At 66.1% G+C, this 55,821-nt stretch carries 55 protein-coding genes (2 of these 55 only partly in view); 29 read left to right on the top strand and 26 right to left on the bottom strand.

From position 1 onward, the window contains the following. From FZ983_RS01600 to FZ983_RS01590, 3 genes are all read right to left on the bottom strand, one after another. Positions 1 to 568 carry the 5' portion of a septal ring lytic transglycosylase RlpA family protein gene (locus FZ983_RS01600; protein WP_149221882.1) on the bottom strand. 404 nt of this gene lie to the left of the window's left edge, so 568 of the gene's 972 nt are visible here — the first part of the coding sequence; it begins with the start codon at positions 566 to 568; its stop codon lies beyond the left edge, outside the window. A 145-nt stretch (positions 569 to 713) separates the two neighbouring features. Next, positions 714 to 1,508, bottom strand: coding sequence for a YdcF family protein (locus tag FZ983_RS01595; protein ID WP_247883527.1), 795 nt, complete (start codon positions 1,506 to 1,508; stop codon positions 714 to 716). Positions 1,509 to 1,748: 240 nt separating this feature from the next. After that, positions 1,749 to 2,096, bottom strand: a complete 348-nt coding sequence (locus FZ983_RS01590; RefSeq protein WP_149221880.1) for a hypothetical protein — start codon at positions 2,094 to 2,096, stop codon at positions 1,749 to 1,751. A 205-nt stretch (positions 2,097 to 2,301) separates the two neighbouring features. Between FZ983_RS01590 and FZ983_RS01585 the strand changes: the two genes are divergently transcribed. Further along, complete coding sequence (locus tag FZ983_RS01585) at positions 2,302 to 5,148, top strand: [protein-PII] uridylyltransferase (RefSeq protein ID WP_149221879.1); 2,847 nt, start codon at positions 2,302 to 2,304, stop codon at positions 5,146 to 5,148. Positions 5,149 to 5,308: 160 nt separating this feature from the next. Here the strand turns inward: FZ983_RS01585 and ccoG are convergent, their stop codons facing one another. Both ccoG and FZ983_RS01575 read right to left on the bottom strand, forming a co-directional pair. Further along, complete coding sequence (gene ccoG / locus FZ983_RS01580) at positions 5,309 to 6,826, bottom strand: cytochrome c oxidase accessory protein CcoG (RefSeq protein ID WP_149221878.1); 1,518 nt, start codon at positions 6,824 to 6,826, stop codon at positions 5,309 to 5,311. A 107-nt stretch (positions 6,827 to 6,933) separates the two neighbouring features. Further along, a complete protein-coding gene (locus FZ983_RS01575; RefSeq protein WP_149221877.1) occupies positions 6,934 to 7,512 on the bottom strand; it encodes an HD domain-containing protein in 579 nt (192 codons plus the stop codon). A gap of 61 nt (positions 7,513 to 7,573) precedes the next feature. Here FZ983_RS01575 and FZ983_RS01570 point away from each other — a divergent pair, with 61 nt between their 5' ends. Together FZ983_RS01570 and FZ983_RS01565 are read left to right on the top strand one after the other, a co-directional pair. Then, on the top strand, positions 7,574 to 8,764 hold the full coding sequence (locus tag FZ983_RS01570) for a VWA domain-containing protein (protein WP_149221876.1): 1,191 nt from the start codon (positions 7,574 to 7,576) through the stop codon (positions 8,762 to 8,764). 235 nt (positions 8,765 to 8,999) lie between these two features. Beyond that, positions 9,000 to 9,785: a hypothetical protein gene (locus tag FZ983_RS01565; protein ID WP_149221875.1), complete on the top strand. Its 786-nt coding sequence runs from the start codon at positions 9,000 to 9,002 to the stop codon at positions 9,783 to 9,785. Between the two features lie 350 nt (positions 9,786 to 10,135). On the opposite strand, the gene FZ983_RS33940 is transcribed toward FZ983_RS01565, so the two are convergent. The 5 genes from FZ983_RS33940 to FZ983_RS01545 form a co-directional block, all read right to left on the bottom strand. Next, entirely contained in the window at positions 10,136 to 10,303 is a 168-nt protein-coding gene (locus tag FZ983_RS33940; protein WP_188092223.1) for a hypothetical protein, read from the bottom strand. A 23-nt stretch (positions 10,304 to 10,326) separates the two neighbouring features. Next, positions 10,327 to 10,503 (bottom strand): hypothetical protein, encoded by a 177-nt coding sequence (locus tag FZ983_RS33935; RefSeq protein ID WP_188092222.1) that lies wholly within the window; start codon positions 10,501 to 10,503, stop codon positions 10,327 to 10,329. Between the two features lie 45 nt (positions 10,504 to 10,548). Further along, complete coding sequence (locus FZ983_RS01555) at positions 10,549 to 10,857, bottom strand: type II toxin-antitoxin system mRNA interferase toxin, RelE/StbE family (protein WP_149221874.1); 309 nt, start codon at positions 10,855 to 10,857, stop codon at positions 10,549 to 10,551. 48 nt (positions 10,858 to 10,905) lie between these two features. Then, positions 10,906 to 11,130, bottom strand: coding sequence for a hypothetical protein (locus FZ983_RS01550; protein WP_149221873.1), 225 nt, complete (start codon positions 11,128 to 11,130; stop codon positions 10,906 to 10,908). A gap of 246 nt (positions 11,131 to 11,376) precedes the next feature. Next, entirely contained in the window at positions 11,377 to 11,727 is a 351-nt protein-coding gene (locus FZ983_RS01545; RefSeq protein ID WP_149221872.1) for a hypothetical protein, read from the bottom strand. A gap of 626 nt (positions 11,728 to 12,353) precedes the next feature. Between FZ983_RS01545 and FZ983_RS01540 the strand changes: the two genes are divergently transcribed. From FZ983_RS01540 to FZ983_RS01515, 6 genes are all read left to right on the top strand, one after another. Then, positions 12,354 to 13,082 carry a hypothetical protein gene (locus FZ983_RS01540; RefSeq protein ID WP_149221871.1) on the top strand — a complete coding sequence of 243 codons (729 nt, stop codon included), beginning with the start codon at positions 12,354 to 12,356 and terminating at the stop codon, positions 13,080 to 13,082. A 240-nt stretch (positions 13,083 to 13,322) separates the two neighbouring features. Next, the gene (locus FZ983_RS01535; RefSeq protein WP_149221870.1) at positions 13,323 to 15,452 is read left to right on the top strand and encodes a multicopper oxidase family protein; all 2,130 of its coding nucleotides are present in this window, start codon (positions 13,323 to 13,325) and stop codon (positions 15,450 to 15,452) included. A 148-nt stretch (positions 15,453 to 15,600) separates the two neighbouring features. Beyond that, complete coding sequence (locus tag FZ983_RS01530; RefSeq protein ID WP_149221869.1) at positions 15,601 to 17,046, top strand: NADP-dependent isocitrate dehydrogenase; 1,446 nt, start codon at positions 15,601 to 15,603, stop codon at positions 17,044 to 17,046. Between the two features lie 75 nt (positions 17,047 to 17,121). Continuing rightward, complete coding sequence (locus FZ983_RS01525) at positions 17,122 to 17,640, top strand: RNA polymerase sigma factor (protein ID WP_247883526.1); 519 nt, start codon at positions 17,122 to 17,124, stop codon at positions 17,638 to 17,640. Next, a complete protein-coding gene (locus tag FZ983_RS01520; RefSeq protein WP_149221867.1) occupies positions 17,640 to 18,455 on the top strand; it encodes an anti-sigma factor in 816 nt (271 codons plus the stop codon). Before FZ983_RS01525 ends, FZ983_RS01520 begins: the two co-directional genes overlap by 1 nt. Before the next feature lie 173 nt (positions 18,456 to 18,628). Further along, positions 18,629 to 18,997: a GcrA family cell cycle regulator gene (locus FZ983_RS01515; RefSeq protein WP_014247983.1), complete on the top strand. Its 369-nt coding sequence runs from the start codon at positions 18,629 to 18,631 to the stop codon at positions 18,995 to 18,997. Positions 18,998 to 19,061: 64 nt separating this feature from the next. Here FZ983_RS01515 and FZ983_RS01510 read toward each other — a convergent pair whose 3' ends face one another. The 9 genes from FZ983_RS01510 to rpsF form a co-directional block, all read right to left on the bottom strand. Further along, the gene (locus FZ983_RS01510) at positions 19,062 to 19,517 is read right to left on the bottom strand and encodes an NfeD family protein (RefSeq protein WP_247883525.1); all 456 of its coding nucleotides are present in this window, start codon (positions 19,515 to 19,517) and stop codon (positions 19,062 to 19,064) included. A 4-nt stretch (positions 19,518 to 19,521) separates the two neighbouring features. Continuing rightward, on the bottom strand, positions 19,522 to 20,475 hold the full coding sequence (locus tag FZ983_RS01505; RefSeq protein WP_149221865.1) for an SPFH domain-containing protein: 954 nt from the start codon (positions 20,473 to 20,475) through the stop codon (positions 19,522 to 19,524). A gap of 102 nt (positions 20,476 to 20,577) precedes the next feature. Then, the gene (locus FZ983_RS01500; RefSeq protein WP_014247979.1) at positions 20,578 to 20,958 is read right to left on the bottom strand and encodes an oxidoreductase; all 381 of its coding nucleotides are present in this window, start codon (positions 20,956 to 20,958) and stop codon (positions 20,578 to 20,580) included. A gap of 131 nt (positions 20,959 to 21,089) precedes the next feature. Then, complete coding sequence (locus FZ983_RS01495) at positions 21,090 to 22,313, bottom strand: NADP-dependent isocitrate dehydrogenase (protein ID WP_149221864.1); 1,224 nt, start codon at positions 22,311 to 22,313, stop codon at positions 21,090 to 21,092. A 325-nt stretch (positions 22,314 to 22,638) separates the two neighbouring features. Further along, positions 22,639 to 23,925 (bottom strand): cyclopropane-fatty-acyl-phospholipid synthase family protein, encoded by a 1,287-nt coding sequence (locus tag FZ983_RS01490; protein ID WP_247883524.1) that lies wholly within the window; start codon positions 23,923 to 23,925, stop codon positions 22,639 to 22,641. Between the two features lie 261 nt (positions 23,926 to 24,186). After that, on the bottom strand, positions 24,187 to 24,750 hold the full coding sequence (gene rplI / locus FZ983_RS01485) for a 50S ribosomal protein L9 (RefSeq protein WP_149221863.1): 564 nt from the start codon (positions 24,748 to 24,750) through the stop codon (positions 24,187 to 24,189). Beyond that, on the bottom strand, positions 24,750 to 25,709 hold the full coding sequence (locus tag FZ983_RS01480) for a DUF2232 domain-containing protein (protein ID WP_149221862.1): 960 nt from the start codon (positions 25,707 to 25,709) through the stop codon (positions 24,750 to 24,752). The genes rplI and FZ983_RS01480 overlap by 1 nt, the downstream gene beginning before the upstream one ends. A gap of 49 nt (positions 25,710 to 25,758) precedes the next feature. Beyond that, a complete protein-coding gene (gene rpsR, locus FZ983_RS01475; RefSeq protein ID WP_012974291.1) occupies positions 25,759 to 26,028 on the bottom strand; it encodes a 30S ribosomal protein S18 in 270 nt (89 codons plus the stop codon). Beyond that, complete coding sequence (gene rpsF / locus FZ983_RS01470) at positions 26,029 to 26,469, bottom strand: 30S ribosomal protein S6 (RefSeq protein WP_149221861.1); 441 nt, start codon at positions 26,467 to 26,469, stop codon at positions 26,029 to 26,031. A 420-nt stretch (positions 26,470 to 26,889) separates the two neighbouring features. Between rpsF and FZ983_RS01465 the strand changes: the two genes are divergently transcribed. The 7 genes from FZ983_RS01465 to FZ983_RS01435 all read left to right on the top strand — a co-directional run bounded on the left by FZ983_RS01465 (position 26,890) and on the right by FZ983_RS01435 (position 33,179). Further along, positions 26,890 to 27,876, top strand: a complete 987-nt coding sequence (locus FZ983_RS01465; RefSeq protein ID WP_247883523.1) for an acyltransferase — start codon at positions 26,890 to 26,892, stop codon at positions 27,874 to 27,876. A gap of 292 nt (positions 27,877 to 28,168) precedes the next feature. Then, positions 28,169 to 29,110 carry an ACP S-malonyltransferase gene (fabD, locus tag FZ983_RS01460; RefSeq protein ID WP_149221859.1) on the top strand — a complete coding sequence of 314 codons (942 nt, stop codon included), beginning with the start codon at positions 28,169 to 28,171 and terminating at the stop codon, positions 29,108 to 29,110. Between the two features lie 39 nt (positions 29,111 to 29,149). Beyond that, a complete protein-coding gene (gene fabG, locus FZ983_RS01455; protein WP_149221858.1) occupies positions 29,150 to 29,887 on the top strand; it encodes a 3-oxoacyl-[acyl-carrier-protein] reductase in 738 nt (245 codons plus the stop codon). A 188-nt stretch (positions 29,888 to 30,075) separates the two neighbouring features. After that, entirely contained in the window at positions 30,076 to 30,315 is a 240-nt protein-coding gene (locus FZ983_RS01450) for an acyl carrier protein (protein WP_014247969.1), read from the top strand. Between the two features lie 127 nt (positions 30,316 to 30,442). Further along, positions 30,443 to 31,705, top strand: a complete 1,263-nt coding sequence (fabF, locus tag FZ983_RS01445; RefSeq protein ID WP_149221857.1) for a beta-ketoacyl-ACP synthase II — start codon at positions 30,443 to 30,445, stop codon at positions 31,703 to 31,705. A gap of 49 nt (positions 31,706 to 31,754) precedes the next feature. Beyond that, on the top strand, positions 31,755 to 32,762 hold the full coding sequence (gene mltG, locus FZ983_RS01440) for an endolytic transglycosylase MltG (RefSeq protein ID WP_149221856.1): 1,008 nt from the start codon (positions 31,755 to 31,757) through the stop codon (positions 32,760 to 32,762). Positions 32,763 to 32,876: 114 nt separating this feature from the next. Further along, positions 32,877 to 33,179 carry a DUF2934 domain-containing protein gene (locus tag FZ983_RS01435; protein ID WP_149221855.1) on the top strand — a complete coding sequence of 101 codons (303 nt, stop codon included), beginning with the start codon at positions 32,877 to 32,879 and terminating at the stop codon, positions 33,177 to 33,179. Positions 33,180 to 33,200: 21 nt separating this feature from the next. On the opposite strand, the gene FZ983_RS01430 is transcribed toward FZ983_RS01435, so the two are convergent. Together FZ983_RS01430 and FZ983_RS01425 are read right to left on the bottom strand one after the other, a co-directional pair. Then, positions 33,201 to 33,440 (bottom strand): hypothetical protein, encoded by a 240-nt coding sequence (locus tag FZ983_RS01430; RefSeq protein ID WP_149221854.1) that lies wholly within the window; start codon positions 33,438 to 33,440, stop codon positions 33,201 to 33,203. Between the two features lie 246 nt (positions 33,441 to 33,686). Beyond that, positions 33,687 to 35,681, bottom strand: coding sequence for a HAMP domain-containing methyl-accepting chemotaxis protein (locus FZ983_RS01425; protein ID WP_149221853.1), 1,995 nt, complete (start codon positions 35,679 to 35,681; stop codon positions 33,687 to 33,689). Between the two features lie 216 nt (positions 35,682 to 35,897). Between FZ983_RS01425 and FZ983_RS01420 the strand changes: the two genes are divergently transcribed. From FZ983_RS01420 to recG, 7 genes are all read left to right on the top strand, one after another. Beyond that, entirely contained in the window at positions 35,898 to 37,109 is a 1,212-nt protein-coding gene (locus FZ983_RS01420; protein WP_149221852.1) for a methyl-accepting chemotaxis protein, read from the top strand. Further along, entirely contained in the window at positions 37,106 to 38,005 is a 900-nt protein-coding gene (locus FZ983_RS01415; protein ID WP_149221851.1) for a protein-glutamate O-methyltransferase CheR, read from the top strand. Before FZ983_RS01420 ends, FZ983_RS01415 begins: the two co-directional genes overlap by 4 nt. Continuing rightward, positions 38,002 to 39,432: a chemotaxis protein CheW gene (locus FZ983_RS01410; protein WP_149221850.1), complete on the top strand. Its 1,431-nt coding sequence runs from the start codon at positions 38,002 to 38,004 to the stop codon at positions 39,430 to 39,432. The genes FZ983_RS01415 and FZ983_RS01410 overlap by 4 nt, the downstream gene beginning before the upstream one ends. Beyond that, positions 39,429 to 40,493: a chemotaxis-specific protein-glutamate methyltransferase CheB gene (cheB, locus tag FZ983_RS01405; RefSeq protein WP_149221849.1), complete on the top strand. Its 1,065-nt coding sequence runs from the start codon at positions 39,429 to 39,431 to the stop codon at positions 40,491 to 40,493. Before FZ983_RS01410 ends, cheB begins: the two co-directional genes overlap by 4 nt. Positions 40,494 to 40,549: 56 nt before the next feature. Further along, positions 40,550 to 40,972: a response regulator gene (locus tag FZ983_RS01400; RefSeq protein ID WP_014247959.1), complete on the top strand. Its 423-nt coding sequence runs from the start codon at positions 40,550 to 40,552 to the stop codon at positions 40,970 to 40,972. Positions 40,973 to 41,019: 47 nt separating this feature from the next. Further along, positions 41,020 to 43,980: an ATP-binding protein gene (locus FZ983_RS01395; RefSeq protein WP_149221848.1), complete on the top strand. Its 2,961-nt coding sequence runs from the start codon at positions 41,020 to 41,022 to the stop codon at positions 43,978 to 43,980. A gap of 401 nt (positions 43,981 to 44,381) precedes the next feature. Next, positions 44,382 to 46,463: an ATP-dependent DNA helicase RecG gene (gene recG / locus FZ983_RS01390; RefSeq protein ID WP_149221847.1), complete on the top strand. Its 2,082-nt coding sequence runs from the start codon at positions 44,382 to 44,384 to the stop codon at positions 46,461 to 46,463. Here the strand turns inward: recG and FZ983_RS01385 are convergent. Then, complete coding sequence (locus tag FZ983_RS01385) at positions 46,415 to 47,233, bottom strand: DUF502 domain-containing protein (RefSeq protein WP_149221846.1); 819 nt, start codon at positions 47,231 to 47,233, stop codon at positions 46,415 to 46,417. The two genes, recG and FZ983_RS01385, sit on opposite strands and share 49 nt — an antisense overlap. A gap of 82 nt (positions 47,234 to 47,315) precedes the next feature. Further along, positions 47,316 to 47,717, bottom strand: coding sequence for a hypothetical protein (locus FZ983_RS01380; protein ID WP_149221845.1), 402 nt, complete (start codon positions 47,715 to 47,717; stop codon positions 47,316 to 47,318). A 187-nt stretch (positions 47,718 to 47,904) separates the two neighbouring features. Here FZ983_RS01380 and FZ983_RS01375 point away from each other — a divergent pair, with 187 nt between their 5' ends. Then, a complete protein-coding gene (locus FZ983_RS01375) occupies positions 47,905 to 48,642 on the top strand; it encodes a Crp/Fnr family transcriptional regulator (RefSeq protein ID WP_149221844.1) in 738 nt (245 codons plus the stop codon). 127 nt (positions 48,643 to 48,769) lie between these two features. Here the strand turns inward: FZ983_RS01375 and FZ983_RS01370 are convergent, their stop codons facing one another. Further along, positions 48,770 to 48,967, bottom strand: coding sequence for a hypothetical protein (locus FZ983_RS01370; protein WP_149221843.1), 198 nt, complete (start codon positions 48,965 to 48,967; stop codon positions 48,770 to 48,772). A 41-nt stretch (positions 48,968 to 49,008) separates the two neighbouring features. After that, entirely contained in the window at positions 49,009 to 49,203 is a 195-nt protein-coding gene (locus FZ983_RS01365; protein WP_149221842.1) for a hypothetical protein, read from the bottom strand. 262 nt (positions 49,204 to 49,465) lie between these two features. On the opposite strand from FZ983_RS01365, the gene hisE reads away from it, so the two are divergent. Beyond that, positions 49,466 to 49,855 carry a phosphoribosyl-ATP diphosphatase gene (gene hisE, locus FZ983_RS01360; RefSeq protein WP_149221841.1) on the top strand — a complete coding sequence of 130 codons (390 nt, stop codon included), beginning with the start codon at positions 49,466 to 49,468 and terminating at the stop codon, positions 49,853 to 49,855. Positions 49,856 to 49,864: 9 nt separating this feature from the next. Here the strand turns inward: hisE and FZ983_RS01355 are convergent, their stop codons facing one another. Further along, positions 49,865 to 51,499, bottom strand: coding sequence for a histidine kinase dimerization/phosphoacceptor domain -containing protein (locus FZ983_RS01355; RefSeq protein WP_247883522.1), 1,635 nt, complete (start codon positions 51,497 to 51,499; stop codon positions 49,865 to 49,867). Positions 51,500 to 52,070: 571 nt separating this feature from the next. Between FZ983_RS01355 and FZ983_RS01350 the strand changes: the two genes are divergently transcribed. The 4 genes in view from FZ983_RS01350 to FZ983_RS01335 are tightly spaced (at most 23 nt apart) and all read left to right on the top strand, a layout consistent with a single transcriptional unit that may run on beyond the window. Beyond that, complete coding sequence (locus FZ983_RS01350) at positions 52,071 to 53,840, top strand: DUF3369 domain-containing protein (RefSeq protein WP_149221839.1); 1,770 nt, start codon at positions 52,071 to 52,073, stop codon at positions 53,838 to 53,840. A gap of 9 nt (positions 53,841 to 53,849) precedes the next feature. Beyond that, positions 53,850 to 54,494 (top strand): SiaB family protein kinase, encoded by a 645-nt coding sequence (locus FZ983_RS01345; protein WP_247883521.1) that lies wholly within the window; start codon positions 53,850 to 53,852, stop codon positions 54,492 to 54,494. A gap of 23 nt (positions 54,495 to 54,517) precedes the next feature. Further along, positions 54,518 to 54,916, top strand: a complete 399-nt coding sequence (locus FZ983_RS01340; RefSeq protein ID WP_149221838.1) for a DUF1987 domain-containing protein — start codon at positions 54,518 to 54,520, stop codon at positions 54,914 to 54,916. Then, a protein-coding gene (locus FZ983_RS01335) for an ATP-binding protein (protein WP_149221837.1) crosses the window boundary here: on the top strand, positions 54,913 to 55,821 show its 5' portion. It continues 117 nt past the right edge of the window; the window shows 909 of its 1,026 coding nt (coding positions 1-909); the start codon lies at positions 54,913 to 54,915; its stop codon lies beyond the right edge, outside the window. The genes FZ983_RS01340 and FZ983_RS01335 overlap by 4 nt, the downstream gene beginning before the upstream one ends.

Raw genomic sequence — 55,821 nt, 5'->3', positions numbered from 1 at the left:
TCCGGCCGCGCGGGGCGGCCTTCGGCGGCGGGCCGTCGATCTCCGCCAGCAGCGGCGCCGGGGTTCCCTGGCGCGCGGCGGCGGCGATGGCCCGGCTTTCCTCCGCCAGAATCTGCACGCGGACCTTCGCCGTGCCGGGACCGTCGAAGCCCAGCAGCTGGGCGCCGCGGCGCGACATATCGATGATCCGGCCGTTGGCGTAGGGGCCGCGGTCGTTCACCCGCACCACGATGGAACGGCCGTTGTCCAGGTTGGTGACGCGCACCAGGCTCGGCATCGGCAGGGTCCTGTGCGCGGCGGTCAGCTCGTCCTGGTCGTAGATCTCGCCGTTGGCGGTATTCTTCTCATGGAAGCCGGGCCCGTACCAGGACGCGATGCCCGTCTCGTCGTAGGTGTAGTCTTCCTTGGGATAATACCAGACGCCGGCGATCTGATAGGGCTTGCCCACCTTGTAGATGCCGCTGGTCGGCAGGCCCGAGCCGGTGCCGGCCGGCTTCTGCGCACAGGCGGCGAGCGTTGCCACGCCGACCAGCACGACGATCCTGCCCACCCCGCGCCAGCGACGCATCCGCCAAACCCCTCGATCTCCCGGTCGCCTCGAACCGCCAAGGCGGCGGCACTCTAGCGGAGTGGCACGGCCGCGCCAATGCCCGGAAACGTCGGGAAACACGATGACACAGGCGGGGGACACAGGCGGAGTATGACCCTGAAGATCAGGGCGCCGGGAACAGCGCCTCGGTGCGGCCCATCATCCAATAGGCGGTCAAGCCGATCCATTCCCGCACCGCATCGTCGAGGATCACCAGATTCTGGCCGAACTCGAAGCGCAGATAGGGTTTGGCGCCGGTGCGGGTGCGGTAATCGACGGGGTAGGGGATCACCTCCCAGCCGACGGCACGGAAGATGCCGACCGACCGCGGCATGTGCATGGCGGAGGTGACGAGCACCCAGCGCTCCCCCGGCGCCGGCTTCACCATATCCTTGCTGAACACGGCGTTTTCCCAGGTGTTGCGGGATTGCGCCTCGTAGATCACGCGGTCGTCGGGGATGCCGGCCTGCGCCAATGCGGCGCGGGCGGTCACGTCCTCCTTGTATTCCTGCCCCAGCAGCCGGCCCGACCCGCCGGTAAAGACCGCCTTGGCATCGGGGTGGCGGCGGACGAGGTCGGCGAAGCCCAGGATCCGCTCCGCCGCGTCGTTGAGAGAGGGATCGCCGCGGTCGGCGGTGATCGGCGGGTTTAGGGCGCCGCCCAGCATGATGATGCCGTCGATGCGCCCTTCCGGCTCGATCCTGGCGAAACGGTCTTCCAGCGGCAGCGCCACCAGCGCGCCCAGCCCGGTGTAGGTGACCAGAAGCAGCAGGACCGCCGCCAGCGTGACCATCCGCTTGCCCGCCCGTTGCCAGCGCCGTGTCCGCAGCAGCAGCGCCCCCATAGCCACGGCCAGAACCAGCGCATTGCCCGGCGCCACCACGCCCCAAAGCAGCTTCGACAGGATGAAGGACAGCACCGGACGGTCCATGGCCGTGGAAGGGAGGCCAGCATAAGCGCGGCGGTCGCCACGGGGCAACGGCGCTAAACTCCCAAATCCCCCTCTCCCCCCCGGGGAGAGGGTCGGGGTGAGGGGGATGCATTGGGTGGAGTCGATTGGAGAGCGGAGTGCCCGATCCTCGGCAGTCCACGCCGCGCTTCCCCCTCACCCTAACCCTCTCCCCGGGGGGAGAGGGGATCCACACGCGCGCTGCAACCCTCACGCCGCCGCCTTCACCGCCACCCGCCGCTCCACCAGCCGCAGCCCATGCGCCCGGTACTGCGCCTGGACGATGGACGCCCAGCCCATGCGGATCAGCGTCAGCTTCACGGGATCCGACACGTCGTCGCCGGTGACGAGGTCGGTGACCTGCCACATCAGCGTGTCGTCCACCGACCGCGGATACATCGCCGCCACCCTCAGAAGCCGCGCCATCAGCGCCGCCGTCGATTGGCGGCCCAGGCCCCGTTCGGCCAGCGTCAGCGCATCGTTCAGCGCCGCCAGTTCCCGCCGCGCCTTCACCGAGGCTTCGCCCACCGCGCGACCTGTGCTCTTCCCGCCGGTCATGGTCAGTCTCCCCTGTTCCGATCCATGGGGGACAGTCTGTCTCCGCAATCCGGGTGCCGCTGTGACGGCCGTCACTCCGCCATGGCGGCGGGGCTGGTTTTCCAGTGCGGGCGTGCTACCTGAAGGCTTTACCGCTATAGTGCGAACGCCGCGGCCAGTCCGGATCGCCCGAAAGCCGCCAGAATGCCGAGGTTTTCCCCGACCGATGCTGTCCGCCCGCTCCAAGACGCCGACTCCGCCCGAATTGCCCGCGCCGGCCATCCCGAACAAGCGCGCTATCATCTCCCGCCGCCAGCTGTCGGGGGAGCTTGAGGATCTGGTCGCCGAACACGGCACCGGCGACAAGCTGCGCCCGGCGCTGATCGCCTGCCTGCGCAAGGCGCTGGCCGAGGGGCGGGCGGAGGTGCGGCGGCGCTTCGACGACGGCGGGTCGGGCGAGCAGTGCGTGCGGGAGAACTGCTACCTCGCCGACCGGGTGGTGGGCACACTGGCCGACTTCACCGTCCGCTTCATCTTCCCCACCGCCAACCCGACCTCCGGCGAGGTGTTCGACGTTGCGGCCACCGGCGGCTACGGCCGCGGCGAGCTGGCGCCCTTTTCCGACATCGACCTGCTGTTCCTGCTGCCCTACAAGCGCACGCCGCGGGTGGAGCAGGTGGTCGAATACATGCTCTACATCCTGTGGGATCTGGGGTTGAAAGTCGGCCATGCCGTGCGTAGCGTCGACGACTGCATCCGCCAGTCCAAGGCCGACGTCACCATCCGCACCGCCATTCTCGAATCGCGCTATCTCTGGGGTCCGGGGAAGCTGTTCGCCGAGCTGCGCAAGCGCTACGACAAGGAGGTCGTCGCCGGCTCCGGCCCCGAATTCGTCGAGGCCAAGCTGGCGGAGCGCGACAACCGCCATCTGAAGATGGGCGACAGCCGCTATGTGCTGGAACCCAACCTGAAGGACGGCAAGGGCGGCTTGCGCGACCTGCAGACCCTGTTCTGGATCGCCAAGTACCTCTACCGGGTCGAGGGCGTCGACGAGCTGGTCGGCAAGAAGGTGCTGACGCCGGAGGAGGCGCAGCGCTTCGCCAAGGCGCAGAACTTCCTGTGGACCGCGCGCTGCCACCTGCATTACCTGACCGGCCGCTTGGAAGACCGCCTGACCTTCGACGTCCAGACCAGCATCGGCGCCGCCATGGGCTACACCGACCATGCCGGCACCAAGGGCGTCGAGCGCTTCATGAAGCACTATTTCCTGGTCGCCAAGGATGTCGGCGACCTGACGCGCATCTTCTGCGCCGCGCTGGAAGCTGAGTCGAAGCGCCCGCCCAAGTTCAACCTGCTGCGCCTCGCCTCCGTCGCCCGGCGCAAGGACGTGGACGGCTTCATCGTCGACGGCGAGCGGCTGAACGCCCGCAGCGACAAGCAGTTCAAGGAACAGCCGATTGACATGATCCGCCTGTTCCATACCGCCCAGATCCACGACATCGACATCCACCCGGCGGCGCTGCGCTCCATCACCCGCTCGCTGTCGGCCATCGGCCCGAAGCTGCGCAACGATCCGGAGGCCAACCGGCTGTTCCTGGACATCCTGACCGGGCCGAAGGATCCGGAGATCACGCTGCGCCGCATGAACGAGGCCGGGGTGATGGCCCGCTTCATCCCCGATTTCGGCCGGGTCGTCGCGCAGATGCAGTATGACATGTACCATGTCTACACGGTGGACGAGCACACGCTGTTCGCCCTCGGCATCCTGCACAAGATCGCCTCGCGCGAGCATGCCGACGAGTTGCCGCTGTCCACCGAGGTGATCCACAAGGTGGTGTCGAAGCGGGCGCTCTACGTCGCCGTGCTGCTGCACGACATCGCCAAGGGCCGCGGCGGCGACCATTCGGTGCTGGGTGCCCGCGTCGCCGAGAAGCTCTGCCCGCGCCTTGGCCTGACGGCGGAGGAAACGGAAACGGTGGCGTGGCTGGTGCGCTGGCACCTCGCCATGTCGCACACCGCCTTCAAGCGCGACCTGGAGGACGACAAGACCGTCCGCGATTTCGTGGCGCTGGTCCAGTCGCCGGAACGGCTGCGCCTGCTGCTGGTGCTGACGGTGGCGGACATCCGCGCGGTGGGGCCGCAACGCTGGAACAACTGGAAGGCCACGCTTCTCCGCGAACTCTACAACCGTTCCGAAGAGGTGATGTCCGGCGGCATGACGGTGGAGGGCAGGGGACGCCGCATCCAGGCCGCCCAGTCGGCGCTGCGCGCCGAGCTGACCGACTTCGACGACGCCGCCTTCGAGCATCACAAGGGCCTGGGCTATCCCGGCTATTGGCTGGCTTTCGACACCGACACGCTGGCCCATCAGGCCCGCATCGTCCGCGATGCCGAGCGGGAGCAGCGTCCCCTGACGGTTGAAACCCGCGTCGACCGCGGCCGCGCGGTGACGGAGGTGACGATCTACGCCACCGACCACAGCGGCCTGTTCTCGCGCCTTGCCGGGGCGCTGGCCGCCTGTGGTGCCGACATCGTCGATGCCCGCATCTTCACCATGACCAACGGCATGGCGCTCGACGTCTTCTCCGTCCAGGACGCCGCCGGCGGCGGGGCTTTCGAAAGCGGCGACAAGCTCGCCAAGCTGTCGGTGATGATCGAGAAGGTGCTGTCGGGCCAGTTGAAGCCGCTGAACGACCTGTCCACCCGCCGCACCACCCAGGCCAGCCGCACCCGCGTCTTCCATGTGCCGCCGCGCGTGCTGATCGACAACAACGCCTCCACCACCCACACGGTGATCGAGGTGAACGGCCGCGACCGACCCGGCCTGCTCTACGACCTGACCCGGGCGCTTTCGAACCTGACCCTGCAGATCAGCTCGGCCAAGGTCTCCACCTTCGGCGAGAAGGCCATCGACGTCTTCTATGTGAAGGACGTCTTCGGCCTGAAGGTGACGCATGAGGGCAAGCTGGCGAAGATCAAGGAACGCCTGCTGAGCGCGCTGGACGATCCCACCGGCGACGCCCCGCCGCCTGCCACCGTGAAGCGGACGCGGACGAAGGTGACGGGGGCATAGAAACCCCTTCCCCCCGGAGCGGTAACCCTCTCCCCCCGGGGAGAGGGCTGGGTGAGGGGGACGCACATGCCGAACCTCCCCCGAAGTCCCGCCGCGCATCCCCCTCACCCTGACCCTCTCCCCGGGGGGGAGAGGGGATACGCCCCGGAAAACGACGCTCTCACGGCGCCATGAACACGCTGACATGGCGGCCGACTTCGCCGCTCGTCTGGTCCTTGGCGATCACCGCCACATCCGTCGAGCCGGACTTCACCGCCGCCGCCGGCACCTTCACGAACACGCGGTAGGTCGCAACCGAGTCGGCCTCCGCCCGCAGCGTCAGGCTGCCGCCGCTGCCGGCCTCGTCATTGCCGGCCACCGACAGATGCGCGTCGCGCAGCCCATCGACCGTCACCGCATAATTGCGGGCGATGTGCGTCTTGTTCAGCACCTTGATGGTGTAGGCGTTCTGCACCGATCCGTCGGACAGCGTCACGAACAGCGGCGCCCGGTCGCGCAGCACGCTGACGTCCAGCGTCGGGCGCAGCACCAGGGCGATCGCCATGGCGCAGGCCACGACGAGCATGATCAGCGAATAGATGACGGTGCGGGCGCGCACCAGCTTCACCCGTTCCGGCTTGCCGTCGATCTTGGCGATCTGGTTGGACTGGGTGTCGAAGCGCACGAGGTCGATGGGCCGGCCGATCTGCCGCATCACGTCGTTGCAGGCATCGACGCATAGGCCGCAGCCGATGCAGGAGATCTGCTGGCCTTCGCGGATGTCGGTGCCGGTGGGGCAGACATGGACGCACTGCTTGCAGTCGATGCAGTCGCCCAGCCCCGCCGCCTTGCGGTCGTCCCAGCTCTGCGACTTGCGCAGCGGCGCGCGGCCCTCGCCGCGCCAGTCCTCATAGGTGACCAGGAAGGTGTCCTCGTCGACCATCGCCGACTGGAAGCTGCGCCACGGGCAGACATAGATACAGATCTGCTCGCGCGCCCAGCCGGCGAAGAAATATGTCGTGAAGCTGAACAGCGCGATGAAGGTTGCCACGCCGCTGGTGATGTTCCCATGCAGCAGGTCGTTCATCAGCGTCGGCGCGTCGTTGAAGTAGAAGACCCACGCCCCGCCGGTCATCACCGAGATCGCCACCCACGCCGCATGCTTGGCGGTCTTGCGCGCCAGCTTGGCCCCGGTCATCGGCGCCTTGTCCAGCCGGATGCGGGCGGTGCGCGGCCCTTCGATCTTGCGCTCCACCCACATGAACAGGTCGGTCCACACCGTCTGCGGGCAGGCATAGCCGCACCAGATGCGCCCGGCCAGCGTGGTGGCGAAGAAGATGCCGAAGGTGCCCAGGATCAGCAGGCCGGTCAGGTAATAGACCTCCTGCGGCCAGATCTCGATCCACAGGAAATAGGCGCGGCGCCCGACCATGTCGACCAGAACGGCTTGGTCCGGGATGCCCGGCCCGCGTTCCCAGCGAATCCACGGCGTGATGTAGTAGATCGCCAGCAGCACGATCAGGGCCGCCCATTTCAGTTGGCGGAAGCGCCCCTTGACGTCCGCGGCATAGACTTTCGGGCGGTTGATGAACCAGTGCCGGCCCGGCTCCTCATGCGGCTCGGTCTGGGCCGGTGCGGCTTGCTTGGCCGCTTGAGCGGGGCGACGGGTGAGGGTGGAGTCGTCTTGCGGAAGGGACATGGCGTGGTTCCTCGGCCGTCAGCGGCACGGGTGGCGTCAGCTTCGTCCCTTCTCCATAAGACTTCCGTCATGAAGCCGCATTGCGCGATGTCAATCCGGCCCCGGCTTTATCCATTCTGTCCGCGCAGTTCCGCCAGCCCGTCGTGATAGGCGCGGTCGAACAGGGCCTCCAGCCGGGCGTCGGTGCCGCGCAGGCCGGCGACCACCGCATGCGCCCATTCGAAATACTCGACCTTGCGCGACAGCGGCCAGTCGGCGGGCGGGCTGTGCGCCATAGAGCGCAGGTTCGACACCTTGTCGGCCAGCTTCACCAGCTTCGCCCGCGTCGAGGCATGGGGCGCGGCGTCGATCTGGTGCTGCTTGCGCTCGGCCTTCGACATGCGCTTGTCGTCGGTGGTCTCGGCGACGACCTGCACCACCTCCACACCGAACAGCTGCTCGATCTCCTCATAGCTGGCGTCGGTGTCCTCCAGCGTGTCGTGCAGCAGGGCGGCGATCACCACGACCGGGTCCTTGCCCGCCGTCGCCTCCGCCACCAGCAGGGCCACCTCCGACAGGTGGTTGACATAGGGCTCGGCGCGCACGCCCTTGCGGCGCTGGTCGATGTGCTTGTGCGCGGCGAAATCCAGCGCCCGCGCGAAATCGAGGAGGGGGGCGTTCGGCAATGAAGCGTTTGGCAGGCTCATGGTGTTCTCTCGGCTGGGGTATTACTCTCCGCTTGGTAGGACCGTGCGAAGGACCGCTCTCATGTTCACGAGTTTCTTCTTCGATCTGCGCAAGGCCGGCGTCCCCGTCTCGCTGACGGAGTACCTGACGCTCATGGAGGCCATGAAGCAGGGCACCGCGTCCTTCCGCGTCGAGGATTTCTATTACCTCAGTCGTGCATGCTTGGTTAAGGACGAGCGCAATCTCGACCGCTTCGACCGCGTCTTCGGCGCCACCTTCAAGGGCCTGACCGACGACACCCCCGCCGGAGAGGAGGTCCCCGTCACCGACCTGCCGGAGGAATGGCTGCGCAAGCTGGCCGAACGCTTCCTGACCGACGAGGAGAAGGCGCAGGTCCAGGCGCTCGGCGGTTGGGACAAGCTGATGGAGACGCTGGCCCAGCGCCTTGCCGAGCAGAAGGGCCGGCACCAGGGCGGATCGAAATGGATCGGCACCGCCGGCACCTCCCCCTTCGGCGCCTACGGCTACAACCCGGAGGGCGTGCGCATCGGCCAGCACGAGAGCCGCCACCGCCGCGCCGTGAAGGTGTGGGACCGCCGCGAGTTCAAGAATCTGGACGACCGGGTGGAAATCGGCACCCGCAACATCAAGGTGGCGCTGCGCCGCCTGCGCAAATTCGCCCGCAGCGGCGCGGCCAGCGAACTGGACCTGCCCGGCACCATCCGCGCCACCGCCAACAACGCCGGCTGGCTCGACCTGAAGATGGTTCCGGAGCGGCACAACACGATCAAGGTGCTGCTCTTCCTCGACATCGGCGGCTCGATGGACGACCACATCCGGCTGGTGGAGGAGCTGTTCTCCGCCGCGCGCAGCGAATTCAAGCACCTGGAGCACTTCTACTTCCACAACTGCGTCTATGAGGGCGTCTGGCGCGACAACGCGCGGCGCCATACGGAGCGCATGTCCACCTGGGATGTCCTGCACACCTATCCCGCCGACTACAAGCTGGTCTTCGTCGGCGACGCCGCCATGAGCCCCTACGAGATCGTCTACCCCGGCGGCAGCGTCGAGCACTGGAACGAGGAAGCCGGGCAGGTGTGGATGCAGCGCCTGCTGTCGGTCTACGGCAAGGCGGTGTGGCTGAACCCGACCCCGCCGCAATACTGGGACTACACGGAAAGCACCCGCCTGCTCCAGCGCCTGATGGGCGGGCGCATGTTCCCACTGACGCTGGAGGGGCTGGACGGGGCTATGCGGGAGTTGGGGAGGTGAGGAGCAAGAGGAGAGTCTTGAATACTATGGTTGGATATTTTTCCGGCTGTTTTCATTTGGTTGGTTGTTGAAAAATCGGACGTAATTAGCTAATTTTATGAGGTATCATATATTCTTCTCATGGGGAGTATAATGATTAAGACCGCTTCTTTCAATTGATGTTGGCGAGTAAAAATTCGTTGTGCCTAATATTTTTGTGAAATAGACGACAAATCTTATCAGCAAAGGAGGGCTTATGGAGCCGCATATTTCATTTCAACATGCTGCATGTAAAATTAGGTGGTCGTATGGGTTAATAGAAAGCCTTAAAAAAGAAATTGGAGCTTTTTCTGATAAAAAACCATTTAATGTGTCATTGGTCAAAGCTCCTGATTTCACTGGCTATCTTCTGCATGTTGAGCTTACCGAGCCGGTTCCTGACACCATTCCCTGCATGATTGGGGACATTTGCCATAATTTGCGTTCCGTTGGAGATTTTTGTTGGATGGGACTCCGTAGGTCACAAAATATTGGAGACCAGAAAAAAACACTTCCTATTTGCGATAATGCTAAGGGTCTTGAAAAGATTGTCGACCAATCTTTTGTTGGAGACATGCGGGATAAAGCAAAGGACGTTCTTGTAAACAAAATTCGATCCCACCGTGATTTTATTTCGGGAGGAAACAAAATTTTAGCAGAACTAAATCATTTAAGTAATTGGCAGAAGCACAATATGCTTGTTCCTTCATTTGCTGTGACTGAGCTCGGTGAGAACACGGTTATAAGGTCTAACGATGGAAGTGTTATAAGGATGGGAAAGGCAAAGGTAATGGGTCCCCGCATAGCAGGTATTGGTGGAACATATGCTGAAATGACGTATGACAGTGAACCAGATATTGATATGTTGATTGGGTTGAAATACACAGAATATAGCTACAGTGTAGTTAATGTTGTTGTTGAATTCCATAACATGATGTGCGAAATTCTTAATTATTTCTGTGGAACTTGGCCATCAGAAATGAACCCTCGTTACAATCGGTAGGTTTCTCTTCCAGATGTATTTTGCACAGATGGCGGTAAGAGTGTCGATCAGAACTGGTCCGAGCATGGGAAAACCAACGGCTTCAACGCACCAGACCCAGGTTCTGATAGGCACTTTAAGTGAGCATCAGGACAGCAGGCCAAAGTCTCAGAGTTCTTCACGTTCTCCTCCTTAACAGGGTCTTCAGGGCGGTTCAACGTTTAGAGCGCCAATCAGAACCTCTCATAGCCCGAAAAAATCAATAACTTAAGCGCACGAAAGCAAGATTTTGATCCGCGTTCTTAGATGGGCATACCGATGCGGCGAGACGGGTGACCCTATCGCATCTGGAACGGAGAGTTAGTCAAACCTCAAGCCGCACGCGACTTCTCCAGCGCCTGCATCACCGCTTCCAGTTCATGCTCGATCACGGCCAGATAGGCCGTGGTCGCGGCGTCCGACTTGCGGCGGCCTTGTTCCCAGTCGCGCAGGCTGGCCGTGGGAAAGCCGAAGCGTTCGGCGAAGGCCGGCTGGGTCAACCGCAGCCGCTCCCGAATCTCCTTCACGCGCTGCCGAAGGTCGCGCGAACCAGGTCGGCGTCGGACAGGATCGGGGCGGCATCGGGTTTGCCGGCGACTTGCCGCGCGATCTCTTCGTCGGTCGTCGCGTCCACGGCCGTCCAGTCGATCTCCCGGAGCGCGTCTTCCGCCATTTCCTTGGTGACCTTTACCGTAGCCATGTCCGTTGCTCTCCCTCACCGGCTTTTTGGTGCCGAAGTTCCGCTTCACCGCTCGCTGAATTCACGCACCCGCTTCTTCAACGCCTTCCCGCGCGGCCCATACAAATCATCATGCTGGCAGATCAGCAGCGGTCGCACGACGTTGTTCTTGTCGGTGTAGATCAGCAGGATATCCGCCGCCAGATGGCATTCGCGGAAGCCGGACAGCTCGCCGGTAAGGTGATGGTCGCGCATGCTGCGCGGCAAATCGGTGGGCGGGCGTTCGATCTTGCAGCGGACGAATGTGTGAAACGCCTCGACGATCTCCGGATGGTCGTCCCTGTAGCGCCGGTATAGCCTCTGGTATTCCTCGATTGGTTCGAAGCGCGCAACGACGCTCCAGAGGGCGGCGCCATGAGGATGTCAGCCGTTTAACCAGCGGAGATAGTCTTCGCCGTTCATCGCCTCTCCAGAAGCCGGGGCTTCCGCCAGCGTCCTCACGCGCTCGACGGTCTCCGTCTTGTAGGACGGTTCGGCCTCAGGGCGTGCAGCCATCGCGAAGCGACCGGTTACGCTGTCACGGCTGACGCGGACAGTGCCGACCGTCTTCTTGTTGCGATGCTCCAACGGTCTGCGCTGGGTGCCCATGATCGACCTCCGACAAGCTGTGTCGATTCCTACAGGTGGTGTCTTTTAGCGTCAAAAGCAAAGAGCTCCGTGACCCCGTCTCTTTGCCGCACCTCGCATGTGCTTACCTTTCAGCCGCCCCCAAACACAGTGAATCCGGCCAAGCACCCCCTCCGCGTCGGCTCGGCGAGGAGCGCGAGAACGGGGGTGCTTGCCGGATCGTCATCGGCGGCGATGGCGCGAACCATGCCGCCGATGCTTACCGCATTACTTGCAGCTGCTGGCGACCTGGGCGGTCGGGGTGCAGCCCGGGTTGCCGGCGGTCAGCGCGCCGGTGACCGTGCCGTCCGGGCCGACGTTCAGGGCATAGTTGCAGCCGGTGGCACCGATGGCCTTGGCCGAGCTGACCAGGGTGCAGGTCTTGCCCGCCACCTGGACCGTCAGGTTGTCCGTGGTCGGGTTCGCCGCCCAGGTCATGCTGGACGAGGGGTTCTGCACCGGGGCGCCGATGCTGGCGTGGGAGGAGATGACCACGGTGTCGGCGTGGGCGGCGCCGGCCGCAAAAGCCGCAATGGCCAGAACGGTGCCGATCATGCCAACCTTGAAAGAAGAACGCATTTCTATGCTCCTGGTTTCTATGATTAGTGCCAATTCAACGCACACAAGACGTCGCTGCCCGGTGCAAGTGAAAGATCGTTCCATTCGGCTTTTAGATCAACGAAATGATTGTTTCAAAAAGAATCAAATATATGTGCCAAAATAAGTCATTAATATACGGTCGTATTCAAAATGTATGGAACACAATTGCATGATTTCTCGATGCAGTATTTCTTGTGTATTGCATGTGTATGACGGAAATTGGCATCGCTGATAATCTTAATCTCTCAGAATGAGCTTTTCGGCTTCCTGATTGTCGTTGATGATACTCCGTGCCCTCAGATTGCGCTTCAATCCCTTCGGTGATGGGCTCGGTCAAGTGGCGGACTCTTTGTAACGAGATGTATCAGTTAGTGTGATGCATCCATATCGGTATAACATTATGGTGTAACGCACCCTAAAAGTGCGGCTCGTTGCCTGCCGGAGCGGTGGCCGGCGATGGCGGTGACACCTGCTGCTCGCGCCCGTGCTGCCTCGGCTCGGTTGCTGGACAAGCCCATACCAGAAATTATGATTTTTATCCTACCAAATCGCCGATTTTCCCGCTGAAATAGGAGTGCACGCCCACCCAACCCAGGAGCCGTCCCATGCCCGACTGCCTGAACCCCGCCGAAGCCGCCATTTCCACTTCCCGTCCCGCCGACAATTTCCCCTGCTGGGCCGAAGAGCCGCCGGTTCCGCCCGACGGCTCCCTCGTCCCCGGTTCGCGCTTTCACGAGGAACAGTGGATCATGGCCGCCGGCATGCTGGCGCGCGGCGCTTCCTTCCAGCAGGTCGCTCGTGCCATGGGCTGCAGCCGCACCACGCTGTGGCGGGCCTATTACGGCGCGCAGCATTTCCGCCATCGGGTCTGGTGGGAAAGGCAGGCACTGAACCGGGAGGCGGAGCTTCGCCTGTCCTCGCTCCGCGCCCTGGTGACGGAGCAGATCGAACGGCTGGTGTCCATCGGCGATCCCGGCACCGTGCGCTGGCTGGCCGAGAAGCTGGGCCTGCTGAAGGATTTCGGCGCCGACCGGCCGGACGCCGCCCAGACCTCCCCCGGCAACCGCGCCGCCGTTCCCGCCGCCCCGGACGCGCCGGCCGCCGAGATGCCCGCTTCGCCCGTCTCCGATTTCGACGACGACAGCGTCCCCGGCGCGATCCGCGAGCGCCGGCGGCCCGAACCGGACGACATCGCCGCCATCCTCGCCCGGCCGGAGGCCGAGGGGCCGAAGGGCGTCTATCCCTGGACCTACAATCCCAGCGATCCGTATCCGAACCTCGGGTCGGCGCTGGAACGGCAGGGCGGGGACGGGCCCTACACCCGCCGCCGGTGAGCGGCCCCCGGTGAACGGCCCCCGATGAACGGCCCCCGGTGAACGGATGGAACGGTTGAACGCCGCCGCGAAAACGGTTCACAGCGTTTCAAACGTTCCAGCCGCCATCGCCCGGGCCGGCGTGGCCGGCAGGAGGCGGTGCGGGACCGGGGGGCGCTGATTCAACGTGTGACAATGTTACAATTAACAATTTTCAGGACGCATAATAGGCTTCATGACCGGTTCCCGATGGAGCGTTTCATGAAGAATGTATATTTAATAGGCGTGCTGCTGCCTCTGGCGCTGGGCGCGGCGCCAGCCGCCATGGCGGCAACCGCTCCTGCCAAGGGCGGTGCCGAGCCGGCCGGCGAGGCGTTCGGCAATCCGCCGCTGCTGAACAATTCGGCCTCGCCGCGCGCCGGTTCGCTTCTGCTGCGCCAGCCGCAGGCGGCCCCCCGGCCGCATGCCGGCCAGGTGCGCAACTACGACCTGTTCGTGGCCTTCACCGGCGGCTACATCCGCAACCCGGCGCAGGGGCGGCCCGACCCGGTGCGGCTGCGCAGCTACCGCGGCACCGATGTCGATCCCAACCACCCCTATGTCGCCCCCACCATCGAAGCGACGCCGGGCGACACGGTGCGCATCAAGCTGCAGAACCAGCTGCCGCCCGACCCCGACTGCAACACTCAGGCGTCGGCGGACATCAACAACCCGCACTGCTTCAACGGCACCAACCTGCACAGCCACGGCGTCTGGGTCAGCCCGACCGGCAACAGCGACAATGTGCTGGTGTCGATCAATCCCGGCGTCGCGTTCGAATATGAATACAACATCCCGGCCGATCATCCGGCGGGCACCTTCTGGTACCACCCGCACCGCCACGGCTCCACCGCTCTGCAGGTCGGCAGCGGCATGGCCGGGGCGCTGATCATCCGCGGCGACCGCCCGCCGACACGCGAGGCCAACGGCGATCTCGACACCCTGCTGAAGAGCCCCAAGGGCGTGGCGATGACCGAGCGGGTCCTGCTGTTCGAGCAGATCCCCTACGCCTGCACCAAGGACGGCAAGCTGAAGTACCTCGATCCCGATAAGAAGACCATCGACTGGAGCTGCGCGCCGGGCGAGGTGGGCGAGATCGTGTCTTATGACCAGTTCGGGCCGGGCACCTGGGAGCAGTCCGGGCGCTTCACCACCGTCAACGGCCGCGTGCGTCCGATCTTCGCCAATGCCAAGGTCGGCGAGACCGAACGCTGGCGCCTGATCCATGGCGGCGTGCGTTCCCCCATCACGGTGGAGTTCCGCAAGCTCGACGTCACCGACTTCTTCCAGCGGGAGAAGACCCTGTCGTCCGCCGAGCAGGACCGCTTCGCCAAGGAACGCTGCACCGGGCAGCCGGTCCCCTACATCCTGGCCGCCGCGGACGGCCTGACCATGACCGAGGGGCAGGTGCGCACCAGCGTGCCGATGCAGCCCGGCTATCGCGACGACCTGCTGGTCAATTTCCCCGAACCCGGCATCTACTGCGTCGTCAACAAGCCGTCGGCGGCCAACGCCAGCCCCGACCAGACCGCGACCTCAACCGGCGTGCTCGGCTTCGTCCGCGTGCGCGGCGACCGCGTGGTCAAGGACCCGGTGAAGGAGATCATCCGCCAACTGTCGGTCAACGCGACGAAATACGCGCCGGCCGTCGCCAAGGAGGTGATCGGCGACCTGAACGCCCGCTGCCCCGAGAAAGCAATGGGCGGCAAGACGATGGTCGACACCCCCTATTGCCCGCGCTTCACCCGCTTCACCGCCCATCCACCGATCACCGAGCATGAGGTGGTGCACCAGCCCAAGCAGGAACTGGTCTTCTACATCAACATCCCGCCCAAGGGTGCGACGCGGACCAACCCGCTGTTCCAGGTCTCCAACAGCTTCGAGGTGGTGCAGAACCCCGACGGCACCTATGGCCCCAAGGGCGCTTCCGCCTACCAGCCGGGCGTGGTCGACCGGCCGGTGGTGCTGGGCACGGCCCAGCAGTGGGAACTGCAGTCCTACTTCGTCAGCCACCCCTTCCACATCCACGTCAACCCGTTCCAGGTCGTGTCGATCATCGGCCCCGACGGGCGCGACGTCAGCGAAGCCGGGTCCGGCGATCCCGACTATGCCGGCATGAAGGGCGTGTGGAAGGACACCATCTGGGTGAAGAGCGACATCAGCCAGCCGCTCAGCTCCACCGAGCCGCCGAAGGGCACCTACAAGGTGACCGTCCGCACCCGCTACGAGCGCTTCATCGGCGAGTATGTCCTGCACTGCCACATCCTCGACCACGAGGACCAGGGCATGATGCAGAATGTCAGCATCGGCGTGCCGGACGGCCGCGGCGGCCTTGCCGGAGCCCATCACTGACCGGTTGCCGCCCCCTCTTCCTCGCCTCGGCGGGAAGAGGGGGTCGCACCGCCGCCGCCGGCCGGTTGCTGCGATCCGTCGCTGCCTCCAACCATTGAAAAATCCCCCGGTTTCCGTCTACGGTCGCGCGTCCCCTTGGAGTGAGTGCATGCGCGATATCACCCCCGTCACGGTCGCCCGCGGCGACGGCATCGGCCCAGAGATCACGGACGCGGTGCTCCATGTGATGACTGCCGCCGGTGCGCGGCTGAAGGTGGAAGAGGTGCCGGCGGGCGAGGCAGTCTACAAGCGCGGCCACCCCGGCGGGCTGGATGCCGCCGGCTGGGGTTCGATCCGCCGCACGCGCGTCTTTCTCAAGGGGCCGATCACCATGCCCCAGGGATACGGCAACAAGTCGCTGAACGTCGTCGCCCGCACCACGTTGGGCCTGTTCGCCAACGTCCGTCCCTGCGTGTCATACCACCCCTATGTGCGGACCCGGCACCCGCGGATGGACGTCGTCATCATCCGCGAGAACGAGGAGGACCTCTACGCCGGCATCGAGCACCGGCAGACTGACGACGTGATCCAGTCGGTGAAGCTGATCTCGCGTCCGGGGTCGGAGCGCATCGTGCGCTACGCCTTCGACTTCGCCCGCTCCAACCACCGGCAAAAGGTGACGGCCTTCGTCAAGGACAACGTCATGAAGATGACGGACGGGCTGTTCCTGAAAATCTTCTATGAGATCGCCGCCGATTATCCGGAGATCAAAGCCGACCACATGATCGTCGACATCGGCGCCGCCCGGCTTGCCGACCAGCCGGAGCGCTTCGACGTCATCGTCACCTTGAACCTGTACGGCGACATCGTGTCGGACATCGCCGCTCAGCTGACCGGCTCGGTCGGGCTGGCCGGTTCCGCCAACATCGGCGAGACCTGCGCCATGTTCGAGGCGATCCACGGTTCCGCCCCGATGATCGCGGGGCAGGGGATCGCCAACCCGTCCGGCCTGCTGATGGCCGCGGTGATGATGCTGGTCCATATCGGCCAGGGCGACATCGCCGCGCGCATCCACAATGCGTGGCTGAAGACCATTGAGGACGGCATCCATACCGCCGACATCTACGCCCGCGGTCTGGGCCGGGTGCGCGCCGGCACCAACGCCTTCGCCGAGGCGGTGGTGGAGCGGCTGGGTCAGACCCCCGTCACTATGCCGCCGGTCGGTTACTCCACCATGCGGCCCGCCTATGACGGGCTGAACCGGCTGGCGCCGCGCGTTCGCGCGCTCAAGGAACTGGTGGGGGTCGACGTCTTCCTGCAATGGTCCGGCGGCCTGCCCGACGATCTGGCGGAGCTGGTGCTGCCGCTGTCGACCGAGGCGCTGACGCTCGCCAGCATCTCCAACCGCTCGCAGCGGGTCTGGCCGGACGGCAACGCCGACGTCTTCTGCACCGATCATTGGCGCTGCCGCTTCCTGGCGCATGGCGGGCCGGTGCAGCACGGGGCCATCGTCGAGTTGCTGGGGCGGCTGGCAGAGGCCGGGATCGACTTCACCCAGACCGAGAACCTCTGCAATTTCGACGGCAAGGCCGGCTTCTCCTCGCCGGGTCAGTGATTCGATGGCGGCGGCCGGAATAAAACGGCAGGGCGGGGCGTCATGACCGGTGACGACGCCCTTCCCGGATCTTTGATGAGCCCGCCCGATATCGATGACCGCGCCATCGCCGACCATGTGCCGCGGCTTCGGCGCTATGCCACCGCCCTGGTGGGCAACCGCTCCGACGCCGACGATCTGGTACAGGACTGCGTGGAAAAGGCGCTGGCCAACCGCCATGCGCTGCGCGACCCGTCGAAGCTCGGCGGCTGGCTGATGACCATACTTCACAACCTGCACATCTCCGGCCAGCGTGGGCGGCGGCGGCGCGGGGCAGAGGTGCCGGTGGAGGATTTGGCCGACGATCTGGCACTGAGCGCACCGCCGGCCGACCGCGGGGCAGTGCGCGACTTCGCTCGTGCCTTTGCGCAGTTGAGCGACGAACACCGCACCATCCTGCTGCTGACGGGAATGGAGGGGCTGTCCTACCGCGAGGTGGCGGAGGTTCTTGAATTGCCGATCGGGACGGTGATGTCGCGGCTGGCCCGGGCGCGCGAAAAGCTGAGGGTTCTGCTGGACGGTGGAACCCAGCAGGTGGTCAGGAGGATCAAGTGATGAGCGGCACCCGCAATCCCGTGACCGAGGCCGAGCTGCACGCTTGGCTGGACGGTGAATTGCCGGAGGAGCGTCTGGCCGATGTCGAGCGCCACCTCGCCGACCATCCCGAGATCGCCCAGCGCTTCGAACGCTATCGTGCTCAGCGTGCCATGCTCGGTCAGTGCTTTGGCCCGCTGATCGATCGGCCGCTGCCCGACCGTCTGACGCCGCCCTTCACCGCGCGCGAGCATCCGGACCCCGCATTCCGACGCTGGAGTGTCGCGCAGTGGGGCAAGGGCGCGCTGTGGGGTACGGCGGTCGCCGCCTCCCTCCTGGTCTTCGTTGCCGGCGGGACCAGCGGCTGGCTTCTGCGCGGCCGGATGGCCGGGGGGGCAGAGCCCCCGACCGTCGCCTTCATCGCCGATGCCGTCGCTGCCCACCGCGTATTCTCCGTCGAGGTCCGCCATCCGGTCGAGATCGGCGTGGAGGATGAGGCGCATCTGGTGAACTGGCTGTCCAAGCGGCTGGGCAAAAACATGCGTTGCCCAAAAGTCACACGAGGAGGTTACCAGCTGATCGGTGGGCGTCTTCTGGCCGATTCCGTTGGACCTGTGGCCTTGTACATGTACGAGGATGCGGCCGGGCGTCGCATCACGTTGTATATCCGCCCTTCTCATAACACCTCCGGTTCAGCGTTCCGTTTCGCCGAGGATGGCGGGGTGCGCGCTTTGTATTGGCAAGACAATGGCTTGGCGCTGGCCGTCACCGGGGAGCTCGATCGGGACACTCTGTCCGGCGTCGCCGAGGAGGTGTATGGCGCTCTGAATTCATGAGTCTACCCACCGACTTATCAACAGGAATGTTGCCGCGCCCCCTATCGTCAGCGGCCGTCATCTGGTAGCTTCCTCAACGGCTGGCACAAAATGTTGCGGCTTATGGAAAACGGCACTAGACCGTGACCTGTTTGCCACAACATAACCGGACACCGGATCGGGAGTACTCGGGGATGAGTTGGACGGACGAGCGGATTCAACAGCTCAAGGATCTCTGGTCCCAGGGGTTGAGCGCGAGCGAGATCGCCGACATTCTGGGAGACATCACCCGCAACGCGGTCATCGGCAAGGCCCACCGTCTGGGCTTGTCAGGCCGGCCGTCGCCTATCAAGAAGAAGCCGACGCGTGGCGCCACCATCCTTGCTCTGACGGAGCGGATGTGCAAATGGCCGGTCGGCGATCCCAAGCATCAGGACTTCCATTTCTGCGGCAAGACCGCCTTGCCCGGCATGCCCTATTGCGCCGAACATGCCGCCTTGGCCTATCAGCCGGCATCGGGCAGCAAGAAGCGTGACGAAGACCGCAACGTCGGCGCTGCCTGATCCGCCGAACGGTTGTTCAAAAGCCCGCTCTCGGGGGAGAGACGGGCTTTTTTGTTGGCTGCCGCTATCGCGCATTCTGCTGCAGTTCAACCGCATCGCGCAGTACGAGCACCATTCCGCGGTGGCCGGCGACCACCATGGCGGCTCCCGCCGGCCGGTCAGGCCCCTCGACCGCCCATAGCGTGTCGCCGACGAACACGCGTCCGTGACCGTTGGCAATCGGTTCCGTCAGCGTCACTGCCCGCCCGACCAATTGGCCTGCGCGGTCATTGATCCGGGCCGCGTTGCCGTCCGCCGATGCATTGCGCCGCCGCGCATGGGCAATGGCGAGGCCCACCGCAGCGCCGGCAGCGATGGTGAAGAAGCCGGCTTCGTTGACCAGCCCCCAATCGTGCCAGAGCGCGGTGACGAGGCCGGTCAACAAGGCCGCGCCGCCGAACCAGATCAGGAAGATCCCTGGCAGCACCAACTCCGCCGCGATCAGCAGGGCACCCAGTGCTCCCCACAGCAGTGGCGACATGCGGCTACTCCCCGTCCGTCGAGGAGGTCGGTGGTACGGACCATGGATTGCGCGGAGTGGACGGCGGTGCGGCAGGCGGACGGGGCGGGGTGGCATCGCGCACCAACTCGCCCAAGCCGGCCAGGGCACCGGCGACGCCGGCCAATTCCACCGGCAGGATCATTGTCTTCTGGTTGGGGGAGGCGGCGAAGGCCTTCAACGCCTCCATATATTTTTGACCAAGGAAATAGCCCAGCGCCTGGTTCGATCCCTGCGCCACCGCCTCCGAGACCAGACGGGTCGCCTTGGCCTCCGCCTCGGCCAGCCGCTCCCGCGCTTCGGCCTCCAGCTTGGCGGCCTCCAGCTTGCCCTGAGCGATGCGGATCTGACTCTCCTTCTCGGCGTCGGCCTCCAGAATCTGGGCACGGCGGAGGCGCTCCGCCTTCAACTGGCGGCCCATCGCCTGCACGATATCCTCGGGCGGGGTGATGTCGCGCAACTCGATGCGGGTCACCCGCACACCCCAGGAGGCAGTCGCCTCGTCCACCGCGCGGAGCAGGCTGGCGTTTATCGCTTCGCGCTGGCTCAGCAACTCGTCCAGGTCCATGGAACCCATCACCGTGCGGGTGGTGGTCATCGCCAGAGTCTGGATCGCCCGCTGCAGGTCGTTGACCTCGTAGGTCGCCTTCATCGGATCGAGCACCTGGAAATACAGCACGCCATCGGCGGTCACCGCGGCGTTGTCCTTGGTGATGACGCTCTGCGACGGCACGTCCACCACGGTCTCGCGCATGTCGACCTTGGCGCGGACGGAGCTGATGACCGGAAAGATGACGTTGAAGCCCGGCAGCAGCGTTTCCTGATAGCGGCCCAGCCGCTCGACGATGAAGTTGAACCCCTGGGGGACGATGCGGACGCTGGTGATCGCCAAGATGACGACCAGAACGAACGCCGCAATGACCAGAATGCCGAGTTCCATCAATGGCCGCTCCTGACATGGGCTCCTGACATGGGCGGGCGCCGCAGTGGTCACCCTCCGCCCATCATGAGGCAATTCGCGGAGCCTGCAAATGCCGCCGCCTCAATAGTCCTGCGTGTCGTGCTTCAAGCGCACCAATTCGCCATTCAGCAGCGACAGCATCAATTGCACGACCATCTCGTGGACGATCACCGTGTGATGGTTGCCGGTCTCCTGCATCGCCTTGCGCAGGGATTCGCGGACCGCCGGCACGCCGGTGACGTCGATCAGCACGTCCAGTTGCTCGCCCAGACGAGCCAATTCCTGGAAGTCGGTGGTGGTCTTGACACCGCGGTGGCTGGCGAGGCGCATGCCCGGCGCCTCTGCATCAAGGTCGGCTACGCCCAGAAGTTCGACGAACGGGGCGGCCAGCAACTTGCGCAGCAGGGGCGTTCCGGTCTCGCCGGCGCCGACGACGGCGACGCGGAACAGATCGTTGGGCATCGGGTGGGGTCCTTTCCTGAACTGGACAAGAAAAAGGCGGGGAGCCGAAACTCCCCGCCGGAACCCTAGCCGAGCCGCGGTCCGGTTTGACCCGGACGCGGCGTCGCACCCTGTGAAATGCAGCGCCGGCCTTACGACCAGGCGGCCATCTTCTTTTCCAGATTGTCCGACAGCTTGTCCAGGAACTGCTTGGTGGTCATCCACGGCTGCTGCGGGCCGATCAGGATGGCGAGATCCTTGGTCATGTAGCCGGATTCGACGGTCTCGACGCAGACACGCTCCAGCGTCTGGGCGAACTTGACGACGTCCGGGGTGTTGTCGAACTTGCCGCGATAGGCCAGGCCCTGGGTCCAGGCATAGATCGAGGCGATCGGGTTGGTCGAGGTTTCCTTGCCCTTCTGGTGCTCGCGGTAGTGGCGGGTCACCGTGCCGTGGGCGGCCTCGGCCTCCACGGTCTTGCCGTCCGGCGTCACCAGCACCGAGGTCATCAGGCCCAGCGAACCGAAGCCCTGCGCCACGACGTCCGATTCCACGTCGCCGTCGTAGTTCTTACAGGCCCAGACGAAACCGCCCTCCCACTTCAGGGCGGAAGCGACCATATCGTCGATCAGGCGATGTTCATAGACCAGACCCTTGGCCTTGAACTGCTCGGCGTAGCTTTCGTCGAAGATCTTCTGGAAGATGTCCTTGAAGCGGCCGTCGTAGGCCTTCAGGATCGTGTTCTTCGTCGACAGATAGACCGAGTAGCCGCGCTCCAGGCCGTACATGAGGCTGGAATGGGCGAAGCCTTCGATCGACTCGTCGAGGTTGTACATGCCCATCGCCACGCCGGCGCCGGGGAAGTCGTAGACTTCATGCTCGATCTTCTCGCCGCCCTCGGCCGCTTCCCACTTGATGGTCAGCTTGCCCGGGCCGGGAACGACGAAGTCCGTGGCCTTGTACTGGTCGCCGAAGGCGTGGCGGCCGATGATGATCGGCTTGGTCCAGCCCGGGACGTAGCGCGGAACGTTCGAGCAGACGATCGGCTCGCGGAAGACGGTGCCGCCCAGGATGTTGCGGATCGTGCCGTTCGGCGACTTCCACATCTTCTTGAGGTTGAACTCCTTCACCCGCGCCTCATCCGGGGTGATGGTCGCGCACTTCACGCCGACGCCATACTGCTTGATGGCGTTCGCCGACTCGACGGTGACCTTGTCGTCGGTCTTGTCGCGGTTCTCGATGCCGAGGTCGTAGTACTTCAGGTCGATGTCGAGGTAGGGCAGGATCAGCTTGTCTTTGATGAACTGCCAGATGATGCGCGTCATCTCGTCGCCGTCGAGTTCGACGACCGGATTGGCTACCTTGATCTTGGTCATGGGTGCGAGATCTCCCCGAACGGGTAAGGGCGTTGTCATTCCTTGGGAGCCGGGCGCGTCGTCCAGCGGGCGCTTGTTGCCGGGGAGCATGCCGCATGGGTGGCTCCCCGGTACCCCGGGCGGAAATCAATCGCGGTTATATAGCATCGCCCCGTGACGGAAAGGAAGGTACGGCGGCGGCTTAGGCGTCGATGTCGCACGATTCCGCTTGCAACGCGGCACTGCAGCCGGCCATGATGGTCAATTGGTATTACCGGTTGGCCAGATTGCGGCTTTCCAGAGGCCGGGAGCCGATCAAAAGGCGCGGATCAGCTTCCTCCACCGTTCAGGTCGCCGACTCCGGGGTGTGTGCAGGCCGGAGCTTAGGCTCGTTGCCGACGGTTGCGTCGATGCCTGCCGACGCGTTTGCAAGATGGCGTTCCGCATTCACCATGTAGTCGCGGGTCAGCGGCACCGCACCCAGGGAGCGTGCGACCTGCACTTGGAACACCATGTGTCCTTGCAGCCGGAACGCCAGCTCCGCACCCGCCAGGTAAAACTCCCACATCCTGCAGAAGCGTTCGTCATACAGCGCCTTTGCTTCGTCCCGCCGCGCGTCGAACCGGCTGCGCCAATGGCGCAGGGTCTCCGCGTAATGCATGCGCAGCACCTCCAGGTCGGTCGTGAACAGCCCGGATCGCTCGATGACCGGCAGCACCTCCGACAGGGCGGGGGAGTAGCCGCCGGGGAAGATGTATTTTCGGATCCACGGATTGGTGGCTCCTGGTCCCTCCAGCCGGCCGATGGCGTGGACCAACGCCACGCCGTCATCGTTCAGCATGTCGCGAACGGCGTCGAAATAGTCACGGTACTGCGGCACGCCGACATGCTCGAACATGCCGACCGAGACGATGCGGTCGAAGGCGGCCGGGTGGGCGGTGGCGAATTCGCGATAATCGCGCAGTTCGAAGCTGACGCGGTCGGCCAGTCCCGCCTCCTCGGCCCGCCGCTTCGCCACCTCCAACTGCTCGGAGGACAGCGTGATGCCGGTCACCCGCGCGCCTGAATGCCGGGCGAGATAAAGCGCCATGCCACCCCAGCCGCAGCCGATGTCGAGCACGCGCATTCCCGGCACCAGCAGCAGCTTCGCCGCGATGTGGCGCTTCTTGGCTTCCTGCGCATCGTCCAGCGACATGCCCGGCTCTGGAAAATAGGCACAGGAATACTGCATGTCGCGATCCAGGAAGAGTTCATAGAACTGGCGCGACAGGTTGTAATGATGCTCGACGTTCTGTCGCGAGCGCAGCGTCGGATTGTATTGCTGCGCACGGCGCAGAAGCGGCGACAGCATCTCTACCGCGCGGCCGAGCGCCCCCTGCACCTCGCTGCCGCTCATCAGCATCGACAGCAGGTCGTAGATGCCCCCGCCCTCGACCGACAGGCGGCCGTCCATATAGGCTTCGCCGAAACGCAGGCGCGGGTTGATCAGCAGGTCCCGCTCCACAGCGCGGTCGTGGAGCCGCAACGTCAGTTTCGGTGGGCCGGAGCCGATCTGATGGCGCTTTCCATCGGCGGTGACGAGATCCAGGGTTCCGTCGCCCATGGCGGCGGCAAGCAGACGAACCAGCAGCATGCCGAACTCCTTCCGCGGTGCCGAATTCAGCATGGCGCCGGGGGAGGGGTGCGGCAATCCGTCAATCGGTCAGGACTGCTACCCAAAACGGGCATTGCGGATGAATGCGTGCCGGCCGGAATATCGCTTCAGTGGAGAGGCTGCTCCGGAATGCGGAAAGCCGCCCGGCCCCTGTTGGGGCGGGCGGCTTCCGGACGAGCGATTCGACGGTGCCGCAGCGGCTCCAGACCTTGATCCGGTCCGCCGACGGCAGAAGGGCTATCAGCCCTCCTCTTCCTCGGTCGCGGCCTCTTCGACGAAGGTCTCTTCTTCGTCCTCGTCGTCGCGCAGGTCGGCGGCGGTGATCATGCCGCCGCGCTGGGCCTGCAACTCGGCCTCTTCGGCCGAACGGGCGACGTTGACCGTGACCGTGATCGACACTTCCGGATGCAGGACGACGCGCAGCTTGAACAGACCCAGGGTCTTGATCGGGGTATCGATCTGGACCTGCTTGCGGTCGGTCTTGTAGCCGGCGGCGGTCAGCGCGTCGGAGACGTCACGGGTGGTCACGGAGCCATACAGGACGCCGGTTTCGGCAGCCTGACGGATCACGACGACCGTCACGTTGTCCATCTTGGTCGCGACATGCTCGGCGTCCTTGCGGCGCTCGAGGTTCACGGCCTCAAGGTGGGCCTTCTGCTTCTCGAAGACGGCCAGGTTCGCCTTAGTGGCGCGCATGGCCTTCCGCTGCGGCAGCAGATAGTTGCGGGCGAAGCCGGGACGCACATTGACGACCTGGCCCATCTGGCCGAGCTTCTCGACCCGCTCCAGCAGAATAACTTCCATCACTCGTCCTCCTGACCGGGGGCCGCGGGGGAAAACCGGCGGCGCAGCCCGATCCATTGCTCGATCATGCCCAGGCCGACCAAAAGCAGGATCGGCCACCCGAAGAGAAACAGCATCATGTAGAAGCCAACCAGGATCAGCGTGCGTGCCGATCGGCTGCTGGCGAATACATGAACCACCGAAAGCCCGGCGAAGGCGAAAGGAACCGCCAGGATCAGCGCCAGATTGACCGCCAGGAACCCAATGGTTCCCGGCACGACCGAAGCTGCCGCGACCGACACCGCGAACAGCGGCGCCAGCCAGTTGGGCAACTCCAACTCGGCCAGACGCATGGCAGGGCGCCGGTTGCGGCCGAACCGCATCAGCGCCCCCTGCGCCAGCACCGCGTTGACGATCGTCATGACAAGCCATGACACCGCCACCAGTCCCGGCAGGACGGCCGCTACCCAGAATGCCTCGGGATCCGGAGCCTGCTGGCCCTGCATGCGAAACGCCGGCTCCACGACTCGAGCCAGTGTCTGCCGCATCAGCCCCTCCAGCCCACCGGGCTGTCCGAGCGTCAGGATCACCGCGGCGAGCAGCGCCGCCACGCCCATCCCGGTCAGGCCCATCAGGACCCGCCCGGGCGGATACCATTCCAGAGTTCCGTCCTCTCGGGAGCGCGCCAGAAGCGACTGCCTCACCACCAGGATCGCCGGGGCGGCCCCGGTCACCAAGTAAGACAGCGCCACCAGCATGCTGCCGGAGGTGCCCAGCATCACCGCGGCGGCGCCGGCCAGGCCGGCCACCGTCACCGCGGGCACCCCCAGCCACAGTCCCGTGAGGAACAGGGGCAGGGGGGCCAGATAGCCCAGGATCAGCGCTCCCATCCCGCCGAACATTACGGACAGGTAGAAGAACGCGCTTATCAGACCGCCGCCGACGGCGACCACCAGCGGACCGGCCGGACCCAAGGCCATGGAAACCCCTTGACTGCCTTCACCGAAACCTATCGGCCCTTTTCCGGGCTTACTTCACCACGTAGGGGAGAAGGGCCAGGAAACGGGCGCGCTTGATGGCGCGGGCCAGTTCGCGCTGCTTCTTCGTCGAGACCGCGGTGATGCGGCTCGGGACGATCTTCCCGCGCTCGGAGATGAAGCGGGACAGCAGCTTGACGTCCTTGTAGTCGATCGCCGGAGCGTTCGCACCCGAGAACGGGCAGGTCTTGCGGCGGCGGAAGAACGGGCGGCGGGCGCCGCCGGTGCGGGCGGGAGCGCCCGTGGTCTGCTTGTCGGACATTTACGCGGTCTCCCCTTCGACGGCGGCAACGTTTTCCTGGCGGCGCGGCGGACGCGGGCCACGGTCGTCGAAGCGACGCGGGCCACGGTCGCCACGGTCGCCGCGCTCACCACGCTCGTTGCGGCTCTGCATCATCGCCGACGGGTTGGCATCGAGGGCGTCGACACGCACGGTCATGAAGCGCAGCACGTCTTCGCTGATGCTCATGTTCCGCTCCATCTCGGCGACGGCGGCGGCCGGCGCGTCGATGTTGAAGAGGGTGTAGTGACCCTTGCGGTTCTTCTTGATCTTGTAGGTGAGGGTCTTCAGACCCCAGTATTCGCTCTTGGCGATCGTGCCGCCGTTGTCGCGGACGATCTGGGCGAACTGCTCAGAGAGCTGCTCGGCCTGGGCGGCCGAAATGTCTTGGCGCGCGATCAGCACGCACTCGTAAAGTGCCATTGCACTCCCCATGGCTGTTCATGGTCCGGCGCTGCGCCCCATCCCTCATGGATCGGATCAGCCGCCCGGGCCTAGCCGACGGCGGACCGCCGGCAAGGAGTTATGAAGCGGCGCAGTATGCACAGGCCGGCGGTGGTAGCAAGAGAAAATCCGGCCGCTCGCGCTCCTACCTTCGGAAAATCCATCGCCTTGGTAGGGAACCGGCCGGATGAGCCCGGGCGCGTCGCTCCGGCCGTGCGCTAGGTAGGCCCGGTGCAACAGTGGATATCGCGCGGGATATCTTCAGCGCATTTGACCGAAGTGCAATCGACCTGCGCAGGCGCCATGTTCCGCAGGTCGCTCAAGGCGGAGCTTGCGGTCCGGTACATCCGGGCCGTTCGGCCCCCAGGCGGCGACGATAGCCCGGTGTCCGGAGTAGCCATGCGCAAGAACCTGTTACCGTATCATGTGGTGGAGTTGCGGGGGCTCGCCTGCATCCTGCTGGTCGCCTACCATGTTGTCGGCATTCCCGGGGCGGGCATGCAGGTGGCGGACGGATCGATCTACCGATACGCCACCGACAGCTTCGAGCTGATTCGCATGCCGCTCTTCACCTTCATCTCCGGGCTGGTCTATGCCCTGAACCCCGCCCGGATCGAGCAGCTGACGACCTTCTTCCTCAAGAAGCTGCGCCGGTTGGGCTTCCCGTTCCTGGTGGTGTCCGCTCTCTTCTATTTCCTGCAGACTCACGCACCCGGTGCCAACGGGACCTATGTCCCCGATTCGATGTGGCGGATCTACGTCTTCCCCTATGCCCATTTCTGGTACCTGCAGGCGCTGTTCCTGATCTTCTCCGCGGTGGCCCTTCTCGATGCGGCGAACCTGATGGATCGGCCGGGCAGATTTGCGCTGGCGCTGGCGCTGGCGGTGATCGCCTGCCTGACCGTGCATTTCGACTCGAATGTCCTGTCGGTGAACGAGGCCTTCTTCCTGTTGCCTCATTTCCTTCTGGGTGTCGGGGTGACCCGCTTTCGTGCGCTGGTGCCGCGCAATGTGCTTCTGGGTGGCGCCGGGATGGCGCTGGGGGTGGGGGTTGCGCTGCACCAGTCCTCGCTCTGGGGGTATCTGCCCCATTTTGGCTGGAACAGCAGCGTTGCCCTGCTGTGCGGCATGGGCGGAGCGGTGACCCTTCTCCATGCAATGCCGTCGAGCCGGGTCTTCCGCATGGTGGGGGCGTCTTCCTACGCAATCTATCTGCATCACGCGATGTTCGCCGCCGGGGCCCGCGTGTTGCTGCACCGCATGGATGCCGGGGACGGGGTGATCTTCTGCGTTGCGCTGATCTCCGGGCTGGTCGGGCCGATGGTGTTGGAGGCGCTGGCCCAGGTGAGGCCCTGGACCCGGGTGGCGCTGGTCGGCAAAGCCTGACCGTCCGTCCCCGATCCGCCCCCTGATCTCCCCGTGATCCGCCCTTGATTTGTGCGCTTTGTTTGCGGCGCAGGAAACAGCGCAAGACCCGGCGGGCAACGCCCGCGAACAACCCCGTCCACCCGGCGGTTTTTCGTGGGCGTTCTGCCTTATTACGCAGCGTTTTATCGTGCCATTGGCGCTTTGGTCATCGCGCGTCGCTTGACTTGCTAAAAAGTGAGGGTATGACTGTCGCCCAATCCATGGTGCCGCCGCAGGGGCGGGGCGCTTTCATCCAGGGTTTCACCGAAGCATGACCAGGGCGTTCGTCTTTCCGGGGCAGGGCAGCCAGGCCGTCGGCATGGGCCGCGAACTCGCCGAGGCGTTCGAAGTCGCTCGTCTCACTTTTGAAGAGGTGGACGACGCGCTGAACCAGCGGCTGTCGCGCCTGATGGCCGAAGGCCCCGAGGCCGACCTGACCTTGACCGAGAACGCGCAGCCGGCCCTGATGGCGGTCAGCGTCGCGGTGATGCGGGTCCTGGCGAGCGAGGGCGGGGTCGACCTGTCGAAGCATGCCGCCTTCGTCGCGGGCCACTCGCTGGGCGAATATTCCGCGCTCTGCGCCGCCGGCGCCTTTACGTTGGCCGACACCGCGCGCCTGCTGAAGCTGCGCGGTCAGGCGATGCAGAAGGCGGTGCCGGTCGGCAAGGGTGCCATGGCTGCCCTGCTGGGGGCCGATCTGGACCAGGCACAGGCGATCGCCGCCGACGCCGCCCAGGGCGAGGTGTGCAGCATCGCCAACGACAATTCGGTCGGGCAGGTGGTGATCTCCGGCAGCGCCGATGCCATCGACCGCGCCATCGTGCTGGCTGCCGAACGCGGGCTGAAGCGTTCGGTCCGGCTGCCGGTGTCGGCTCCCTTCCATTGCTCGCTGATGCAGCCTGCCGCCGATGCGATGGCGGAGGCACTGGCGAACGTCACCATTTCCGCGCCGGTCGTTCCGGTCATCGCCAATGTCACCGCATCGGCCGTGTCGGACCCGAACGCCATCCGCCGTCTGCTGGTGGAGCAGGTGACCGGCATGGTCCGCTGGCGCGAGTGCGTTCTCTCCATGAAGGAACAGGGTGTCGAACGGCTGGTCGAAGTCGGGTCGGGCAAGGTGCTCGCCGGACTGACCAAGCGCATCGACAAGGATCTGGCGGCGGTGTCGGTCGGCACGCCGGCCGATGTCGAGTCGTTCCTGAAGACCCTGTGACCTTCAGATCCCTGATACATCAGCCTCGTGAGGCCATCCATGTTTGACCTGACCGGCAAGTCGGCTCTCGTCACCGGCGCTTCCGGCGGCATCGGCGCGTCGATCGCCCGCGCCCTGTACGCCCGGGGTGCTGCCGTCGCGCTGTCCGGCACCCGTGTCGCCCCGCTGGAGGCGCTGGCCGCCGAGTTGGGCGAGCGCGCCTTCGTCGTGCCCGGCAACCTCGCCGACGCCGCGGCGACCGAGCAGCTGTTCAAGGACGCCGAGGCGGCGCTGGGCAAGATCGACATTCTCGTCAACAATGCCGGCCTGACCCGCGACCAGATCGCGATGCGGATGAAGGACGAGGATTGGCAGTCGGTGATCGACGTGAACCTGACGGCGGCCTTCCGCCTGTCGCGGGCTGCCATGCGCGGCATGATGAAGCGCCGCTGGGGCCGCATCGTCAACATCACGTCGGTTGTCGGCGTCACCGGTAATCCGGGCCAGGCCAACTACGCCGCGTCGAAGGCCGGCTTGATCGGCATGTCGAAATCGCTGGCGGCCGAACTGGCCTCGCGCAACATCACCGTCAACTGCGTCGCGCCGGGCTTCATCGCCACGGCCATGACCGACGCCCTGAACGACGAGCAGAAGCAGAAGCTGCTCCCCGCCATTCCGGCCGGCCGCATGGGCCAGCCGGAAGAGATCGCCGCCGGGGTCGTGTACCTCGCGAGCGAGGAGGCCGCCTACGTCACCGGCCAGACGCTGCACATCAACGGCGGCATGGCCATGATCTGATGAGGATCGGACGGGGCGGCATCGCCACGTGTGAAGAACGGCGCCAACCCGGCTCCCTCGCGGGTGCTGGTCAAGGCTGCTGAAATGTGTTATCGGACGGGGCTTTTCGCGGCAGGACGGCACGTTCTTCGCGTGTTGCTCCGACCGGATTATCCCGAGCGGTTTCAAGGATTGGAAGGTCTTAAAAGATGAGCGACATCGCCGAGCGCGTGAAGAAGATCGTTGTGGACCACCTGGGTGTCGAGGAGTCGAAGGTGGTGGAGAACGCCTCCTTCATCGACGATCTGGGCGCCGACAGCCTCGACACCGTCGAGCTGGTCATGGCCTTCGAGGAGGAGTTCGGTGTCGAGATCCCGGACGACGCCGCGGAGAAGATCCTGTCGGTGAAGGACGCCATCGACTTCATCAAGGCCAACGCCGCCGCCTGATCGGGCCGCGGGCATTGAGCCCCCGAGGGCCAGGCAAACCGCACCTGCTTCATCCGCAACGCGGGGCCTGGCCGTCGACGACTTGTTCGTCGACAGTTATTTCGAGGAAAGGTCAAGGAACAGCCTCATGAGACGTGTCGTCGTCACCGGCCTCGGTATGGTCACGCCGCTCGGCGTCGGCCACACGCTGAACTGGGAGCGGCTGATTTCCGGGCAGTCGGGAATCCGCGGCATCACGGGGTTCGACGCTTCGGACCTGGCCTCCAAGGTCGCCGGGCAGCTCCCGCGCGGAACGGGTGAGGGCGAGTTCAACGCCGACGCCTTCGTTCCGCCGAAGGATCAGCGCAAGATGGATGACTTCATCATCTTCGCCATCGCCGCGGCACAGGAAGCAATCAAGGATTCCGGCTGGGTTCCCCAGACCGATGAAGAGCGCGAACGGACCGGCGTCATGGTCGGTTCCGGCATCGGCGGCCTTCCGGGCATCGCCGATGGCGCCGTGACCCTGGCAGAAAAGGGTCCGCGCCGCCTGTCGCCCTTTTTCATCCCGGCCTGCCTGATCAATCTGGCCTCCGGCCACATTTCAATCCAGCACGGCTTCAAGGGCCCCAACCACGCGGTCGTCACCGCCTGCTCGACCGGCGCGCACGCCATTGGCGACGCCGCCCGTTTGATCATGTGGGACGATGCCGACGTCATGGTCGCCGGCGGTACGGAGGCGGCGGTCAGCCGTCTCGGAGTCGGCGGCTTCGCCGCCATGCGCGCCCTGTCCACCAGCTTCAACGACACGCCCGAAAAGGCCTCGCGGCCCTATGACAAGGATCGTGACGGCTTCGTTATCGGCGAGGGTGCCGGTGTCGTCGTGCTGGAAGAGTTGGAGCACGCCAAGAAGCGCGGCGCCACCATCTATGCCGAGGTCGTCGGCTACGGCATGTCGGGCGATGCCCACCACATCTCGGCTCCGGCGGAAGACGGCAACGGCGGTTTCCGCGCCATGAAGGCCGCGCTGAAGCGTGCCGGGATGAACCCGTCCGAGGTTGATTACGTCAACGCCCATGGCACCTCGACGCCGCTCGGCGACGAGATCGAGCTTGGCGCTGTGAAGCGTCTGTTCGGCGATGCCATGGACAATCTGGCGATGTCGTCCACCAAGTCGGCCATCGGCCACCTGCTGGGCGCCGCCGGTGCGGTCGAGGCGATCTACTCGATCAAGGCGATCAACCACGGCATCGTTCCGCCCACGCTGAATCTCGAGAATCCCTCGGAAAGCTGCATGGGCGTGAATCTGGTGCCCAAGGTGGCGCAGGAGCGCCGTGTCCGCGCCGCCCTGTCGAACTCCTTCGGGTTCGGCGGCACCAACGCCTCGCTGGTGTTCAAGGAATTCGCGTAAGCGAAGCCCCGCACCGGCGTTGCGATTCACGGCCTTCATGAGGTGAGCGATGGGCTGGGGTCTCCGATTGTTCGCGGGGACGCTGGCCCTCGCAGCCGCTGCGGCGGGCGGGGTGGGCGTCTGGGGGTTCCAGCGCTACACGGCTCCCGGCCCGCTTGAACAAGCCGAGACGGTCGTCATCCCCCGCGGCAGCGGGTTGGAGGCCATTGCCATCACGCTGGGCGACTCCGGCGTGATCGGGTCGCCTCTGGTGTTTGCCGCAGCGGCCAAGCTGACCGGAACCTTCCGTGAGTTGAAGGCCGGCGAGTACCAATTCCCCGCCGGAATCAGCATCGAAGGCGTATTGGAGCAGATGCGCCAGGGCCGCACCGTGGTGCGCCGCATTACCGTGCCGGAAGGCCTGACCTCCGCCCAGGTGGTGGCGCTGCTTGAACGCGAGACGGTGTTGACCGGCGGGATCGCGAAGCCGCCGAAGGAAGGGTCCCTCCTTCCGGAGACCTACCACTTCGCCTATGGCGACAGCCGCCCTGCATTGATAGAGCGCATGCAGACGGCGATGACTCAGGCCCTGGCGGAAGCGTGGAAGAACCGGGAGCCGAACCTTCCCTATGAGACTCCGCAGCAGGCGCTGACGCTGGCGTCCATCGTCGAGAAGGAGACCGGCGTCGCGGCGGAACGGCCCAGGGTGGCGGGCGTTTTCGTCAACCGGCTCGAATCCGGCATGAAGCTGCAGTCCGATCCCACGGTGATCTACGCCTTGACCGATGGCAGCGGTGAACTTGGGCGGGCATTGACCCGCAACGACTGGAAGCTCGAGTCGCCCTACAACACCTATCAGATCACCGGGTTGCCGCCGGGCCCCATCGCCAATCCGGGCAAGGCCTCGCTGCAAGCGGTGATGAAGCCGGAACGGCACGAATTCCTGTATTTCGTTGCCGACGGCACCGGCGGCCATGTCTTTGCCAAGTCGCTTCCGGACCACAACCGCAATGTCGCCAAGTGGCGCGAGATTCAGCAGAACAGGCAACCCGAGCTCGGCGAAACGTCATCGGAATGACGGTCAATGGCCGGGACGGAGGGCCGATAACCATCCGCTTGGTTGCACCCTCCCCACAATTTCGGCAGTCTTTGCATTGCAGCAGACCTGACCAACATTCCCTGGGGAGATGTGATGACCGTGGATGTCGAGCAGCGCATCCGTGACCGCGCCTATGCGATCTGGCTGAACGAGGGCTGTCCGGAAGGGCGCGATGCCGAGCACTGGTTTCAGGCCGAGCGTGCGATCCTGGCGGAAGCGGCAGCCATTCCTGACCGCTCCTCGGTGGTGGCGGTCGTAAAGGCGCCGCGCAAGACGACGAATGCCAGGCCGAAGGCCGTCAAGACAGCCGATCAGAACGGCGTCGAGCCGGAAGCCGTGGCGGCCGAGTCCCCCAAGGCGCGCAAGCCACGGGTCCGCAAGACAGTAACGGCCTGATCGGACATCGCCAACGCCGCGTTAGGCGGCGTTGGAGGCCTGCGGCAGTTGCAGGTTCGAGACGACCATAACCCCCGCGGTCGAACCATAGGACTTGCGGGCGGCGCGCAGCGCTTCCAGCGCTTCCATCAGGCTTTCTTCGGCAAAGCCCGGAGCGACGCCGGCCAGTTCCCGCTCCGTCAAGTCGATGAAGGCGTCCAGAAGGCGCGCGTGGATGCGGCTGGCCATGCGGACTTCATCGGCGACCATCTGTGCGGGCATGGGTAGCTCCCTTGGTATCGTGTGGGTCTAATGTTCGGGTGAGTGTCTTCTCGGGACCAAGCGTTCCCGCGTGTGGATTAGGCGCGGAATAGGGTTAAAAGAACTTTAAATGCCGGATATCTCCGCCGGGGGGATTAAGAATTACCACTTTGGATATTTGTGCGGTTGCGCGTTTCCTGCGGCCTGCCCCAAGATCCGTGGCCGCCGCATCTATGCCATGTGAAGCAACCGCGCGAAACGCCGGCTTCAGTTTGCCTGGAAGCGCGAGACCTGACGCCGCGTCTCGTCGGCGAGCCGCGATAGATGGACCATGGTGGCGGCGATCTCCTCCGACGCCGCGGCGTTCTTCGAGGCGACGGTTCGAACGCTTTCCACCGACCGTTCGATCTCGCGCACTGACGCCTGCTGCTCCTCCATTGCCACGGCGACCGACTGGAAGGCACCGTCGATGCGGTCCACCCGCTCGGCCAGCCCGTCCATGCGGCGTCGCGCCTGCTCGGTGACGGCCTTGCCCTCTTCGGCCAAAGCCGCCGCGGCTTCGATGATCTCGGCGATCTGGCGGGCGCTCTCCACCGCATTGTCGGCGAGCTTGCCGACCTCCTCGGCGACCACTTCGAAGCCTTTGCCCTGTTCGCCGGCGCGGGCGGCCTCGATGGAGGCGTTGACCGACAGGATGTTGGTCTTAACCGCGATCTGGGTGATCGCCTCGGTGATGCGGCCGATCCGGCGGCTGTTCTCCGCGATGGTCTGCGACACGCGCAGCAGGCGTGCCATGTCCTCCCGGCCGCGGTCGGCGAAATCCGAGGCGTCCTTCACCATGTCGGAGGCGTCGCGGGTGCTGTCGGAGACATGGGCGATGGCGCGGGCCGATTGACCGACCGCTGTCACCACATGGTCGAGGTCGTCGGTCTGCTCCGATGCGCCGTCGGAGACATGGGCGATGGCCGTGCTGGCTTGGCCCGCGGCGACGGCGACCTGGGTCGCCTGTTCCCCGATGGCGCGGAAGGCGGCACCGGTTTCCTGCAGCAGCGCCACCATCTCGCCATAGGCGCCCTGGAAAGCCGGAGTGCTCCCTGTTGCGGGGGCATCCACCGGCTTGCCGGACAACCGGTGCATTTCCCCATGCAGCCCATGCAGCACCTTGATGACGGTGGCGACGGCGCGGCCGATGGAGCCCAATTCGTCGCGCCGGCCGGTGTTGGGCACCGCGACCATCAGGTCGCCTTCGGAAAGTCGCTGGACCGCTGCCGTCGTGTCGGCGATCGGGCCGGTCAGGCTGCGGGCGATCAGAATCGACAGCACCGCTCCGGCGGCCAGCGCGCCCAATGCGCCGCTCCACAGAAGCAGCACGGCACGCGACCGGCCGGCTTCCCGTTCCGCGGTCTGGGCGTGGACCAACTGTGCGACCTGTTCGCTGACGGTTGCGGCGGCATCGCGCATTGCCACGCGGGCGGCGCTGCGCCGAACCACGATGTCCGCGACCAGCAGGAATTCCGTTTCGACGCCCATTACGGCGGCGGTCAATTTCTCCGTCTCGCGCAGGATTTCTGGGTCGCTGGAGGCCCTCTGGACATCTCCGATGATGGCCAGAAGCCGGTCGATGGCGGCGTTGGGCGAATTGCGGCCGGACCCGCCCTGCTCGATCAGATATTGCTGCACGTCCAGCAGGGCGCCGCGGGTGTCCTGGATCAGCCGCCCGGCGATGGTGGTCAGCAGGGCGGAGGACTCCAGCGTCCGCAGAGCGGTTCCATCGCCGGGATCGGCCTTCAGCCGTGTCAGTGCGTCGGCATAGCGGGCCGATTGCTCGTGCGTCAGCGTCTGCGCCACCACCAGGAGGGCTGAAGTCTGCTTGCGGAGCTTCGCCAGGCTGGCGAAGCGTTCGACCTCCAACTGGACCACCTCGTCGAAGGACTTCCGGTAGGCTGCCAGTTTCGCCAGCACTTCCTGCAGTGCGTCGGGGGCGACGGCATGGCCGGGCAAAGCCAGCAGGGCCTCGGCTTCGGTCTTCAACTGCTCGGTCAGTTGGCGTACCCGCCGGCTGGCGGAGGGATCGACGTCGATCAGATAGCGTGCCTCCTCCTGCCGGGCGCTGAGCAGCAGCGTGTCGAGACGGGAGGTGCGGGCGGCGATCTCCACCTGCGTGGCGTAGGTGTTCAGCCCGCTCCATCCGGCGACGGCGACGGCAAGGGTCAGCAGCAGGACGGTGGCGAAACCCAGGGCGATGCGTGTGGCGATCGACATGCCGGTGGAGGTCCATTCAGGGCCGCGTGGCGGCGGAGCCGGGTTGAGCGGGGGACGGGGACGGGAGACCGGAACCGAGGCATGCGGCATCCGACACCACCCACTGGAATCACCTTGCTTCGGTTGGGGTGCATCCGGCAAGTCATAAGGGTGGCCTGCGTCGTCCGCGAGTTGTCGCGGGGCGCCCGTGGTCGATCGTGAGGAGCCGTTACCGCAATGTCCTTTCCGGCCAGCCTGCGAGTTCTTCCCCGGTTCGGCATCGCCGTCCTGTTGCCTTGCGCCGCGGCGTTTCTGCCCTTGTTGCTGCCCCGCCTGGTCCCGGACATCGCGCCGCAATCCTTGTGGCTGGCGACGGGCGGTGCGCTGGCCCTGGCGCTGGTGATCGCGCTGGTGCTGGCGCTCGACCTGTCGGACGCGATGGCCCGGCTGCAGGATGCCGCCACCCGACTTGCAGAAGGTGCCGTGGACGATGCTCCCGCACCACCGCGCCGCGGGGACGAGACCGGCGCAATCGCTGCCTCCCTGGCCCGCACCTTGTCGGCTCAGAACGCGCTGCACGCCGCGCTTCGCCACCTGACCCGCGAGCCGGATGAGGGCCATCATCCCTTGCCGGCGCTGCCCGGCCGCTATGCCGAGATGGCGGCGTTGGTGGAGGATGCCCGCAACTCCTTCCTGCGCATCGGCCAGCAGGCGGCCCAGGTCGCCGTCGCTGCGGGCCAAGCCAGCACGGCAGTGTCCCAGGTCGCCGATGGCGCCTCGATCCAGACCGAGGATCTCGACCGGGTGGCGAACGCCGTAGGCCGGTCCGTTCGCGCCATCGCGGAGGTGACGGACAGCACGCGCGCCGCCTCCGACATGGTGCGCGTCACCGCAGGTTTCGCCGACAAGGGCAAGGCGGAGATGGCGCGGCTCGTCCGGGTGTCCCAGACCATCGGCGACAACAGCCGCCGGATCGGCCGCATCACCGAGGCGATCACCCAGATCGCGGTGAAGACCAACATCCTGTCCGTCAACGCCTCCATCGAAGCCGCCCGCGCCGGCGAGCAGGGCAAGGGCTTCGAGGTCGTCGCCGAGGAGGTCGGCAAGCTCGCCGACAACGCGGTGGAGAGTGCCCGCCAGATCGCCGAGATCGTCGAGGCCGCCGCGGCGATGGCGGAAGAGGGGATGGCCGCCACGGCCGAGGTGGTTCAGATGATGGACGGCATCGCCGAGCGCGTGGCCCAGATCGACCGAATGGTGCAATCAGTCGCAGCCGCCATGGCCCATCAGCAGGACCACATCGTCGAGATCGAATCGAACGTCGGCAACATACGCACCGTTGCGTCAAAGAATGCCGCCGCTTCGGAGGAGATCACCGCGACAATGGTCCACCTCTCCCGGCTGGCCGACGACACGCGGCGGCTGGCCGAACGCTTCCGGGCGCCGTGAGCGAAGGCAGGACCCCTTTCAGCCCGCTCGACGCCCTGGCGCGGCGGTTGTTGGACGATGTCCGGCGCAAAGCGGGCATCCGCCACGACCGCCCCCTGGAACGAAAGCTGGCGCGCATCCTTGCGGCGATGCCCCTGCCGGTGCTGGAGGAGTGGGTGGCGCAAATCGAGCGGGCGCCGGCCGACAGTCCGGACTGGCTCAGCCTGATCGAGAACCTGACGATCCATGAGACCTATTTCTTCCGCGACCTGCCGCACCACGCCCATCTGCGTGGCCATCTGCTCCCCCGGCTGATCGCCGACCGCCGCGCCGCGCGGAGCCTGCGGCTGTGGAGCGCCGGCTGTGCCACCGGGGAGGAGGCCTACAGCCTCGCCATCGTGACGCTGGAGGCGCTGGCCGACGCCGGAGAGGCGCGCCGGACCGGCCATGGCCTGGAAACCGATTGGGAGGTGCAGGTGTTGGGGACCGATCTCAGCCGCATCGCCGTGCGGCAGGCCGCCAACGCCTGCTATGGCGGGGAGGGGCTTGGACCGTTCCGCGAGATGCCGGACGGTTATGAGTGCTGGTTCGTTCCGCTGGGGAGCGAGGCGCCGCTGCACCGCCGGGTGCGTGCCGATGCCCGCCGCATCGTCCGCTTCGCCCGTCACAACCTCATGGATGCGGGGCTGCCGGACAGTGTGCCGGAGGGAGGCTTCGACCTCGTGTCCTGCCGCAACGTCATGATCTATTTCGACGACGACAGCCGCGACCGGGCGCTGACCCTGCTGACCGGGGCAGTGGCGCCGGGCGGCTGGCTGGTGCTGGGCACCACCGACCGGATGGGAGAAGATTGCCGGTTCGAGCGTCACCGCGGCGACCGTGCGCTCGCCTACCGGCGGCGGGAGATCGCGCCATGACCGCCCATGGCTTCCTGACCTTCGACATCGCCGGCATTCCCTTCGCCGTTCCGGCCGACCGGGTGGAGGAGGTTGCCGAATCGACCCGCGCCACCCGGCTGCCCTTCGCCCCGCCGCAGGTGGAAGGACTGGCGACCGTCGGCGGCCGCATCCTCCCGGTTCTGGACGTCACCGGCTATGGGGCGCTCGGGCTGGCTTGGGCCGGCGGCCGGCGGGGCGGGCTGCTGATCGTCCTGCGTGCCGGTGCCGGGCTGCTGGCCCTGCGTGCCGGCCGGATCGGCGGCACCCTGCCGGCGGAGCGGGTGACGCTTGCCGGGGCGGAGCCGGAGGATGGCGGGACGCCGGTTGCCTGCCGCCTGCGCCATGGCGACCGCTCGCTGCGCCTGCTCGACCCGGACCGGATGGAATTGGGGTGGGGTGCCGTCCATGCCGGGCTGTTCGATGCCGACGCGCTGACCGGTGCCGCGGCGGAGCCGCCGGACCCATCGCGCGAGCGGGCCGGCGTCCGCCTGCTGATGGTGGAGGTCGCCGGGCGGCCGCAGGCATTGGAAATGGCCGATCTGCTGCTGGTCTTCCCGTTCGCCGGCCTGCGCCCTCTGCCCAACGCGCCGGCCATCGTCCGCGGGGTGGCGCCGGTGCCGAAGCGGTCCGTTCTGGTCACCGATCCGCTGGGGGTGGGCGACCGTCCCGGCGGCTATACCGTCGTGCTGCGAACACGCCGTGGCCCCGTCGGCGTGCGGGTGGACGGCGTGCGCGGGGTGGTGCGCGTGCCGCTGGACCGCATGCGCGCCGGGGAGGCCGGTGCGCCGGCACAGGTGGTGGATTACGATGGAACTTGGCTCGACGTGAGGAGTGGGGCACGCATGCTGGGCGATCATCTCGACGACATCGGCGGCTTCATCCCCGAGGGAGGCGATCCGGACGACGATCTGGCCGAAAGCCGCCTGCCGCGCCGCTTCTACCGCCGCTTCCTGACCCTCGTGGTCGAGGCGCGGGTCTATGCGCTGGAGTTCGAGAAGGTGCGCCGTGTCGTGGAACCCTCGGACCGCCTGCGTCTGCCGCAGGGGGCGGAGAGCTTCGACGGATTGACCGACGTGGACGGCCGCATCCTGCCGGTGCTCGATCTGCGCCGGCTGCTGTCGCAGGGACCGGTCGGCGCCGCACCCGCCACGCCCGGGATCGCGATCCTGGTGGAGATCGATGGCGGCACCGTGGCGGTGATCGCCGATGAGATCCAGCGCATCCGCAAGATCGCCGCGGAGGACGTCGATCCGCTGTCCGACCGCCTGACCGCCGCCGTCATCCGTCTGGACCATGCGCTGATTCCCGTGCTGCGGCCGGAGGGGCTGACCGCCGCCTCTTCCGCCGCCTCTTCCGCCGTCTCCACCGCAGCCGGAGCCCTTCCCGCCGGGACCGCCGCGCCATGACCGGTCCGCGTATCCGCCTGCTGGTGGTCGACGACAGCAACTTCGTGCGCATCGCGCTTCGCAAAATGCTGGAGCGGGCTTCCGACATCGAGATCGTCGGCGAGGCACGCAACGGTGCCGAGGCATTGCGCCTGTCGCGCAAGCTGAAACCGCACGTTGTCGCCATGGACCTGAACATGCCCATCATGGACGGCATCGAAGCGGTGCAGGCCATTGCGGCGGAGAAGGGGCCGCCCTGCATCATGGTCTCCAACGAGACGTCCGAGGGAGCGGCGGCCACCATCCGGGCGCTGGAGACCGGGGCGGTGGACTTCGTTTGCAAGAACAGCTCCTTCATCACCTTCGACATGGCGTCCATCGAACGCCAGCTGACCGAGAAGGTTCGCCATTGGGGCCGATGGCGCATGGCTCTGACCGGAGAGATTGCCCCCGGCCTGCCGCCAACGCCCGTGCTGGACTTGCCTGCGCCACGCTTCGTCGCCCGCGGGCATGGCCCCGATCTGATCGTGGTGGGCGTCTCCACCGGCGGACCGGTTGCGCTGGCGGAGTTGCTGGGCACGCTGGGGCCGCTGCCCTGTCCGCTGGTGGTGGCGCAGCATATGCCGGCCAGTTTCACCGCGGGCTTCGCCGTGTTTCTCGCCCGCTCGCTTGGCCGGCCGGTGGTGGAGGGCGGCGACAAAGCGGCCCTCGACCCCGGCACGGTGACCATCCTGCGCGGCGGCGCTGACTGGATTGTGCGCCGTCTGCCCTCCGGCCGATTCTCCCTGCATGCCGCCGATCCCGCAGAGACCATCTACCATCCGTCTGCCGACCGGCTGTTCCGCAGCGCCGCGGAGGCGGCGGAGTCGCCTGTCGCCGTCGTGCTGACCGGCATGGGCGAAGATGGCAGCACCGGGGCTGCCGCTTTCGCTGAGCGGCGTTTTCCCGTCCTGGTCCAGGATCCCGCGACCTGCGCCGTCGATGGGATGCCGAGGGCGGCGATCCGCACCGGTGTCGCCACGGAGGTGTTGCCGGTTGCGGGAATCGCCCGCAAGCTGAACGCCCTCTTCACATTCGCCTGATCTCAACACCGAACCTGAATGCCGAGTGGCACTGCAAGCATAGGAAACTCTCACCCATGGCGAAGCCGACGATCCTGCTGGTCGATGACTCGGTGCTGATGCGCACGATCATCGGCGACATCGTGCGCGCGGACGACGAGCTGTCCCTCGTCGGCGCGGCCGAAAACGGCAAGGTGGCCCTGGAGATGGTCAAGAGCCTGAAACCGGACATCGTCCTGCTCGACATCGAAATGCCGGAAATGTCGGGGCTGGAGGTGATGGAGCATCTGTCTCTGATGTCGCGCGCGAAGGTGATCATCATCTCCTCCGTCGCCCAGGTCGGCTCGCCCGAGGCGACCGAGGCTCGCGCATTGGGAGCGGTGGAGATCATCGCCAAGCCGTCCGGCACCATGAGTCTCGACCTCGCCCACAAGAAGGGCCACGACATCGTCGCAGCCATCCGCCGCGCCGCCGGCCTTCCCCCGCCCGTGAAGCCCTGATCCCCGGCTCGACGCCTCCTGAGCGGTGACCCCATGAGCGGTGAACCATGAGCAGCGAACTGATCGAGACCCTGTGGCGGCAGTTCGGCGTCGAGGCCGGCGAGCATTTCGACCTGCTGGAAAAGCTGCTCTCGGCCACCCCCGGGAACATGACGGACTCGGAGCGGATCGCCGCCCTGTTCCGCTCCTTCCACTCGCTGAAGGGGGCGGCTCGTGCCATGGATCTGTTCGCGATGGAGGCGGTGGCCCACCGGGCTGAGACGATTCTCGGCCGCGTGCGCACCGGCGTGCTGCCCCTGACGGAAGAGGTCGCCGCCCCGCTGCTGGACGCGCTGGATGTGTTGCGCAGTCTGGCGGAGTTCGGCATTCGCGACCGCCGGGACGGGCAGGCGCCGGCCGACCTGCTGGCGCGGCTCGACGCGCTGGGCGGTGAGACCTCGGCCGTCAAACCGGGGCCCGCATCGCCGCCGCCCCAACCGGCGCGGCTGCACGAAAACGAGCGGATGCTCGGTCTCTTCGTCGGGCTGCTGCATGACGGTATGGCGACGCTCACCCGTGCGCTCGACCTCGGCAGCATGGACGAGGAGGGGCTCCGCACCGTCGATGACACCGCCGACCGGTTGGAACTGGCCTGCGAGCGGCTGAACTTCCTCCCCTTCGCCGACACGTTGCGCCGATTCCGCGAAGCGCTGGCAGTCCGCGATGCGGACGGCATCCTGCGCGAGCTTCAGGGCGTCGCCACCGCCAGCGCCCGCATCGGCCGGCTGACCGGCAAGGACGCCGGGGCGGCGATCCTGGCGACCCTGCTGGCCGACCACAATATCCAGCTTCTGGCCCAGGGCAGCGCCCGCGCCGATGCGCTGCTGGCCGACCCGGCGTCCCTGGCCGATGGGGCGGCGGCCCGCGAACTGGCGGGCCTGCTCGACCGTATGGCGTCGACGCTGGACATTGTCCGGCTGCCGCGCGGCTCCGCCCTGTTGCGGGTTCTGGCCGATGTGATGCGCCGGGCACCCGTCGCCGGCCATGCTGACTGGCCCGTCCTGCTGGCCGACGCCCGCAGCGCACTGGCCGATCTGGCGGAGCGGGCCTCCCGAGACCCGGCCGAGGATCTGGACACCGATGGCTCTGCGGCGTTGGAAGAGCGCCTTCGTGCCTTCGTCGATGCCGTTTCCGCCGAGATGGAGGCCGGGGAAGCGCGCCGCCCGCTGAGCGCCGACGAGCTGTCCGGCCTCGGTCTCGATCCCGGCCTGCTGCGCTTCCTGTCGCCGGACAGCACCGCCGACCTGCGTGCCGCCATCGCCGACCCGTCCGTCCGCCTTTATGAGGTCACCGCCTTCCTGGAGACATCGGCGGAGGTGGCGTCCGGCTTCGTCCAGTGGATGGGCAGCAAGGTACGGGCGATCACCAATTGGCCGGAGTTCATCGACGGCAAGACCTGGCTGCGCGTGCTGATCGCCTCGCCGCAGGAGCTTCCCGCGCTCGCCGACGCGCTGGCCGGCATCGATCCCGGCGGCGGGTTCCTGCGCATCCGTTCCTGCACCCCTTCCGAACCGCCCGCGGACGGCGAGGAGACATCCGCCACTGGGCCGGTCGAGGAAGCGGCAAGCCCTGCCTTGCCCGCAGTCGCTCCCGCAGTAGCCGCCGCGACGACGGCCACGTCTGTCGCGCCCGTGCGTTCTGCCGCTGCTCCCGGCGGCGGCGTGCTGCGTGTGCCGGGGGAGGTGGTCGACCGTTTCATGGCGCGCATCGACGGCATGGTCCTGCTGTCTGGCGACCTGAACGCCACCGCCAACGACCTGCGGCTTGAGAAGGCGCTGGCGGCCCTGGCCGAGCGGTTGGGCGCCGGCGATCCCGACCTCCGCGCCCTGCAGGAGGCGGTGGAGCATCACCGCCGCGATCTGCTTGACCTCGACACCCAGCTCAGCCGCTCCGTCGACCGGTTGCGGGAGGCGGCACTCGACCTGCGGGTCGTGCCTATCGAAACCCTGTTCAACCAGTTCCCCCGTGTCGTGCGCGAATTGGCGCGGATCCAGGGCAAGTCGGTGCGCTTCGTCATGGAAGGCGGCGAGGTGCGCATCGACAAGAGCATGGTGGAGACGCTCTACGACCCGCTGATGCACATGGTCCGCAACGCCATCGACCACGGCATCGAAACGCCGGCCGACCGCGAGGCTGCGGGCAAGCCGCCGCAGGCGACGCTCTGCCTGCGCGCCATCCAGCGCAACAGCCGCGTGGTGGTGGAGATCGCCGACGACGGACGCGGCATCGCCACGGAGTCGGTGCGAGCCAAGGCGGTTCGCCAGGGTCTGATCGGCGAGGATGACAGTCTGCAGCTTTGGCCCGAGGGTGCGCGCGAGTTCATCTTCGCCCCTGGCTTCTCCACCGCCGACACGGTGACCGAGACATCTGGCCGCGGCGTCGGCATGGACGTGGTGCGCAACGCCATCACGCGGCTGGGCGGCAGCATCGCCATCCGCACGCGGGAGGGGGCGGGCACAGCCTTCGCCATCGACCTGCCGCTGTCGGCCGCAATCCTGCGTACCCTGCTGGTCCAGGTGGACGCTCAGGTGCTGGCGATTCCCGACCGGTTCGTGGAGGAGGTCTGCGGCTTCACCGCCGACGATTTCCACCTTGTGTCCGGCTGTTGGACCGTTCTGCGCCGCAAGCGGGTACTGCCCGTGGTCCGGCTGGCCGACGCGCTGGGCTTCCCGGCGGAAGGCGAATGGCCGCCGGTCGGTCCTGGCCAGAGCCTGATCGTCGTGCTCCGCCACGGCAACCGCCGCATCGGGCTGGAGATCGACAGGCTGCTGCGCCGGGGAGACCTGTTCGTCCGCGAAAGCCATCCCGGCCTTGCCGAGGTCCCCGGGGTCGGCGGCGTCTCCCTTCTGAACGACGGCCGCATCGTCATCATCCTGGACGGCGACGAACTGTACCGGCTGGCTTCCGCGGCCCAGCGGCGGGAGGCCGCCGCTCCGGCCCACCACCCCGGCCCCTCCACCCCGTCATGAACGCCGGTTCATGACGCCGATTTCATGGTCGGGTCAGGTTCGGGACAGGGCGGCCGGGCTAAAGTCCTTCTTGTGACGCGGTCGGGCCAGCCCCCCTGAAACACCGGCCAGTCATCCAGAGCGTCTTCTCATCTGGTGTCTCTTCCCGATGGTCCCCTGCCATCGGACATGACCGTCCGGTTCTCCCGTTTGCCTCCGGACGGTACCTATCGGCGGAGCGCGTCCATGGCCATTTCGCGGCCGACGTTGCCCCCCACCGCAGGCCCCGGCCCTGGGTGCGCTCCGCCGTTCCTTCCTTCCCCGATCCCCCTTTTCTCCGATCGCGTCCAGCGGCCTTGACGCCGCCTCGTCCAACCGGCTTTCTGAAGGCCGTCCAAGGCTTTCCCGATAGCGTCCCGCCCGTGCGTCCCGCCATCCTGTTTCCGCTGTTCAAACCGGTCACGGCACTCCCCGGCCTCGGTCCCCGTCTGGGCAAGCTGGTGGAGAAGCTGGCCGGCGCCCATGTGGTCGACCTGCTCTGGCATCTGCCCTGTGGGGTGGTCGACCGCCGCTTCTCGCCGAAGATCGCGCAGGCGCCGCACGGCCGCATCGCCACCCTGACGGTGCGCATCGATTCGCACGCGCCGCCGGTGAACCCGCGCCACCCCTACAAGATCCGCTGCACCGACGAGACCGGCGTTCTGGAGCTGGTGTACTTCCACATCCGCGGCGACTGGTTGTCGAAGCAGATCCCGGCGGGAACCACCATGGTGGTCTCCGGCAAGGTGGAGTGGTTCAACGACACCGCCCAGATCACCCATCCCGATGCCGTGGTTCCGGTCGATTCGAAGGAAGAGCTGGAACTGGTGGAGCCGGTCTATCCCATGACCGCCGGCCTGCCGGCCAAGACCCTGCGCAAGGCGGTGCGCGCCGCTCTTGGCGATATTCCGAAACTCGACGAATGGCAGGACCCGGCATGGCTCGCTCGCCGGCAATGGCCGACCTGTGCCGAGGCGCTGACCCGCGCGCACACGCCGGAGGATGAGGGTGACCTCGCTGCCACCGCTCCCATCCGCTGCCGCCTCGCCTATGACGAACTATTGGCGAACCAGTTGGCGCTGATGCTGGTGCGGGCCAGCCAGCGGCGGTTGGCCGGACGGGTGACGCAGGGCGATGGCAGCTTGCGACGTGCAGCGCTGGCGGCGCTGCCCTTCTCGCTGACGGGATCGCAGGCGGCGTCGCTGGAGGACATCTACGCCGATATGGCAGCCGAGCGGCGCATGCTGCGATTGCTGCAGGGCGATGTCGGCAGCGGCAAGACCGTCGTCGCGCTGATGGCGATGCTGAACGCGGTGGAGGCCGGCGCCCAGGCCGCCCTGATGGCGCCGACCGAGATTCTCGCCCGCCAGCATGCCGAGAGCCTGGCGCCGCTGTGCAAGGCGGCGGGGGTGGAGATCGGGCTGCTGACCGGGCGCGACAAGGGCAAGGCGCGTCAGGCCGTGCTCGACCGGCTGGTGTCGGGAGAACTGCCGCTGCTGGTCGGGACCCACGCCCTGTTCCAGGAGGATGTCGCCTTCAAGGATCTGGCGCTGGCGGTGATCGACGAACAGCACCGGTTCGGCGTTCATCAGCGCCTGCAGTTGTCGGCCAAGGGTCGGGCGGTGGACGTGCTGGTGATGACCGCGACACCGATCCCGCGCACCCTGACGCTGACCGCCTATGGCGACATGGACGTATCGCGCCTGACCGAGAAGCCGGCCGGCCGCAAGCCGGTCCAGACCGTCACAATCGCGCTCGACCGGCTGGAGGAGGTTGTCAACGGCATCCAGCGCAAGGTGGCGGAGGGTGCCAGGGTCTATTGGGTCTGCCCGCTGGTCGACGAATCGGAACAGAGCGATCTCGCCGCCGCCACCGAACGCCACGCTTTCCTGCGCGCCACCTTCGGCGACCGGGTCGGGCTGGTCCATGGCAAGATGCGCGGACCGGACAAGGATGCGGTGATGGCCGCTTTCGCCGCCGGCAGCCTCGACGTTCTGGTCGCCACCACGGTGATCGAGGTCGGCGTGAATGTGCCGGAAGCAACGGTGATGGTGATCGAGCATGCCGAGCGTTTCGGGCTTGCTCAGCTCCATCAGCTGCGCGGCCGGGTCGGGCGCGGCGAGAAGCCGTCGAGCTGCCTTCTGCTGTTCGAGTCGAACCTGACCGAAACGGCGCGGGCGCGGCTGAAAACGCTGCGCGACACCGAGGACGGCTTCGTCATCGCCGAAGAGGATTTGCGCCTGCGCGGTGCAGGCGAGGTGCTGGGCACGCGCCAATCCGGCCTTCCGGGCTTCCGGCTGGCCGATCTGGCGGTGCATGGCGATCTGCTGGCGGTGGCGCGCGACGACGCCCGTCTGGTGGTGGAGCGTGATCCCGACCTCGCCAGCCCGCGCGGGCAGGCGTTGCGGACCCTGCTCTACCTCTTCGAACGCGACGCGGCGGCCAAGACCTTGCGGTCGGGCTGATCCCGGTCGTCGTCCTGATCCTGGCTATGGTCGGCCGGGCTATTGTCGGCCGGCGGCTCCACCAGGGTCGGGCGGCGATCGGGCGGAACGACGATGCCGCCGGACATCACCAGTTTCAGGCCGTCTTCCACCGACATGTTCAGCGCGGTCACCTCGCGCCGCGGCACCATCGCCAGATAGCCGGCGGTGGGCGGCGCGCAGGGGATGAAGACGTTGACCATGTCCTCTGCCTGTCCGGCCAACTGCAACTGCACCTCCGGATGGGCGCTGCCGGTGATGAAGCCCAGCGACCACACGCCGGGGCGCGGATACTGGATCACCACCACTTCGCGAAAGGCGTTGGATTTCTTGGCCAGCACGGTCTCGAAGATCTGCTTCACCGCGCCATAGACGGATCGGACGACCGGCATGCGCCCGACCACCCCTTCGCCGAGGCCCAGAACCAGCCGGCCGACATAGCCGGCGGCGAAGGCGCCGATCAACGTGACGACGACGATCACCACCAGCAGGCCAAGGCCGGGGATCGAGAAGGGCAGGTAGTTTTCAGGGTTGTAGGCGCTGGGGATCAGGGGCCGGATATGGCCGTCGATCAGCGAAACGAACCACCAGGCGATATAAGCCGTGATGGCGATGGGGGCGGTGACCAGGATGCCGGCCAGGAAATAAGCGCGCAGGCGCCCCATGAAGCCGATGCCTTCACGGCGGTGCCGCGCCGGCTCCACCGGCGGGGCTTTTTCCTGTGCCTTCAGGTCCTTCTGATCTCCGCTCACGCCTGTCCATCCGCCTGTCGTCTGCCCGCGCCATAGTGGGGCAAGCGCGCGCCGCTCTCAACTGCCGTGTGGAGCGGAAGGGTCAGCCCACAAGCGATCCGGCAATCACGCACAGCAGGGTGACGGCCCCGGCGATGGCGGCACCATCGACATGGTTGGGGAAAGCCTGCCAGAACTCTTCGCCGGAGATCGGCTCCGGCGCGTCGTACTCATCCATCGACAGGCCGGCGGCCATCCCGCCGCAGGTGCGGTCGGCAATCGCGCCCGAAAGGTGGGCCATGGCGACGGCCAGATAGCAGAATGTGGTGAAGTCCAGGAGGAAGCCAAGCGTGCTGGTCGATTCGCCAAGCGGGCTGGAGGTGAAGCCGGTGGCGGCGACCGTGCTCGCCATGGCGATGGACGCGGCGAGGGGGATCAGGGCGACCGACAGCAGGCGCTGGGAGTCGACGCGGCGGGCGGTGGGCACGGAGAACAGGCTGGGCATGATCGACGCTCCGGCAGCAGGTGAAAGGGCGGAGGGGGGATGGTCGGCGGGATCTGAGTCCCTTCTGCCCGCTCAGCGTTAACGGAGGGTTGACACCGGCCATTGGTCACAACGCCTTCCCCCTTTGTGCAGGTCGCGCTATCCTTTCGCGCAACAAGCAATCCGGGCCGGAGGCCGCAACAGTCCCGTGTCAAAAGCCGAATTGCCGAACCTGGAGGCCGCGCCCGAAGCGCCGCACGCCGGGCTGGACCGCATCGCGCTGCTGCATCCGCTGACCGCGGAGCAGCGGTCGGACGTGGCGCGGCAATGCCGCTGGCGCCGCTTCGCCCCGGACGAGCAGTTGATCGACCATTGGGCGGAAACCCGTGACGTCGCCTTCATCGTGGACGGGCGCGTGCGTGTGGTCAGCCACTCCGCCGGCGGGCGCGAGGTGAGCTTCAGCGACATTGAAAGCGGAGAATTGGTCGGGGAGATGTCGGCGCTGGACGGCCGGCCGCGCTCCGCCTCGGTCGTGGCGCTGGGGGAGGGGGCCTTGATCGCCTTCCTGCCGGCCCGACCTTTCCAGCTATTGGTGGCTGCCCATCCCGAACTGGCGATGGCGATGATGCTGCGGCTGTGCGACAAGCTGCGCAGCGCCACCGACCGCATCATGGAACTGTCGACGCTTGGCGCCAATAACCGCATCCACGCCGAGCTTCTGCGCCTTGCCAAACGGGGGACGCGACTAGGAGCCTCGGCGATCATCGCCCCCATTCCGGTTCATTCCGACATCGCCGCCCGCGTCAGCACGACCCGCGAGACCGTGGCCCGCGTGCTGAGCGATCTGACCCGCGACGGTGTTCTGGAACGGCGTTCCGATGCGCTGGTGGTGCGCGACCTGCCGAAGCTGGAACTGCTGGTCGAGGATGTCCGCGGCGGCGTGTGACGCGCCGACGACGGGGCTCTGCCCGTCGGAGGACAAGCAAGCCCAAAAATGAAAAGGCCGCGGCCGCCCGTGTGAACGGGCAGTGCCGCGGTCGCCTTTCGGTTCCGGTCGATGTGCTGCGCCGACGTCAGCGCTGCAGCGAGCGGAACAGGATCGCCATGGGGGTGGCCCGCACCCAGTCCGCCAGGAAGGCGCCGACCGGACGCATCACGATGGCCGCCGGGGTGGCTTCCAGCCAGTCGGCGATGAAATCGCGGACCGGATGCAGCGACAGGCCGTCGCCATGGATGTCGTGATCACCGCGATGAAGGCTGAGGCTGCTCATGATGGTCTCCGTTGAAGAAGGCGGGAGGGTCGGCGGTGGGATCAGTGCTTCAGCAGGCCGAGGACGATGCCGGCCGGGGTGGCGGCGACCCATTCGCGCAGGAAGGCTGCAACCGGGCGCAAGACCAGATAGGCGGGGGTGGCTTCGAACCAGGCCACCGGGAATTCGGCGACGGCGTGCAGGGCGTCCGTCGAAGCGTGGTTGTCGGTGCCGGGCTGGAAAGTGGTGGTGGTCATGATCGGTCTCCATCAAGCTGGTGAGGAGACTATATACTGGTATACCCAATGCCAAATACGCTTCCTCTGCATTGCTGGCTGTTGCAAAAATTACAGCTGGTCCGAGATTTTCTTGGGCTGATCATTTGATTATCAATTAATCAGTATAACGAACCTTCCGCGGCCGATCGGCCCGTCGGAGGTGCTCCCACAGCGCGGCTGAAATGTTTGGACGACCAACCAACGTCTTGACAGTCCAGGCTGAAAAAACGACTTCAAGTCCATGGTTCAGTACATCGGTCCCGATCCGCTCCGCAGCCTGTACGATGCCGTGCAAACCCTGCGGCGCGAGCCCTCCGCCGCTCCCGAAGCCTCACGCACGGCCAAGCTGCTGGCACAGGGGCGTGCCCGCATGGCGCGCAAGGTGGGGGAGGAAGCAATCGAAGTGGCGATCGAGGCAATGCGCGGCGACCGCGACGCGCTGGTGATGGAGGGGGCCGACCTTCTCTACAACCTTGTCGTCCTGCTGGCGGACCTGGACATCGCACCCGACGAAATCCTGGCGGAACTGCGCCGGAGGGAACTGGCCTTCGGGATCGCGGAAAAACTGCCGAAGTCCGACGATCCGATCAACGGCGTGGCAACCGCAGCTGCCAAACGCGGAAAGCGCTGAACCGCGCCGTCAGGACGCTTCGTCCTCCTGCGGGAAGACGAGGTCGAAGCGTGTACCGCCTGTGCGGGTGTAGCGGTACTCGCCGCGGATTTGGCGGGCGAAGGCGCGGATCAGATCCATACCCATGGAGCGCCGTCCCGGCTCGGCCACCGGCCCCGGTTCGGGGCTACCTGTGCCATCGTCCGCCACCGCCAGGTGCAACATGCCGTCTTCCGCCGTGACGGTGATGGTGATGGTGCCGGAACAGCGATCCGCAAAGGCATGCTTGAAGGCGTTCGACAGCACCTCGTTCAGGATCAGGGCGAAGGGAACCACCCTGTTCAAATCGACGGCCACCGGCTCCACGTCGTGATGAATGGCGATCTCCCGACCCGGACGCCTGTGGAAGCTGCTGAGATGGCCGACCAGCGCCTCGATGAAATTGTCGAGCCGGACCGAGGACACCCCGGTCGAGCGGTAGATCTGCTCATGAATCAGCCCCATCGTGTTGATGCGGCTCAGCGCTTCGCTGAACGGCGCCTCCAGTTCCGGCGAGCGCTGGGCCTGCAATTCCAACAGGCTGAGAATGACCTGCAGATTGTTCTTCACCCGGTGATGGATGTCGCGCAGCAGCACCTCCTTGTCGGCCAGTGCCCGGTCCAGGTGGCGGGTGCGCTCGGCGATGCGGCTCTCCAGCGCTTCGTTGGCGCGGCGCAACGCTTCCTGTGCGTCGGCGGTCTGCCGCGACCGGCGCAGCGCGATGACGCCGAGCAGTCCGAGCAGTCCGATCGACGGGACGGCGAACAGGGCATAGGGCTCCACCCGGCTGCGCCAAGCCGCATCGATGGCGGCGATGTCGGTGCCATAGACCACATAGACTGGGAGATTCGGCACCTTGCGGCGGGCCAAAATCCGTTCCACCCCGTCGAAGGAGGTCACGGCGCGGAAGGTGCCGTTCGCGTCGGGCGTGGTGACCAGCTCCGGAAATTGGCCGATGTCGGCGCGGTCTGGGGCGCTGCCCAGGGGTTCCTGGACGATCACCCGGCCATCTTCGCGCAGAAGCAGGATGACGTCGCGCGGATCATGCAGCACGGATCGGTAGAAATCAGCGAAATAGGACGGCAGAAGAGAGATCTGCACCACGCCCTGGAACCGGTTGCCGGGCAGCTCCATCCGGCGGCTGAGGGTGAAGAAGATTTCCGAGTTGATCTTGCCGCTCAGCCGCGGACCGATATGGATGGCGTCGCCGGCACCGAGATGGGCGCGGAAATACTCGCGGTCGGCGGCGCTCAGCACGCGCATCGGCCATTCGAAGCTGCTGGCGCGGACACGTCCCGTTTCGTCGGTGATCCAGTAGGACTGAACCTCCGGCGTTTGCGAGGCCAGCGTCTTCAGCCGTTCGTGAAGCAGGGGGGAACTATCTATCCGCTCCCATCCCAGATCGTCGACCATCCATTCCAGATGGGACAGCGTCATGGCATGGATGCCGAGAGTCTTTGCCGCATGTTCTTCCAGCACGCGGGCGATCGCGGTGCTGCGGCTCTCCGCCTCCGTCATCACCTGACTGCGGTATTGGTGGGCGGCGATCGCCAGCATCGCGACCGCCAGGGCAAGGGCGACAGCCAGCAGCGCCAGGACCGCCGGGGAGGCGGCCTTGCGTTCCATTCGAACCGCATCCGGCCTTTGCACGGGTATCGGAGTCCCGGCGGCGCGTGCATCCTGTTCGAAGCCGGCAGGGGTCATCTGGACGTGGCGTTCCGTTGATGGAGGACGATGGCTACGTTCAAGCATAGCGGAACCTCCCACTCCCGTCATCCTACAACCATGTAGGGATATATGTGGGGCGGTTATCTCGCTATGGTCGGGCCGTGGAGTGGGGACATCGCCGCACGGCGCGTAACGGCGGGGAGGCGCGGAAGGAAACGATCCGGGCCCATGGGAAAAGGACGCGCAGAGGCGCGACGTTGCCGGGTGGAAACCCCGTGGTCGTAAATACCCTGAACCTTTCACTGCGGAAGCTTCCGTTGCTGACCATGACGGCATCTTCTTCCCGAAGATTATCAGCGGCCGGCGACAATCTTCGGTCATATGCGACAAATTGAAACGAATGCTAACGAAGGAGGCGAATCGGTCTTGGAAGCGGCGACTTACAATGCTTCCATTGCACCTGAACGTCGTACAGGCAGGTCGGGCAGGGGGCGGGGCCAACCTGCGCAGGTCACGGGGAGGTGGGGGCATGATGGGGATGGATGGCGGACCGGACGACGAGCTGCTGTTCGGTCCGGAGGACGGGATCGTCATGGCGGTACGTCCTCAACGGCAGTCCGGCTTGCCCTGGCCCATCCTGGTGGTGGACGACGACCCGCAGGTTCATGCCATGACCGCGGTGCTCCTGCGCGATTTCGATTTCGACGGCCGTCCCTTCGAGGTGGTCAGCGCCCTGTCGGCGGAAGAGGCGAAGACGGTGCTGGCGCTGCGGCCGGACCTTCCCGTCGCCCTGCTGGACGTGGTGATGGAGACGGAGGATGCCGGCCTCAGGCTGGTCCGACACATCCGGGAGGAGTTGGGAAACCAGCGCATGCGCATCATCCTGCGCACCGGACAGCCAGGGCAGGCGCCGGAGCGCGACGTCATCGTCGGCTACGACATCAACGACTACAAGGCCAAGAGCGAGTTGACGGCGCAGCGCCTGTTCACCACGCTGGTCAGTGCGTTGCGGGCGTGGCGAGACATCGTGACGATCGAACGCAACAGGCAGGGGCTGGAGCGGATCCTCAGTGCATCGGCCTCCTTGCTCCAAATGCGGTCGATGCGCGCCTTCGTCGAACAACTGGTGGAGCAGATTGCCCGCCTCGTCGATCCGGGCGGTACTCCCTCCGTGCTTGCCTGCCGGCCGCTGGAGCGCGGTGACGGCAGCCGGTCGGTCGCGCTGGTGGCCGGAATTGGGGAGTTCGCCCGCAGCATCGGCATGCCCGTTTCCGATGTTCTTCCGGCCGACGCCGCGGCGGAGGTCGAGGATGCGCTGCGGAGCCAGCGCAACCTGTACCGGGACGACCATTGTGTCCTGGTTTTCCGCACGCGCGAGCATGGCCTGACCGTCTTCCGGCTGGAGCGGGCGGAGCCCTACACCCCCGACGAGCACCGGCTGCTGGAGCTGTTCTGCAACCGTGTCGCGATCGGCTTCGACAATGTCTGCCTGTATGAGGAACTGGTGGCGCTGAACCGCTCGCTCGAGCGGCGCGTGGAGGAGCGCACCAACGAACTGGCCGCCAACCAGAAGGCGCTGATCCTGGCCAAGGAACGGGTGGAGCGGGCGCTGGAGTGCGAATTGCTGGCGCGCGACCGCCAGCGCCAGTTCCTGGGCATGGTCAGCCACGAGTTCCGCACCCCGCTCGCCATCATCGACAGCGCAGCCCAACTGCTCGCCATGAAGGCGGAACAGGTGGAGCCGGAGATGCTGGAAAGGCTGGCGGTGATCCGCGGCAGCGTCCAGCGCTTGACCGGCCTGATCGACGCCCATCTGACCGACGAACGGCTGCAGAGCAACGCGCTGATGCTCGAACGCGCGGAGGTCGATCTCCCCGATCTGATCCGCGGCGTCGTCCGTCCCTTTCGCGTCGCCTATCCGGACCGTGATTTCCGGATGGAACTGGATGGGTTGCCGCATCGGGTGGAAATCGACGCCCATCTTATCGGGCTGGTCCTGACCAATCTGGTGAACAACGCGGTCAAATATTCGGGACCGGGCGGCCCGATCCTGCTGCATGGCGATACGGACGGCGCCATGGCCGTGATCGAGGTGACCGACCATGGCCGTGGCATTCCGGATCCGGAGATACCACGCCTGTTCGACCGCTTCTTCCGCGGCTCCGGCGCCTCGGGCGTTCCGGGGACCGGCATCGGACTGCACACGGTGCAGCAGATCGTCCTGCTTCATGGGGGTGCCGTGGCGGTGGACAGCGAACTCGGCAAGGGATCGACCTTCCGTGTCGTGTTGCCGGTGTGATGGCACCCGATGACGCGCCTGATCGAAAGGGTATGGCCCTTTGGCATAAGGAATGAGATAGTCGGCACATGTCCGGCACTGACGGAAAATCCGGCGGCTCCCATGCTTGCACAGCAGTATGCGGCGATAAAACGCGATCTGGATGACAAAGGTATTCTGTTTTCCTTCAGCGGATACTTGTCGGAAGGGATACTTTACTCCCTGGGTGAGGCGTTGCGGGAAAAGATGGCTCTGGAAGAGGCAGACGGCCCCACCATCCGCCGGGTCTTTTCCGTCTTTGTCGAGCAGATGCAGAACATCATCCGTTATTCGGCGGAAAAGATGTCGGGCCGCGCCGGCCGCGCGGTCGAACTCAGCGCCGGAATGGTGACCATCGGGGTGGAGGACGGCAAGGTCTTCATCGTCTGCGGCAACACCGTGCGCAACGGCGACGTTCCGCGCCTGAAGCAGCGGCTGGACCATCTGAAGAGCCTCGACCGCAATGGCATCAAGAGCTACTACCGCGAACAGCTTCGGGAGGAGCCGGACGACGGCAGTCGCGGCGCGACCCTGGGACTGATCGAGATCGCCCGGCGGGCCAGCGATCCCATCGACTATGATTTCAACGCGATGGACGCGGACCGCAGCTTCTTCTGCCTCAAGGTCCGCGTCTGAGCGGCCGAACCGAGCGACGAGCCATGGACAGCCTGACCATTCCCGCCACCGGACGCACGCCGGGCGTCTCTTTCGATTTCGCCGGCGGCCATTTACGAATGACCGGCGAATCCTATCCCGACGACGTTGCCGGTTTCTTCGGCCCGGTGTTCGACGCGCTGCGCGGCTATCTGGCCCGCCCAGATGGCGGTGCGATCCGTTTCGACATGGAATTGCTGTATTTCAACAGTTCCAGCGCCAAAGCGTTGATGAACATCTTCCAGATGCTGGAGACCGTGGCGAAGGCCGGCCGGCCGGTGACGCTGACCTGGTGCGTGGAGGAAAACGACGAGTCCATGCGCGAACTGGGCGAGGATTTCGCCGAGGATCTGCGGCATGTCGTCTTCCGGATGCGGGAGATCCCCGCCGGCGGCAGCCCATGAGCTTCAACCTCTTCGCTGCTGAGGAGGAGGCGCTCGCCAAGGCCCGCGCGCTGGAGAAGAGACTGGAGGCGCTGGCACCTCAGTGCCTGTCCGAATACCGCGAACTCGTCGCCGCCTTCGAACTCAGCACGCGGGAGCAGCAGCGGCTGGTGCGGGTCAGCGATCGCCTGCAGGCCCAGTTGAGTGACGCCAACCACGAACTGGAACGCCGGCGCAGCGAGGCTGAAGCCGCACTGGAAAGCCTGCGCGAGGCGCAGGAGGCGATGGTCCAGTCGGAAAAGCTGGCTTCCCTCGGTGCGCTCGTCGCCGGGGTCGCACACGAGATCAACACGCCGGTCGGGATCGCCGTTTCCTGCGCGTCCCATCTTGCCGATGCAACCCAGGCCTTGCGCCGCCGGGCGGAGGAAGGGGAATTGGGAAAGGCGGAATTCGCCCGCTATCTCACCACCGCCATCGACACCACCGACCTGATCCTGGGCAATTGCGAACGGGCGTCGCAGTTGATCGCCGGCTTCAAGCAGGTCGCGGTAGACCGGGCCAGCGCGGAGCGGCGCAGCGTCAATCTTGCTGCCTATATCCAGGATACGCTGGTCAGCCTGCAGCCGAAGCTTCGGCCGTCCGGCCATGCGGTGGCGGTGAGCTGCCCCGGCGATCTGGAATTGGACAGCTATCCGGGCGTGCTGTCGCAGATCCTGTCGAACCTGGTGATGAACGCCCTGACCCATGCCTTTGCCGATGGCCGGCCGGGCGACATGGCGATCATGGTGGATCTTCCGACTCCGGATACCGTCCGACTGCGCTTTACCGACAATGGCCGCGGCATGAGCGAAGAGCACCGCGCCCGGGTGTTCGAGCCGTTCTTTACAACGCGTCGCGGGCGCGGCGGCAGCGGGCTGGGGCTGCAC

This window comes from Azospirillum sp. B21 (assembly GCF_008364825.1).
Lineage (GTDB): Bacteria > Pseudomonadota > Alphaproteobacteria > Azospirillales > Azospirillaceae > Azospirillum.
Note: the sequence above shows the minus strand (reverse complement) of the source record. Positions and strands in the feature narration are given on the sequence as shown.

Coding starts and splice junctions, on each gene's coding strand:
- FZ983_RS01505 (WP_149221865.1), bottom strand. CDS start 20,475: ATGGAACTCGGCATTCTGGTCATTGCGGCGTTCGTTCTGGTCGTCATC.
- FZ983_RS01350 (WP_149221839.1), top strand. CDS start 52,071: ATGATGGGGATGGATGGCGGACCGGACGACGAGCTGCTGTTCGGTCCG.
- FZ983_RS01510 (WP_247883525.1), bottom strand. CDS start 19,517: ATGTCGCCACTGCTGTGGGGAGCACTGGGTGCCCTGCTGATCGCGGCG.
- FZ983_RS01535 (WP_149221870.1), top strand. CDS start 13,323: ATGAAGAATGTATATTTAATAGGCGTGCTGCTGCCTCTGGCGCTGGGC.
- hisE (WP_149221841.1), top strand. CDS start 49,466: ATGGTTCAGTACATCGGTCCCGATCCGCTCCGCAGCCTGTACGATGCC.
- FZ983_RS01565 (WP_149221875.1), top strand. CDS start 9,000: ATGGAGCCGCATATTTCATTTCAACATGCTGCATGTAAAATTAGGTGG.
- FZ983_RS01370 (WP_149221843.1), bottom strand. CDS start 48,967: ATGAGCAGCCTCAGCCTTCATCGCGGTGATCACGACATCCATGGCGAC.
- FZ983_RS01395 (WP_149221848.1), top strand. CDS start 41,020: ATGAGCAGCGAACTGATCGAGACCCTGTGGCGGCAGTTCGGCGTCGAG.
- FZ983_RS01590 (WP_149221880.1), bottom strand. CDS start 2,096: ATGACCGGCGGGAAGAGCACAGGTCGCGCGGTGGGCGAAGCCTCGGTG.
- FZ983_RS01435 (WP_149221855.1), top strand. CDS start 32,877: ATGACCGTGGATGTCGAGCAGCGCATCCGTGACCGCGCCTATGCGATC.
- FZ983_RS01575 (WP_149221877.1), bottom strand. CDS start 7,512: ATGAGCCTGCCAAACGCTTCATTGCCGAACGCCCCCCTCCTCGATTTC.
- FZ983_RS01540 (WP_149221871.1), top strand. CDS start 12,354: ATGCCCGACTGCCTGAACCCCGCCGAAGCCGCCATTTCCACTTCCCGT.
- FZ983_RS01345 (WP_247883521.1), top strand. CDS start 53,850: ATGACGCGCCTGATCGAAAGGGTATGGCCCTTTGGCATAAGGAATGAG.
- FZ983_RS01465 (WP_247883523.1), top strand. CDS start 26,890: ATGCGCAAGAACCTGTTACCGTATCATGTGGTGGAGTTGCGGGGGCTC.
- FZ983_RS01550 (WP_149221873.1), bottom strand. CDS start 11,130: ATGGGCACCCAGCGCAGACCGTTGGAGCATCGCAACAAGAAGACGGTC.
- fabF (WP_149221857.1), top strand. CDS start 30,443: ATGAGACGTGTCGTCGTCACCGGCCTCGGTATGGTCACGCCGCTCGGC.
- FZ983_RS33935 (WP_188092222.1), bottom strand. CDS start 10,503: ATGGCTACGGTAAAGGTCACCAAGGAAATGGCGGAAGACGCGCTCCGG.
- FZ983_RS01425 (WP_149221853.1), bottom strand. CDS start 35,681: ATGTCGATCGCCACACGCATCGCCCTGGGTTTCGCCACCGTCCTGCTG.
- ccoG (WP_149221878.1), bottom strand. CDS start 6,826: ATGTCCCTTCCGCAAGACGACTCCACCCTCACCCGTCGCCCCGCTCAA.
- FZ983_RS01490 (WP_247883524.1), bottom strand. CDS start 23,925: ATGCTGCTGGTTCGTCTGCTTGCCGCCGCCATGGGCGACGGAACCCTG.
- FZ983_RS01500 (WP_014247979.1), bottom strand. CDS start 20,958: ATGCCCAACGATCTGTTCCGCGTCGCCGTCGTCGGCGCCGGCGAGACC.
- FZ983_RS01515 (WP_014247983.1), top strand. CDS start 18,629: ATGAGTTGGACGGACGAGCGGATTCAACAGCTCAAGGATCTCTGGTCC.
- FZ983_RS01430 (WP_149221854.1), bottom strand. CDS start 33,440: ATGCCCGCACAGATGGTCGCCGATGAAGTCCGCATGGCCAGCCGCATC.
- FZ983_RS01520 (WP_149221867.1), top strand. CDS start 17,640: ATGAGCGGCACCCGCAATCCCGTGACCGAGGCCGAGCTGCACGCTTGG.
- mltG (WP_149221856.1), top strand. CDS start 31,755: ATGGGCTGGGGTCTCCGATTGTTCGCGGGGACGCTGGCCCTCGCAGCC.
- FZ983_RS01380 (WP_149221845.1), bottom strand. CDS start 47,717: ATGCCCAGCCTGTTCTCCGTGCCCACCGCCCGCCGCGTCGACTCCCAG.
- FZ983_RS01420 (WP_149221852.1), top strand. CDS start 35,898: ATGTCCTTTCCGGCCAGCCTGCGAGTTCTTCCCCGGTTCGGCATCGCC.
- FZ983_RS01355 (WP_247883522.1), bottom strand. CDS start 51,499: ATGGAACGCAAGGCCGCCTCCCCGGCGGTCCTGGCGCTGCTGGCTGTC.
- FZ983_RS01585 (WP_149221879.1), top strand. CDS start 2,302: ATGCTGTCCGCCCGCTCCAAGACGCCGACTCCGCCCGAATTGCCCGCG.
- FZ983_RS01450 (WP_014247969.1), top strand. CDS start 30,076: ATGAGCGACATCGCCGAGCGCGTGAAGAAGATCGTTGTGGACCACCTG.
- fabD (WP_149221859.1), top strand. CDS start 28,169: ATGACCAGGGCGTTCGTCTTTCCGGGGCAGGGCAGCCAGGCCGTCGGC.
- FZ983_RS01480 (WP_149221862.1), bottom strand. CDS start 25,709: ATGGCCTTGGGTCCGGCCGGTCCGCTGGTGGTCGCCGTCGGCGGCGGT.
- FZ983_RS01410 (WP_149221850.1), top strand. CDS start 38,002: ATGACCGCCCATGGCTTCCTGACCTTCGACATCGCCGGCATTCCCTTC.
- FZ983_RS01340 (WP_149221838.1), top strand. CDS start 54,518: ATGGACAGCCTGACCATTCCCGCCACCGGACGCACGCCGGGCGTCTCT.
- FZ983_RS01530 (WP_149221869.1), top strand. CDS start 15,601: ATGCGCGATATCACCCCCGTCACGGTCGCCCGCGGCGACGGCATCGGC.
- rpsR (WP_012974291.1), bottom strand. CDS start 26,028: ATGTCCGACAAGCAGACCACGGGCGCTCCCGCCCGCACCGGCGGCGCC.
- FZ983_RS01545 (WP_149221872.1), bottom strand. CDS start 11,727: ATGCGTTCTTCTTTCAAGGTTGGCATGATCGGCACCGTTCTGGCCATT.
- fabG (WP_149221858.1), top strand. CDS start 29,150: ATGTTTGACCTGACCGGCAAGTCGGCTCTCGTCACCGGCGCTTCCGGC.
- FZ983_RS01400 (WP_014247959.1), top strand. CDS start 40,550: ATGGCGAAGCCGACGATCCTGCTGGTCGATGACTCGGTGCTGATGCGC.
- rpsF (WP_149221861.1), bottom strand. CDS start 26,469: ATGGCACTTTACGAGTGCGTGCTGATCGCGCGCCAAGACATTTCGGCC.
- FZ983_RS01525 (WP_247883526.1), top strand. CDS start 17,122: ATGAGCCCGCCCGATATCGATGACCGCGCCATCGCCGACCATGTGCCG.
- FZ983_RS01570 (WP_149221876.1), top strand. CDS start 7,574: ATGTTCACGAGTTTCTTCTTCGATCTGCGCAAGGCCGGCGTCCCCGTC.
- FZ983_RS01495 (WP_149221864.1), bottom strand. CDS start 22,313: ATGACCAAGATCAAGGTAGCCAATCCGGTCGTCGAACTCGACGGCGAC.
- rplI (WP_149221863.1), bottom strand. CDS start 24,750: ATGGAAGTTATTCTGCTGGAGCGGGTCGAGAAGCTCGGCCAGATGGGC.
- FZ983_RS01365 (WP_149221842.1), bottom strand. CDS start 49,203: ATGACCACCACCACTTTCCAGCCCGGCACCGACAACCACGCTTCGACG.
- cheB (WP_149221849.1), top strand. CDS start 39,429: ATGACCGGTCCGCGTATCCGCCTGCTGGTGGTCGACGACAGCAACTTC.